The organism is Luxibacter massiliensis, assembly GCF_900604355.1.
Lineage (GTDB): Bacteria > Bacillota > Clostridia > Lachnospirales > Lachnospiraceae > Luxibacter > Luxibacter massiliensis.
This window is the reverse complement of record NZ_UWOE01000001.1, coordinates 57672-114300: the sequence shown is the minus strand read 5'-3', so window position 1 is coordinate 114300 and position 56629 is coordinate 57672. Positions and strand designations below refer to the sequence as shown.

The following is a 56629-nucleotide window of genomic DNA, read 5'->3' as shown; positions in this document are numbered from 1 at the left end:
TTCTGGCCCGTCTAAAAAGACTGCCGCCTCCTCTTTTCTTATCACTTTCATACCAATCCACCTACTTTTATCACTTTCTGCCTATATATTATTTTGTTCTATCAAAGCACTCCGTCAGATCCAAAAAAGTTTTTTATACATTGCATACCCTGCCCCATATTCTTTTATATTCTCCCTAGAGGGAGAGATTCTTTCTTTTACCTCTACCATACTGTCTGCCGCGCTTTCCACACTTTCAAAACTGCCCACTGCCACTCCGGCCAGAATAGCCGCGCCAAGGGAGGCGGCCTCTCTTGACTTCACAGTTTCCAGTGTTACCTGGCTGATATCTGCTTTAATTTGAGACCATACTCTGCTCTTTGAACCGCCTCCCAGAGACCGCACCTCTTTTACTTCTATTCCCATATCACGCAGGGCCTCTATATTTCTCTTCAATATGTATCCCAGAGATTCCATAATAGCTCTCATAAAATGCGCTCTTGTGTGCTGGAGTGTGAATCCAAACCATACTCCCTTGGCCCTGGCATTTACATCTGGGGCAAGAGACCCTGCAAGATGAGGAAGCATGACAAGACCGTCGCTCCCAGGAGGAACCTGCTTTACTTGCCTGCTAATCATCTCATATGCATCCCCCCACCCATTTTTCTCGTATAACATTTCCAAATCACAGAACTGGTCCCTAAACCAACGAAGCGTCATTCCTCCATTTGTAAAAGTATGGATCATATACATCCCTTTGAGGGGGAAGCAAAACAGCGGCATCTTACCTGACGGATCAAAAACCGGGTTATTGACAGGTGCGCATACTGCCAATGCAGCACCGATTGTCTCTGAAAACATCCCCTCCCTTATATTTCCTGCCCCGATTGCTCCTGCCGCCTGATCCAAGGCTCCCATGCATACTGTTACTTCCTTCCCCAACCCTAATTCTTCTGCCGCTTCCGGGAGGATCTTTCCGATTACTGTTCCAGACTCTTTCACCGGCGCTAATTGTTCCTCACTGATTCCCAGATATTGCAGCATCTCCTTCCAATACACTCTGTTGGTGATATCCCAATAGGTGGAGGAACATACTAGAGAGGGTTCCGTAGCATATTTTCCTGTCAATCTATAAATGAAATAATCTTCTATTAAAAGAAATTTATTTGCCTGTTCAAATATAGCTGGCTCATGTCTCTTTAACCAGAGGAGCTTCGATGCAGGCCAACATGCTTCAAAGCTGACTTGCCCGGTCTTCCTATAGCAGGCGGCGTCCCCAAAGACTCTTTTAAGTTCTTTTGCCTCCTCCACTGCCCGGTTATCCATCCATACAATTGCGTTTCGTAATGGTCTCCCTTCTTTATCCAGTACAAACAGTGTCTCGCCCTGGGCTGACATGGCCAACGCAATCTGTGTATCTGCTGCCATTTTATACTGTTTTTTTAAGTCATTTAAACCCATCTTAAACGCATTCCAGTATACTTCTGGTGCTTCCTCCACATAATTTGTCAAAGGAGTCAGCAAATCATATTCCTGGGTTGAGACAGCCAAAATATTCCCAGTTTCATCAAAGAGCGCAATCTTCATTGCCGTGGTTCCCAAATCCAATCCCATTAAAATTCTCATTGTATATGCCCCTTTTACTTATTTACTACATTGACTGCATTGCCATGTAAAAAAGCCTTAAGATTATGAATTGCGATGTTCATAAGCCGCTCTCTGGATTCCTTTGGCGCCCAAGAGATATGCGGAGTTATAAAACAATTTTTAGCCTTTAAGAGAGGATTGTCTCTATGAATTGGTTCTGCTGAGACTACATCCACCCCCGCCGCATACACCTTTCCACGATTCAAAGCATCTGCCAAATCCTTTTCTACAACCAGCGGGCCTCTGGAATTATTCAAAATAATGATACCATCTTTCATTTTCTCAATATTTTCTTTACAAATAATCCCTTCCGTCGAGGGGAGCAGGGGACAATGGACGGAAATCACATCTGCTTTTTGAAATAACTCCTCACGGGTAACATATTCTGCAATTGCTCTTCCACTTTCATTAGGAAACTCATCATTGGCGATTACTTTCATCCCTAATGCTTTTGCAATCCGCCCTGTGGCCTGTCCGATTCTCCCGAATCCAATAATCCCCATTGTCTTGCCCGCCAGCTCAATCAGGGGATACTCCCAGAAGCACCAGTCAGGATTTTCTGCCCAGCGGCCGTCGTGTACGGCTTTATTGTGATGGCCGATATGATGGCAAATTTCTAATAACAACGCAATAGCAAACTGTCCTACTGCGTCTGTTCCGTAAGTTGGAATATTCGTTACTGTTATCCCCTTTTCCTTTGCCGCCTGTATATCCACCACATTATATCCTGTAGCAAGCACGCCAACATATTTTATATGCCGGCACTTTTCAAATACTTCTGCTGGCATTGGCGTTTTATTTGTAAAAACCACTTGCGCATCTTGGATTCTCTTGATTATTTCTTCTGTGTTTGCCGGAGAAGTTCTGTCATATACTGTCAGCTCTCCTATTTTATCCAGAGAGTCCCAGCTTAAATCTCCCGGATTTAAAGTATAACCGTCTAAAACAACAATCTTCATTCTGCCCATCTCCTTATATCCATTTTCTCAAGAAATATTTCCTGTCTATATCATAATGAATTTCCGGGGTTTTCGTCGATTATTAATCTTGCACTCTGCCTTTCTTATCTTGCTATTTATACTCGCCGCCAAAAGAATACAGTCCCCTAAGTATCAAGGAATTTTAAGGGGACTGTCTGCATCCGATTTATTTTGTCTCCAAATAATCTCTTGCCCACACAGAAGGCTCCGTTTCAATATTATCCGCCGTAACAACAGGTGTAGTAACCCAGTTTTCTTTCTCCACCGGATTCCCAAGATAAAGGTCAGCTACTACTTCCACAATCTTTTCTGCATGTGCGATATTATCAAAAGCAATTCCTGCGTCAATATATCCATCTACAAATGCCGGGTATGCTTCTGGATTGATATCCTGCGTACATATATACATATGTCCTTCTTCACCACGCCTTACCCAACGCCCTGCTTCCTCTAAGGCTGACTGCACTGCCGGGAATGCAAAGTCACTTGCTAAAAAGAGTACTTCCGCATCGGGATTTGCTGCCAGGGCGTTACTCAGGCCACTCTTAAAATTTTCTGTCTTCCACTCAGTCGGAACTGTCGTAACAGTCTCCCACATGCCCCTATCTTCCTCAACCTTGGCCCAACCGTCAGAACGGTTTACAGAGTTAGGATCCCCTGTGCTCCCAAAAAGCTCGATTGCTTTGGCGCTTTCTACGCCATCCTCTTCCAAGATATCTGCTAAGGCCTCACTGGCCGTTACGGCCTGCTCATACGTCTCCTGCCCTACATGCGCATCTGCCAGCTTTCCAGAGTCCTGGTGATCCAGTGTGACAACCTTAATCCCTACATCCTGTGCCTTTTTAATAGATTCACCGATGGTCTCTGCATTATTACACCAAATAACCATTACATCCACCTGCTGGTTAATTAAATCTTGAATGTTGGATGTTTCCTGTACTGGAGTCCCGTCGCCTACAACCTCGATCCAGTCAAACTCCACACCATACTCTGAAGATTTTTCCTCTCCAAATTTTTGCATGTATTCACTCCACACGGTCACATTTACATTTTGCTTTTCATGCCATGATACGCCTACGCGGATCACCTGTTTCCCTTCCCTATCCGTATCCTTGTTTTTATTTCCGCATGCTGTCATGGCCAGCAGTACCATCATACACATCATAATACATACAACACTTTTTAATCTTTTTTTCATAGTTCTTCTCCTTTTCACTTGAAATAAGCTTGTATAGTATTCATCTTCACGCTTCTACAGCCTCTCCACTCTTTTTCTTTTTTACCTGTACAAATGACTGATAAGACTGTGCGTACATTGCTATGAAAATAATTCCTCCTTGTACTAACTGGTAAGCATAAGGCGAGACCCCCATAAAGTTCAGTCCGGCCTCGATAATCGTCAGTGTCATCACACCTATGGGCAGTCCTTTCAGCACATGCCCTGTACCGCCAAACATGCTGAACCCGCCTATTACACAAATTGCAATCGCTGTAAATTCTTTCCCTTGTCCAAAGGCCAGAGTTACGCCGCCTACCTGGAACGAGAGCATAAGTCCGCTGATTGTTGCAAGCAGTGCAGATAATATAAAATCCAATATAACAAGCTTTGGCACATGAATCCCCAATTTTACTGCTATCTTCTCATCATTTCCAATGGCAGTAATCAATCTTCCAAACCTCGTACGGCTATGAAGGATATATATCGCAGACAAGATGGCCACAGCAATTACAATGTCAAGAAAAACAGGCCCTATTTTATACGTTCCCAGTCCCCGGATTTTCTCTGGCAATGAAAGGGGCATTCCTCCAGATATGGTTCTCGCAATACCTCTTACTGCAATCATCGTCCCCATTGTTGCTATCATTGGTGTTACTTTCAAAACCACTGCCAACAAGCCGTTTATCAGTCCAACTGCCATCCCGGCCGCTAACGCTGCGAATAGTGCAATCATTATATTTATCTTCATATTTTCAATGAGTACCGTAAAAACAGCCGTTGCAAGGTACATAACTGAACCAATTGATAGATCTACTTTTCCTGTCAATATAATCATTGCCGCCCCTGCTGCAAAAACAAAATTAGGAGCCGCGGTATGAAGCATGGAAATAATATTTCCTGCAGTGCAAAAATGATCTGTTACAAGAGAAAAATATATAAATACGAGAACAATAATAATTACAAAACTATATTTCATCAAAAATTCCTTTAAATCAAATCTGATTTCAGCCTTTTTCATATTTTTCCCTCCTTTCACCTAAGCGCCGCCGCCATTAGCTCTGTCTGTGTAGCTTTTCCTGAAAGTTCCTGTACAAGCCTGCCATTATGCATGACCAAATATCTCTGGCTTACGCTCATTAATTCATCAATGTCCGACATAATAACCAGCACAGCCGCCCCCCTCTCAGAAAGTTCCCTAATCACTTTCATGACATCCGCTTTTGCCCCAATATCCAGGCCTCTAGTTGGTTCGTCCAAAATAAATACCTTTAAATCTTTTTGGAGCCATCTTCCTAAAATAACCTTCTGTTGATTCCCTCCGCTCAGCGTGCTGATGGGTTGATTCAAGCTGGCCACTTTTGTTTCCAGTCTCTTTACATATTTTTCACAGATTTCCAGTTCCTTGTGCTTATCAATAAAACCTGGAATCCTGCCCGTAAGATTTTTTAAGTTTGCTGATGTCATATTATCTTTTACAGACATTTCCAGAGCCAGTCCATCTACACGTCTGTCTTCCGTGACAATTGCCACATTTCCAATCATTTTTTTAGGGGAGACCTTTTTCAGCTGCCCATCTTTGCCAGCTATGAGAACGGTTCCTTCATCCATTGGGTCTAAGCCTGTAATACATCTTACTACTTCTGTCCTCCCGGCTCCCATTAACCCCCATAACCCAACAACCTCACCCTCCCGTATCTCAAAATTGATATTCTCAACAACACCTTTGCGGGTTAAATTCTCTGCTTTCATTACAATTGGAGCATCCTCAGATATAATTTCTGCCTTATTTCCATGCTTTGTAAGTTCTTTAACTTTATCTCCAATCATCATTTGAACTAAATCCCCATGGGTAACATTGGATACCAGATCTTTTCCAGCCGTAATACCGCCGCGCAATACCATGACACGCTGACAAATGGAGAAAATTTCATCCATCATATGTGTGATATAAATAATTGCCACATTTTCTTTGCGGAGTTGTTCAATGACTTTAAACAGCCGTTCCTTTTCCGGCAGGGTAAGAGAGGATGTAGCTTCATCAAAGATAATAATCTGGGGACTGCTTAACAATGCCCTTGAAATCTGTACTAATTGGCGGTCCCCTGCCCCTAGGCTTCCCACCAGTGTATCGGGCGAATAATTGCACCCAAGCTTTTTAAGTACCTCCACACATTTCTTTTTACTGTTTTTATAATCAATCAAGCCGCCTTTGGTCTGAAAATTATTTAAATATAAATTGTCCACAATGGACATCGTGGGCATAAGCGCCATTTCCTGCTGAACAAATGCGATACCATGCTCAATAGCTTCTGTTGGATGTTTAAATTTAACAGCATTCCCATCAATTAGTATCTCCCCGCTGTCCTCCTGGTAGATTCCATATAGGATATTCATCATTGTACTTTTTCCGGCCCCATTCGCCCCAATCAAAGCCAGTACTTCCCCCCTATACGCCTCCAAATCAATTCCTCTAAGCACTCTGTTTGCAGAGAAACTTTTTGTAATCTGGCGCATCTGCAAAATTGCTTCACTCATTTTGTTTCCCTCCTGCCTTGTTTCACCATATCAAGTGCTACGAATACAATAATCAGGACTCCTTTAATTACTAAATTTGTATTATATGAAAGATGAAGCATATTGGTAAAATTACTTATTATTGTAATAAAAATAGCTCCGAATACGGCTCCATAGGCTGTTCCCACGCCACCGTTCGTACTGGCCCCGCCTACAACCGCAGCGCCTACAATGTCCATCACAATTGTATCTTCCCCAAATGTTGCTGAAGCTGAATTCATTCGGGCGCTCAATATCACTCCTGCAATTCCTGCCATGGCCCCGGAAATCAAATATGTAACAAAGATTGTTCTTTTAGCAGGTATTCCCGATACTTCTGCCATTTTAATATTGGCGCCTGCTAAATACAGCCACCGTCCCATATAAGACTTCTTTAAAAACAGTCCGGCGGCAATCATTAGCAGGACCATAAAGAATATCGGAAGAGGAAACCCCCCAATATCAAAAAGGACTGTCTGCTGAAAGGATGTATGCATTCCCGTAACCCCGGATGAATTGGTTATCCACATACAAAAACCAAAAGTTATCATTTGCATAGAGAAAGTTACTACAAAAGGAATCATGTTTAAATATGCAATAGCAAATCCGTTAATTAGTCCACACAATATGCCTATTCCGACCATAAGCAGGAAAGCCGCCAGGGAATTCCCCCCATGTCCCATATACATTACTCCAAGTATTGCTGCAGTCGCCATTACTGGAGGAATAGACAGATCGATCCCTCCGCCGATTAAAACGAATGTCATGCCAATAGACATAACTGCAAGAGAAGAGGTCTGGAGTAAAATACTTGATATATTACTCAATGTCAGGAAATATGGATTTTGGGAAGTAATATATATGACACTTATAGCCAGAATCACAAACGGCAGTGCTGTTATCGCAGCAGATATTTTATCTGCTTTATATTCTTTTTTATGAATCATTTCTTTCAGGCTCATCGCCCCGCCTCCTATCCAGCCTATATTTATTCTTCATCCCAAGTATCCAGAGACGGAAATGGCAGTATCTCTCCACTCATCCTGATCGTATCTCTCATTCTATTTATTCTCGGCCTGATTGTCTCATAAACTTCCCTCGGAATAAATTTGCGCATTTCTTTATTAAACTCTATCTCATGTTTAAACTGCGGATGATCCTTTGTTAGAACTCTGCCTGTCCTTGTTTTAAATACAATAGAGAGCAGATCATAATACGCTCTGCAGGCACAAGTATCATCACTCCATACATCCAAAAACCATTCGCCTTCCAGTGAGACAATCATATCCGCATATGCCACAATTTTTTCTTCCCATGTTTCTGGCAGCTTATCTTCCTTATCTATCACACAGGGAAGATTTGCCCCTTCTACATACTCTTTTGTCAATCCCGCAAAATCATGTAATTCAATGCATCTTGCCACTTTTTCACTATAACCTGCGTCTCTCGCTATCTGTGCCCCAATAAATGCATGTTCTGGCATATCATCTTTCTGAATCTGGCTGATTCCTACATCATGCAGTAATGCCCCCATCTCGCATACGTATCTGTCTACTTTAATGCCTAATTGCTTTTCCACACCATCTGCAATTAAGAGAGCCACATCTCCTATCACAATTGAATGGTGTATTTTGTATAACGGAAGTCCCACCTCTGCCATAAGTGCGACTGCCTTCATTCTGTCCGCTGAAAACTCCTCAAAATACTTTAAATCATAACTTGCCTTGGTATAAGGCTGCACCACATATTTCGCCATTTTTCGTTCCTCCTTTTTCTTTTTCATTTTTTTCTGGTCTAATTTTTTGTGTTTTTATAATATATCATCCTCTTTCAAATTCCGATTATATATCTTGCACAACACATTTCATATTTTGCTATGTTCATATAGTCAAAACATCCATATCCCCTCCTTCTCCTTAACCTTCTTTTATTTTTACATTTATATTTTTATAGAACAATCCTACTTTCCAGGGAAATATTTGGCATATTCCCATAAATCATCTGATTCCTCCTGTACTATACCCGCCGCTATGGCTGGAAAGAGCAAGATAAGAAATAGTAATTGCAAGATTGATAATCGACGGAGTATTAAAAAATAAATAATATAAAAACAAGAAATATTTCTGAATAAAACAAATGTAAAGGAGATAACAAGATGAAACTAAACAAGATAAGAGAAATCTTAGACCACAAGGGGACAACTGTTAATACTAGAATCTGGAGCACCTGGCCCACAATAGTGGAGGCCGCCGCATCCACAGGAAGCTTTGATTATTTCGAATTTCTTGCTGAGTACGCCCCTTTTTCACTGAACGACCTTGAAAACTTTGTCAGAACTTGCGAGCTGTATGACACTGGTTCCATGATTAAGGTTGATTTCCAAAACAGGGCCTATGTTGCACAAAAAGCTGCAGCCGTTGGTTTTCAGGCTATATTATTCACTGACCACGAGACGCCAGATCAGATAGCAGAAACTATTAAAATGGTATCTCCAAAAACTCCCGAAGACGATGGCAAATTCGGTTACCCAAATGCACGGTGGATTAAATACCATCCAGAATTAAAGCAAATGGATTACGCCGCTATGAACAGAAGTCTGGTAAAAGCATTCATGATAGAAAAAAAAGAGGCTATTGATAATATCGAAGCAATCTGTTCTATTCCTGGCGTAGATATGGTTCAATTCGGACCATCTGATTATTGTATGAGCAGAGGCTGGAACTGTGCGGAACACAAGGAGGATATTAATGAGGCACACGAAAAAATGATCAAGACAGCGCTGGCCCATGGTGTGCAGCCACGTGTAGAGATCGCTTCCCCAGAGGAAGCAGAATACTATAAATCCTTAGGCGTAAAACATTTTTGTATACTTGACCAGATGGACATACTTATGGCTGCATGGAACGGCCCCTGTAAAGATGTCAAGAAAATAGCTGATTCAATTTAGTCAAAGTCCCGATATAAGCATACGGGGCAGCAAACCAACAGCAATGCAAGCATCGGAATATTAACCTCCCGGAAACTGCCAAACAGACATGGGAACTTGTCCGCTTGGCTCGTTACTCGCGGGGATAAAATGAATACAAGAAAGGTGGAAATATAAGATGAGTATGTTAGATAAAATTATCATTATGCTGACCCATAATGATATGACAGTTCCAAATGCGATTGAGATTTTTGAAGAAAACAAGGATCTTCCCATTCAATTTTGGGGTTTTAAAGATGTGGGCATGGAGCCGGATAAAATGGAGCATCTGTGCACAAAGATGAGAGAGGCCGGTAAGACTTCATTCCTTGAAGTGGTTTCTTATACGGAAGAGGAATGTATGCGGGGCGCCAAACTCGCAGTGGAATGTGGGTTCGACTATCTGCTTGGCACTTTATACTATGACAGTGTTGCAGAATATATCATGGAAAACAACTTAAAATATTGTCCATTTGCAGGAGAGGTGTCCCAAAGTCCCAGTATTCTTCAAGGAACTCTGGAGGAAATGCTTATGCAGGAAGAACAGTTTGCACAAAAGGGAGTTTTCGGGACAGATTTGCTCGGATATCGTTATGTAGACGGAGATCCAAACATTCTTTCCGCCGAATACATAAAAAATTCCAAAAATCCTGTTATTCTTGCCGGAAGTATTGGTTCTGAAGATAGAATGAAATTGGTAAAGGATATGGATCCCTGGGCATTTACAATGGGAAGCGCCCTCTTTACAAAAAACTTTGCAGAGGACGGCTCCTTCCGGGATAACCTGGTTTATGTTATCGAATTCTTAAAGACACTGTGATAATATAGAGGCCAATATCGAAGGCCTATAAGTCAAAGCCCCCGATGCAAGCATACGGGGCGTCAAACTAACAGCGATGCAGGCATCGGGGTATTAGACCCTCGCAGCAGTCGCCAAATGGACATGCAAACATGTCCGCTTGGCTTGTTGCTCGCGGGAATAAAAATCTTTTCTGAAACAGTTTCAAGTTTCGCGTAAACAGAACCAGCGGATAGAATGCTTGTCATTAATTGCTAAAGGGCAAAGCCATTTCACAAGCTTTGCCCTTGTCCGTATATTACTTTTATTTACCATATTTTTCTCCCCTCAAGAATCGGGCAACTCCGTCATCATTGCAGGAAGGTATCACCCCAGTTACCATTTCTTTAATTTCCTCCAGGGCATTTTCTGGTGCATAACTTCTATCTGCAACCTCAATCATCGGCACATCATTCCAGTTATCGCCAAATACAACTACTTTATCACAGCCAACATACTCTTTCAATTTTAACAATGCAGACTGCTTACTTGCTTTATTACTGTAGGCTTCCAAACAGTACAGGCCATTGTAAATGTTCAGATAAAAGGAATAATCGACTCCTTCAATTCCTTCTAATTTGGGGCAGACCGGTTCTAACACTTCCTTTCTGCCAGAGTAAGCAATATAAAAAACATCTCCTGCCTGACGTACCGCTTGTAAATCTTCCTGAAAGGAAACTTCCGAACATTTTTCCCGCGCCCTGTCGCTATAATATTGTGCCTGTTGCTCAAGTTCAGGATTACCATAATAAATATGAATGCCATCCTTACAATATACATACACGAAACAGGATAAGCCTTCATCGTCCATCAGCTGGATTACTTTTTCTGCACTTTCTGTTTTAATTGGCTCCACAGAAATGTATTCCTTTCTCTTAAAATCATATAAAAATACGCCATTTGTCAGAATCCCTGGTATAGATAATTGAAGCTCTTTTAATCTATAATCACAACCATATGGCATCCTTGCAGTGGCAATAGAAAATTTCATTCCCGACTCCATACATTGATTTAAAAGTTTTATAGACTTCTCTGAAATCTTTTTCTCTTTGTTAAACAGCGTCCCATCCAAATCTGAAATATATAGTGTGCCCATGTACCCTTCCTCCTAAATCCCTTTTGATATCTTCATATTAATCCAGATCCGAAATCCATGTCGATATACAATCCTGCACTCTATATTTCTTATTTTGTTATCATCTGTATATTAGCATCAAAGCCTCTTCTTTACAGCCTGGTTCTCAGCCGCACATTGTCTGTAACAAAGAAGCGGAATACCTTTCAGATCCCGCTTCCCACCTTAAATGTACCCCTCTAAAAATTAAATAGAACTTATTAATTTATCTTTTTTACAGGATGTCTAATTACCGTCTTAAGCCTTTCAGGTGCCACCCGCCTGGCATCACTTAAGTAAATTTCATGGTGAAACCTCTTGTCTGTAATGTCCAGCTCATATCCTTCATGGAGCATAAAATCATGCATTGCTTCAACCGTAGCTATTTCATCATCATAAGATCCAATATGCATACACTGCACGCATACTCCCTCGTTATAGGTAAAAAATTTTACTTTCGAGAAATCCTGCTGCTTTTTCTTTTCGGCCTCATCGATTGCCCGATCCACGTCTTCCTCCCTCACAAAATCTGGCAATCTAGTCATTGAGATGAAATTAAAATCCTCTTTCCGGCTGTAGTCTATTCCTGTTCTGTCACTCTGCCACCAGAAACCTTCCAGCGGCGGTACAACGTAATCAAAGTAACCCGCAATTTGGCGGCTTCCTTTCTTGCTCATCTTAATCGTAAAGGCAATCCCATAGAGCAAACCAATAGACTGCTTATATTCACCGATTTGTCCCATTCGGCTTTCTCCCAATCATCTGAATATTGAGCCTATGTCGGGCAATGCAGCCGCTAATATGGGCAATGGCCGACGCTGCTGAAATTATAATAGGAAAAGACCTTTTTCATTTTTCCTCATCCGCCTTTTTCTTTTCATTCCGCCTTTGAATTGCCTTTGTTGCATAGTAAGCAAAAAACACAAATAGACCCATAATCGCTACGTATTCTGTAAAAAACAAGAAGGCTGGCCGTTCAAAGTCGAAAAACACAAAGGAAGATGTCAGGAACATATAGGAAAGAAATTGATTTTTAAAGAACGCATATAATCCATATACAGCAATACCCGCGCCGACCATCCGCAATGCAATTTGGACCAGCCTTGTCGTCTTCACCCCAGTTGATTTCCGTATCATTCCCAAGATCATGTTCCAATGTAATCCTAAATGCAGCGCCATCAGAACAAATCCCCAAAAGGCGGACAGGATATGCAAAGGCCGTGCCAGCGCCAATCCGCCAGAAATGGGTAGAAAGGAAAAAACTTCTCTGGAAAGAATAATGCCGCTTACCATAGTTCCGATCATAGCGAACAGCAATAATACATTAACGACAAGCTGTAAAAGACGGAAAGGCGTGTATCTCCCTTTCCATATATGGCTATGCCACTGTGTATTGAGGATGTGGTGCAAAATCCAAAGTACAAACATCCCCGCCCCCAGCCACTCATGGGCCAGGTCTCCTGTAAGCTGCTTGGCCATCAGCAGCAGGAGGAGTAAGGTCATAATCAAGTCAATGCATATCTTAACGATCATCTTAGGTTTCATCGTTGTTCTCCTTTTCTGAAAAAGCCTGCCCGGATAAAAGGCAGGCTTTGATGTATTACGCGGTATCCTTGCTACTGCAGAACCTTCCGGCGTTCTTTTTTATTACAGGCTCAGTCCGGCAACCCATTCCTCTACATCCCTTTGCGCATCAGGTACGCTGTTTCTGGATATGGACAAACCGTCCTCAATGACCGTTGCGCCCGGCTGCATTTCCGCAATCATACGGATCGTTCTGGAAAAACCGCTCCCTCCATGTGTTGTAAAGGGAATAATGGTTTTCCCACTGAAGTCATATTCCTCTAAAAAAGAATACAGCGGCATAGGAAGATCGCTATTCCAGTTCGGGTAGCCTAAAAAAATCACATCATATTTATCCAGATTCTCAATCTGTGAAGAAAGGGCCGGTCTTGCATTGTCTGCCTTCTCATTATAGGCAAAATCCAAAAGCGGGTCGTGGCTGCCCGGATATTCCTGCTCCGTTTCGATACGGAATAAATCTCCGCCGCTCTGTTGCTGAATAAGCTGGGCAATATACTGATTATTTCCCAACACCTCGCCGTCTACCACCACCCGGCTTGCTCCCGCCACGGTATCTACACCGTCCGTTTCAGGAACAGAGAAATAGGCAATTAAAATGTTGCCAGAAGCATTATTCTCCTCCGAAGATCCGCTTTCTGCTTCGGACTCCACTTCCGAAGAAGGCTCTGTTTGTACAGATATGGGAGGTGCGGTGCTTTCCGGTTCCTGATTGCTGCTGCAAGCAGCCAGAGAAAAAATCATTGTGACAGAAAGAATAGTAGCTGCAAATCGTTTCATTGTAATATACTCCTTTTCGTTTGATTTTTATATGTCAGCAGACATTTTGTCCCATCTGATAGGCTTCATCAAATGCTGCATTTTTTTGTACATCGCCGATCTGCCAGGCCCCCGCGCCATAGACCACCCCCATTTCTTTTGCTCCGGGCATACATTCCAGATAACCACGCAGACCGTCCACCGTCCGTTCCATTGCGGCCTTCCCATCAGCGGCAGTAGCGATTAGATAAAATTCCTTATTTTCAAGTCCCGATGTTTGCACTCCGCCCAAAGTGCGGTCAATCATGGTTTTCATCTGTGCGCACATTGTATAGAAATATACGGGCGTAGCCAGCACGACCACATCAGCGGCCCGCATTTTTTCAATCACCTGCTCCATATCATCCCGCTTTACGCAGTGTCCTGTTTTCTTACAGGCATAACAGGCTGAACAATACTCAATCTTCAAATCGGCAAGCCGGATTTTTTCTACCCGGTTTCCTGCCTCCGTCGCGCCTTTCATAAACTGATCGCATAAGGTATCTGAATTACCGCCCTTACGGGGACTAGATGAAATGATCAGCACTTGTTTACTCATTTAAGTTATCCTCCTTTTCCTCCGATACCAGTTCGAATGTTACAACGTCGGAAGTATTACACATATTTTCTGCTCCTTGTACCGCTTTCCCCATTGGGATAACCGCCTCCAAATCAGCCTGCTCAGTAAACAGCGACATTGCTGACGGCCCGTGCCTGGGGCGTTCCAAAGGAACGTCCCGCGATTTTGCCATCCAGCGCACTTAAAATGTGACAGATAATGTATGGTCGTTTCATCATATCCTCCTATTTAACAAGTCCATTTTCAGTCAGGTAAACATCCATACTGTCTGTATCGGACCTGCTCACAAACAGGCCGTCATGAACAGTTGCGTTTGCGGCATTTTCCCGAACAAAATCCATAGAGTTCTCAAATTGTTCTGTATCCATCGAAGCCGACTGTGTAAAGGGATAGATTTCTTTTCCCGTCAAATCATAATTCTCCAAAAATGTTCCGATAATCATGGGAGCCGTATGCCACCAGATGGGATAGCCTACTAAAATCGTGCCATATTCCTCTATAGAATCCGGCAGGTTTGCAATCTCCGGGCGGGCATTTTCATCGCGCTCTTTTTCTGCAACATCTCCAGTTTCATTATAGTCATCTGGATATGGTGTTTGCGGCTCTATTTCCAACAGATCGCCGCCTGTCTGCTCCGCGATATGATTTGCCATTTCCTCCGTATTTCCAGACCATGAAAAGTAAACGACCAGCGTTTTTCCGTCATCCGAAGATGTTTCCACTTGGGAGGATTCTGTTGCCTGTGATTCCGGCGATTCACTGGTGGCGGATTCATTGGAAGGTGCGGGTTCGCTGCCGCTTGGCGCAGCCTGACCGCAGGCCGCAAGGGAAAAGGTCATCATAGTGGCCATCAAAAGGCCAAGTGTCTTTTTGAACATTACAAATTCCTCGCTTTCTATTTATTCAAAGTTTAAATTTAATTCTGACAGCCATGTATCAATCTGATTCGCACTGCTGATTCGTCGCTCCCCATAGATTGCCAGTCCCTCACAAGAATTTAGGAACGTCGGCATCGCCTCTTCAATATCACTGCCTCCACTGGTACAAAAAGGGATAATTAGTTTTCCGTCCAGAGCATAGCTTTCTAAAAATGTATTGATGGGGGCGGGGGTTGCGTGCCACCATACTGGGAACCCTACAAAAACAATGTCGTAGGAATCTATATCCGAAACCATATCATTTAGTTCCGGTCGCTCATTTTTTCTGATTTCCGAGTTCGACTGTAGATAAACATTAGAATATTCTGCTTGTGGTGCAATCTCAAATAAATCGGCTCCCGCTCGTTCGCTTAATGCCTCTGCAATCGTTCTTGTTGTTCCTGAATAAGAAAAATAGGTGACAAGCACTTTTTTATCCTGTTTTGAATGGATTTCATTTCTCAATTCCTCTACTTGCTCCTCGCTCAATGACTGATCTGACAGATTTCGGAACATGGCCGGGCGGCGATAAACATTATATCCTAAAAAAATCAGCACCCCGATTAAAAGAACTACAAATACCAAAATTCCGTACATCCTGTGTCACATCCGCCTCCTCCTTTACACACATTCCACTAAAATTTCGTAAATTTCATCTTTGCTGAGTTCCCTCGGATTGCACTGAATAACATTCGTGGAATCAGCCACTTGCCGAAGCAGCTTCGCTGTAATTTGTGTGCGGGATTTTAATTCTTCCATCTTTGTCGGCAGTCCACAGTCTTTTATAAACTTTTCCATTGCCTCTAAACCCGCCTCCGCAGTGTCTTCGTTGAATACAATTTTTGCAAACTTTGCAAATTTTTCCGGGGCATCTTTCAGGATATGCCGATAATATACTGGCTGAATTACGGCCAGGCCCTGTCCGTGATTGCAATCTGTGTAAGCTCCAAGCTGATGTTCGATCTGGTGTGCCTGAAAATCAGTAAGCCTTCCGCATTTCAAAATTCCATTTTCCGCCATAGCAGAGTCCCACATCAGATTACCGCGGGCCTGTAAATCATTTTCGTCCATAAGCAGACGGCGCATATTTGTAACCGTATTCCGCATAACCGCGAGAGCCACATCATCGGACACATTATTCTGATCGGACTGTCCGAAATAGGTCTCCATCGCGTGGCTCAACGTATCAAAAGCACCGGAAATTACCTGCCTAAATGGAACCGACAGGGTATAAGAAGGATCAAGTACCGCAAATCGAGGGGCAAATCCTAATACTCCTGTTTTAATGTGCAATGCTTCATTGGTAATGACTGCGCCGCCGTTCATCTCCGCGCCAGTACCGGAGGCCGTGACAACAGCGCCCAGGGGGATTGCATGGTGGGGCAGCTTGTGCTGGACAAATTCCATGCTCCAAATATCTTCTTCGGTTTTTGCCTGCGCCGCAATGATTTTACAGCAGTCAATGACAGAACCTCCGCCGACAGCCAAAATGTAATCCACCTGTTCTTTTTTTGCAAGGGCTGCACCTTCCTGCACCTTTGCATAAGTCGGATTGGACATGATGCCGGAGAAATCCACAATCCCTTTCCCCTGTTCCCGCAGGATGGTCACAATTTCATCGTAAATCCCATTTTTCTTTACCGAGCCTCCGCCGTAGGCCAGCATGACCGTATTGCCGGTATGGGCAAGTTCCGATGAAAGCGCCTCTTTTGCACTCCCCTCGCCAAAATAGACTTTTGTAGGATAAGAAAACACAAAATCATTCATCACTCTTTACCTCCCTATGATATTCTTCAAATCTAGTCTGGCTGCTTTTTTCCAGCCAGGGCTTCATTTCTTCGTTCTGCTTCTGCTCCCGCTGCCGATAAACTTCCCATGCGTCTGCGCCCAAAATAAATTTGAGCGGCGGGTTTTCTGCACGGATTGCTTCCACAATCAATTTAGCGCCTTTGTCAGGATCTCCACATTGAGTTCCGTAGCTACGGTCATTCTCAATCCGTCTAAGGCCAGCGGTACCTGCATAATCACGGATGGAGACAGACGTCTGTTTGAGAGAGCGCCCGCTGAAATTCGTGCGGAATGCACCCGGTTCTACCACCATGACTTTAATGCCCAGCGGTTCCACTTCCTTTTTTAAAGCACTTGAAATGCCTTCCAGCGCACACTTCGATGCGCCATAGTACCCGGAACCGGCAAATGTATTGACCGCAGCAACCGATGAGATATTGATAATCGCTCCGCCTTTTTGTTGACGCATATAGGGCAGTACCGCTTTTATCAGTGCCACCGGGCCATAGAAATTTGTACGGAATAAAAGCTCTACTTCCTCATCTATGCCTTCTTCAATCGCAGCCCGGTAGCCATATCCTGCATTATTCACCAACACATCAACACGACCAACCGTTTTCAGTACAGTCTGCACCGCCTGTTTGATCTGTGCCCGCTCGGTCACATCCAGTGCCAATGCCATAACCTGTCCCGGATTGAGTGCCTCCAAATCTAAAATCGCCTCTTTGTTCCTGGCCGTCGCCACTACGCAATCTCCATTTTCTACAATGGCTTTCACAAAACTCCTGCCAAGACCGGAGGAAGTTCCCGTTACCAGCCACACCTTCTGCTTTTCAGAAATATTCATCAAATTTCCCTCCCTTGCTTATCTCACAAAATTGGTTAATACTTTCTTATTTTCCGGATGATTCAATCCGCTCTGCTTTCCAAGCTCCAGACATTTCAGCACCCATGCCATGTTCTTTCCGAGATTATACATTGTCATCAGACCTTCTTTGTCCTCGGCCACCTGCTCAGGCTGCGCTCCGTATACATGATTCCAGTAGGTCGAAGAAACCACCGGCATGGAACAGATTGTAAAGTACTTATTGATGACATCAAATGAGGCTGTCGTACCTGCCCGCCTTGCCGAGAGAACAGCCGCTGCTGGTTTATATTGAAAAGCTGTGCTGCAGGAATAAAATGCCCTATCCATGAAAGTCAGCAATCTGCCACTTGGGTGAGCAAAATAGACTGGGGAACCAGAGACAAACCCATCGGCTTCTTTTGCCTTTTCTACAAATTCATTCACAACATCGTAGAATACACAACAACCCGTCTGCTTACATTTACGGCAGGCAATACAATCCGGCAGTGCTAAATTTCCAATAAAAATTTGTTCTGTGTCAATTCCTTCCTCTTGCAGGGCGCGTTCCACTTCCTGCGAGGCTGTACCCGTACAGCCATTGCTCCGCGAACTGCCATTGACAAGCAATACTTTCATTCGCATGTTCCTCCTTTCACTCTTGCCATTTTCCTTTTTTCGTGCTATAATTCGATTGTTTCAACCGCTTGTTACAACCGATTATAATTTACGGTAGTTACTATCGGTCAATAGATTTTTTGAAAAAATCAAAAAAATTTTGTGGACGCAACAGGAGGCAATTATGATGTACACGATGATGCAGGTCTGCAGGGAATTGGATATGACTTATCAGACTTTAAAATATTACTGCAATGAGGGTCTCGTCCCTAACGTAAAACGCGATGGAAATAACCGCCGGATTTTTGATGAAAAAGATGTGAAGTGGATCAAGGATCTGACTTGCCTGAAAAAATGTGGTTTAAGTATTCAGGAAATGAAGGAATATTTGGAATTGTGCTTACAGGGGGAGTCCACCATTCTTACACGGAAGAAAATGCTGGCTGAAAAGCAGGAGGCGCTGAAAGCCTCCATTCAGGAGTTAGAGGACAGCGTTGCGTATATCGACTGGAAGCAGAATTTTTATGATGAAGTACTTTCAGGAGCGCGGCCTTATGTCAGTAATCTGATTCGGGCGGCAGAATAAAGAAAATGGAATAGTGACACAGAGAAATACCGGCCCACTCGCGGCTGGTATTTTTTAATTTTGTCGATATGAGAGAAAATTTCTTTGAAAAAGTCTTGCTCTCCATCCACAAATGTGTAAGCTGTCACTCACAAGGCACAAGCCAAACGCAAAAAACATAAGGTGAAAAACACAATGAAAACAGGAAAACCACAGCGAAACTGAGAAACTCGGTTCCGGTTTGCCTCATGATAAGCGGCGAAGAAACGGTATAAGAATATCGAGCTGGCGGATGAACTGAAAAAGGTAGAAATGATCAACTTCCATTTCAACGTACATATAGACGAGAACATCACCTTTGAAATTCACTATAAGGAAGGTGTACTGCTGGAGGTATTCCCAGAGGCCCGAACCAGAGTAAGCCGGGCGGTAAGAGCCGCCGCCAAGTCCTCCATGAAGCAACCTGCAGAGGACGAAGCCACAGAGGCCATGGAGCCAGAAACGGAGGTAAAGGATGAAACGGAAGATAGCCATCCTGCAGATATTTCTCAGATAGAAGTAACCGATGAAGCTACTTCAGAGAACAGCAAGCCAAAAGGCCTGGAAGCCGCATACAATGTTACAGGTATCCGCCGCAAGGAGCTGGTGGCAGCTATTAGCAACTTCACCGGAGCAGATCCAGCATATCTGAGAACGCCTATATACGCCTTCGCAGTAGGAAACTATAATATTGAAGAGAAGGAACTTTGACCCGCCCGGAGAATCCGGCGCTGATCGAAAGCCTGAAAGAACAAGGTTTCGTAACCGTAGAATAAAATAGGATGGCCCCGCTTCGGCGGGACTTTTCGCTGCCCGGATTTCACAAAATAAAGATATGTTTTGAATCTTTCCGAGCTTGCTTTTTCACCGGTGGCGTGTAGGCTGTCACTCACAAAAATAAAACATATCTTTGAGGAGAACGCAACCATGCTGCAAATATTTGAAATTGTAAAGAAAACTGAGGAAATGTCCGACCTGTTCAAAGAGTATTCTTATGAAAATGAATTACCATAACCTGAAATTCAAAGCCACCGCCGAGACTCACGGCCTGCACATTGAGAAGCACGACAAATATGGCTGGACAGTAACGACGCTGGCCCCGGAGGGGGAAGCATGGATCAAGGAAACCTTGTGCGAGGATAGAATCAACGCCAGCCGCCAGCCAGTAGAGGGAACCGCCAAGGGAGGCAGCAAGAAATCCATCAACCGCAGTATCAAATATATTTGCCCCTGCTGCAGCACCATCATCCGGGCAACACGGGAGTTCAACGTGGTATGCGGCAATTGTGGAGAACCTTTTGAGTGGGTATAAAAATAGCGCAAGCCAAGAAAAAACGGCTGGCGCTAAAATGTTCAGATGTTCTTTAAGAAACGATAGAGGCGGAATACTTTTTAGCGTTTCCCGATTTTCCGAGCGGCTACGGAATGAGGGGTGTTCATATAACCTTGTAAGCGCTCCGCCATGGGAAAGTACAATCACTGACGGAGGATTTCGGGCGCTGGCGTACAACTTCAAAAAATACGCTATAAGCTGAAAAGCCTTATTTTATGGGCTTTTTCCGCACAAATACAAAAACTGCCTCCCAAAATAGAAATCTGTTTTTGTATCAAAGTTTATCCTTTGTTATGTTGCCACATTGTTGTCACACCCATATTATACACGAGCAGTAGCAGCAAAGCAATTCTAAAATATCTTCTTCCCTGCAACTCAGAGTCTGCTACAACAATGCTTTTTTTAAATCAGATACATATAGTGTCTGCTGCTTTTTCAAAAAAGGTTTTACAAAGAACTTCATAAATAATTTCTTGGCAACAACACTTTCTGTAAAATCAATCTCTGTCTGCTTGCCTTTCTTTATGAATACACCAGTCCAATGACCTTTCATATTGTCGTTTTCCATGTCAAACTCCCAACACCTATAAGGTTCAACTACAGTAATTGTAAAAGTCGTAGCATATCCTTCTTTTGTGTACTCAACAAATTGCTGCTCGTTTAGAATCTCTATTTTGCTTATATCACTACGCCACGTATAGTCTTCAAAAGAAGTAACCTTGTCCCACACTTTCTGAATATCCTGTTGAAAAACAGCCTTTATATTAGAAATTGCCATACCATAGTTCCTCCAAATTCAAATCTATCTAAATAATATGCCTGTTATATCTTGGTATCTGTCAATCACACGATATACCTCCACCCAATCCTTTTCGATAAGATACAGCGTAATGTAACCCCCATGAACCAGATACTTATAATCTGTCCTGAAGCTCACTCGCTTTGACAAATCTGCTCCCACCGCAGGAAACTCCTGTAAGTCCTCAAAACTCTTGTAAATTTCGTCTACAGTCTTTCTGGCTACTTCTGCATTGTCATCTGCAATATAACTCTTAATTGCCTTCAGATCAGCTACTACGAGAGGGTTAATCCTTAATTTCATTAAGTGTTATTCCTCCATAGCTGATTTCAATTCATCAAGGCCCAACCACCCCGTTTCATCTGCAACAGCTTCTTCCGCTTCCTGCAACTTAACCAATAGCTTTTTCTCTGCTCGGTCTTTCTCGTAGTCCCCATCCATTTAATCTGTATAGCAAACCGCTATATTATTTTTTGTAGTAAATTTGAAACTCTCTCCCCCTGACTAAAAATTAGTCATTTTGCAACACTCCCTTTAATTTAACAAATATTAATCAACTCTTTCAATACACTCTTTAATATGAGAAATCCTTCCATGTTTTAATAATACAGATACTAAAATTCCGTATGCGTCACTATTCAAATCTTTTAAAATCGCATCATATTCAGAAAATGACTTGTCCTGACATATACTTGCAGGATTCGCCATGTTTGATGCTATATTATGCATTTCATTAATTTCAGGATAGTCCGCATTGATTCTTTTATTCAACTGTTTAGCTGCATTGACAAACTCCACAGTCGGCTTTGCAATACTAATCATAGTATATATTTCATTTACGTCATTCGAGGCTTTTATATCATCATATCTACTTTTTTTATCAATTAATTTTACTGCTAATTCTACTTGTTCCTTGTAAAAATGTATCATTCCCATTTCTCCGCCTTACAACTTAATTAATGTTACAGTTCTGCAAATTTTTCAAAATAAAATATCACGTCCAAAATTTCTGTTTCCAGATATATACTTTTCCAATTCGCTACATACGTGTAGTGAATTTAATAATTTTACTATCAAGGACAAAATGCTTTGATGTGATAAAAGTACAAAGTCTGAACCCATTTCTAAAATAATTTTTTCCGGTCAAAAGTATCTGATAACATTATCATGTCTATCATAAATACCACCTGTGTCGGATTACAATACATATGTTCAATCTGAGTAATTGAAAACGAGAATCACCTCACTTTGTGTTATATTTGAATCGCCACAACCCAAAAAACATAAAGGAGTATCCTCCCATAGCAAGTATAACACAAGATATAAGATATCGTCTATTACTTATTCATTATGCAGAACGTTATGGTGTATCCAACTCCGCTAAAAAATATAAAACTAACCGTCAGTATATTTATCGCTGGAAAAACCGCTATGGTGACTCATGGGATTCCCTCCGGCACGTTGCAGACGTCCCGCCTCCCCTCCAAACCAGCACACTCCTGATGAGGATTATCCTAATCTGAAAATGCGCCGAAGGGCTATAACAAGTTCCCTATGAGGCCTTTGGGTTGGAAATCTCCACAGGCTGTTCTGAATGAGCCAAATAATAATAACAAAAAAGTCATTAGCTATGAGTTACTACTCAAAGTTAATGGCTTTTTATTAATATGGATTTATTTGTTGCACAACCGCCTGTCAATTATTCTCTATCCCTAAAACCACTGGATTACAAGAAAAATTGCTTTTATGCAACTGTTATCACAAGACTTCTTGAAGTGCCGCAACCCCGCATAAATACGGCACTTTTACGACCTTTTAATTTATTCAAATTCCATACAGACGATAAAGTGTTTTGAACAATATCATTGAATTTTAGCAGATTTCAAGCATTATCTGGAACAATAAAACAAAAAATAAAAATGCAATCAAATTGCAATAATGTACCTTCATTTATTCTGTTTGAACAATTTGATAGCACTACAATACCTCTTAAGAAATTACAAAGAAAGGGAATATTATGAACTATGAATTAGAACTAAAACAAATTGTGGATTTTCCACGCTGCCGGATTTACCGGGATTTTATACAGACACTTATCCATGATAAGAATATCCGAATTAGCGGAGGCTCTTATCTTTTTTATTACATAATATTGTATTCCTACGCCAACTACCGTATTTCCTACCGGAGACTTGACGGAATCACCTACACCGTCTCTCCCGGAGAATGGCTCTGCCCTATTGCTGACCTCCAATCTTGGTTTCACAGCCGGTTTCAGCATCAGACACTCTCCATCCTAAAACTTCTGGAAGAACGGCATTACATTACCCATTCCACACTGGGTATGAAGAAACCAAATTCCAGATCACTGACTAGTCCAAAGACAATACATGGCTAGAGTACAACTATCCCTGCCAAAAGGATACCGGATTTTTCTTTTTCCCAATTTCTAAAATCCATGAATTAATTAGTATTGGGAAATGTTCGGAGATAAATATTTTATTAAACTTGTGGGTTCATGCCATTTACAATGATCCGACTATTCCCGGTTCCGAGTCTGGTCCAGTCGTGTATTACTGCAACAATACCTGTAACCCGATTACAAATTATCAATCTCTTTCCGACCGTTGGGAACTATCTAAGGTATCCATATGCCGATTAAAGAAATTGGAAGAAAAGGAAATGATTACACTGCTCAATTTTAAGGGAAAGCATGGCAGCGTGATTTATCTGAATAATTACTTATCCGTAATGTTCAATACCAGCGACGTGCTAATCGACAGGGAGGAAATTGCAATGAACATGAAATTACCGCTTCAAATACCAGATACTGCTGCAGAAGCCTGCGTTCCAAAATAACAGATTGCGGAACAAATCGGCGTTTCAGAAGAACAGTCTTGCGTTCCAAAACCGCACATGACATTTATCATTCAAAAAGTCGCAGAACTGTTGTAAACTCAGGGAATTTCTTGCTGCAGCTGTCCAAAAACCAAATATATATTATCTCAATTATCTAAATCAGACTGCAAAGAACTATTAAATTACTTCTTTCCGGAATAAAATTCGACATTTTGATGTCAGGCACTCATAATTAACAATAAAAAGTTAAGGAGTGCCTACATATGATGAATTTTAAACTGTTGATGAATGATTACTTATGTATCTGTGAAACAATTAAAAAACTGGATAAAAAAACGCTGAAAGCCTACCGTATTGACCTATCGCAGTTCCATAGTTTTGCCGTAAAATTCCCTGATTTTGTTGACAAAGCGTTGCTAAACGAATATATTGCCTTGCTCCATACAAAATACCAGCCAATGACAGCCAAACGGAAGATAGCGACACTCAAAGCGTTTTTTCATTACCTTCTGCTTGAGGAAATCATCAGTTTGAACCCTTTTGACAAAATAAGCACTAAATTCCGAGAACCCCAGACTCTGCCACGAACAATACCAGAAACTATCATTCAATCTCTTATTTCTGATATGTATAAACAACGTTCTCTTGCCAGCACGCCGTATCAGAGTAAAGCTATCCTCAGAGATATTACCGTAATTGAGTTACTCTTTGCAACGGGCGTCCGAATCTCGGAACTGTGCAATCTTACCTTACACCAAGTCGATCTGACATCATATAAATTAATAATCTATGGAAAAGGCTCTAAAGAACGGCTGATACAAATTGCTAATCACGATGTAAGGGCGGTTTTGCTTGAATATTATACTGTTTTCGAGGCGGATATCAGGTCTACCGGTTGGTTTTTCATAAACCGACTTCACCAAAGATATTCAGAACAGTCTGTACGGTCCATGATAGTCAAGTACCTCCATCTATCCAGGATCGAGCTGCATATCACCCCACATATGTTCCGTCATTCATTTGCTACACTGCTTTTGGAAGCAGATGTAGATATCCGGTACATACAGAAGATGCTTGGACACAGTTCCATCAAGACAACAGAAATTTATACCAGTGTTTCTATGGCGAAACAGAATAATATACTTACAACCAAACATCCTCGTAACTTTATGAATATAAAATGATGTAAAAATCCGTTTGAATTACAGCTGGATCAAACGGATTTTTATTGGGTTTGTCGTTCTATGTTTCTCCCAAACAGAGGATAATACATGATTATCCCTTCAAATATAGCTATCATTTGCTTATAAAAATATATGGATGGAAATAGAAGAATAATTATGAAAATAAAATACAATAAGATTTTGAGAAAAAATAGGAAAATAATTGTTTACATTATAGTTGGAGGTACATTTATCGCTTGTAATATATTTACATTAATTGATTCATTAGCAAATCAAGGCGGAATTGAAAGATGGCGAATCGTAGCTTTATTTTCTTCATTTATAATCGAATGTATTGGCTTTTTATATTGTTTAGTTCAAGACATAACTAATTCTATTAGAACTTTTCCAGCTAAATTTATATTTACACATGACTCAAATGGGATTCCATTTGTTGATCGAAAAGAACTCCTTGAAAATATTGTTCAAGAATGTGAAAAAAAATTATTGGAAAATTATATGTATTATACCAAGAACATACGCTATGGTGAACGGAATGGCAAAACAGCATTTGCCAAAAGATTATGTTATGAGTTTCAGAAAATTAAGGATAAGGACGAAAATTCTATCCGAGTTTCATGTCCTAAATTCCCATCCAAGATTGGAAATATATTTTATGTAAATTATAGCAATTACGCGGATTCTTTTAGTTCAAGAATAAAAACCGAATTTACGTTTGTTAAGGGCAAAAAAAATATTGTCGTAGTGGACAATTCATATGAAGATTTGTGCCTTTGGACAGATAACTTGGCAGATAAAGATGTATTTTTCATATTTTTAAATTTTAATATTAACTCTGAAGATGCACTTTTTTTTGCTGATGACAAAATAAAAGAGCTATTAATTCAATTACAGAAAAGTCCAGCTTTTTGTTCGATTACAAAAGGTAAAACAGAAGAAGAAATTTGCTCTATTGCGACAAAATTAGGAAATATTTCAAATAATAATATCGGTACAATAATTGATTTACTTTCATCTAATGAATTCTCGATTTTATTAGAAACTGATAGACATTTTCTTGATTTTTATTTCGCAATTAAACATGGTAGATATTCAGAAGCTCAAAATTTATATAATCAAATTGTGATTCAACCATCAAATAAAGTATTAAAGTATAAATTACAGTATGAGCATGCAAACCTTGTACATTTTTTAGGTAAGTATAGTGTTGCATTTGAAGAGCTAAATATTTTACTTGCCTTAGTTTGCAATGACCAGCAATTTCTTAATACTATGCCAGGTGAAAGTTTGTATACAGATATAATTCTTCTGCAAGCTCATATTGAAAAACATAGGGGGAATTTTGATAGCGCTGCTTCGATTCTGACAAATGTATTTGACGAACACCAAAATATACAATGGTTGCGCTCCCATTTTTCTATAAACATATTGCAATTAAATGAATTTATCCAACCGACTTCTGATTGGAGAATTTTATTGGGTAAATTGGATCTAAAAATGAGTACTTTTAAAGAAAAACGTAAACTTAAAAATTCTGATTATTATTTTTATGAAACATACTATCCCATTGTATGTTTCTATAAAAGCAACTTTGATAAAAAAATAATTTCTGAACTTATTAAAATTGAAAATACAGCAATTTTGTATTATGAAAAAGAGGAACGCCGGTATCTAACAAATTGCTATTTTATTAAAGCGGAACTTTTTAGAATTAATCGCGATTGGAAAAATGCTGAAGAATTCTATAATCGCTGCTATAATATTTTTTGTCACAATGGTGACAAAGATATTTTGTATCTAGTGGCAATTACTTGCAAATACCTTCAATGTCTTGAAAAAATCATATTAAATATTCCCTTTGATTGGGACGCTGCAATAGAAGAATGCAAGCAATGTGAAGGCTATAATTTTCACAATAGGCTAATTTCAAAATTAGAACTAGCAAATGTGGATATGGAATTAAAGAAGTATTTGGAACAACATTATTGCGTAACAATTAATCCCATTCCATAAATATATTGTCAACATTATATTTATTTGTTTTGAATTTTGCAAGGTATGCTTTTAATGTTAGGATTTCTTTTTCTTTAGAAGGCTCTACCAATACTAAACGAATTAATTCGGATAATTCATCAATATATTTTTCAAAACCATATCTTGCAATTTCTTGAACACCAATTCGAAATCCTTTTATGTATTTGGTATTACGTTTGTTAAGCGTAATACCATATTTCTTGAAATAGGTATAAGTTTCATCAACACTTAGCTTGCCCGTTCCAATGAAAATTTGGTGAGTTTTTGTATATAATCCATCTGCTATTTCTTTGACATAAATTCCTTTATTTGAAAGTGTTTTTCCCAATGTATTTGCGATATATACAATATTATTTGCATATTGTTCTCCAATATGCAACATTTCAATCATTGACAGACATACACTCATTATATTATTTACTTGAATATTTCTTAAAAAATTTGGAGAAATATTTTGGTTAATTTTTTGAATTATGTTATCTGAGTTTGTAGCTACATATCCACAAGTTACACCGGGAAAAGTTTTATGTGTTCCTCCAATTAATACCATGTTTTTTTGACTATCCAAAGGATTCGGTATAGTGCTTCCGGCGATTAAACCAAGTGTTTGAGTTGCATCATATATTATACCTATTTTCTTTGGTGAGCTAATTAAATTAAAATCTGGTGGTTGAAGAATATCAGATTGACAAAAGCATAAATAAGATATTTCATGATCATTAAGTAATATCTCATTCAGCTTTTCATAGTTTATCTGCATATTAACATAATCAAATGGAATAGAACTATATCTTATTCCCAGATTATCGCAAAGTTTTGGGAGTGAACCATGCCCTCCTGATTCTGGATCTGTAATTAATATTTTTGAGTCTTTAGCTACCATTGACATCAATATAAGTGCAACTGTATTCATACCTGTCAAACTACGAAAATCGTTATATTTCGCATGAAAAAGATTACTTGCAAGATCATTGGCTATGAAAAATATTTTTTCTAAATAGTCACTACCGATAAAATCTTTTTCTTTATTTCTTTGTATATATCCTGAAATATATTTTCCTTCATAACGAGAAGTTAATCCTTGCATTGCAAATGGGGACACAAAATTTTCAGCTGCACATAAAGGGATTTTACTATCATCAAAATTTTTATATTCTTCATAGATTTTAGAAAGGTATTTTAAATAGTTTTCATGCTCCATTTTTATATTCTCCGATTTTAAAGTATTGGATAATCATGTATTATCCTCTGTTCATTCCCTTATATTATACTGAATCCCACGCAACCTGGCAACATTCACTGTCAAAAATTTGGCACACGTCTGCAATTGAAGTGAAAAACTACCCATGTTACAATAACCATGCTTATAGTTTGCAATTTTCCGGCACCCGTATGAGGTGCTTTTTTGTTACCCGTAAACCAAAATAGCCGACTATGGACCGCCATAACCGGTATAAGTAGTTCAATGCGCACACAGTACGTTCTTACTACGCATTGTGTGCGTATTCCTATTTTCAAGGAAGGAGACACCACATGAAAACCAGAAATGAAATCTATCAGGGAAGGGCACTGAAATTATCCAAATGATTACAACCTATCATGCCCTGCTGTACGAGCAGGTGTTGCGGATGCACCCACAGAAAAGAGAGTCTGTAAAGGCGCCGATTACCAATCTGACGGTACACCGGGCGTTGGAAATCTCTCCCCGACTGCTTTTCAATAAAAATATCCCGTTTCTGTATACCTTCTCTCTTGAAATCTGACAGCTGCCGATCTATATGCTGATCCTTAGATGAAACACGAATATATCCGAACTTTCTCGTTCTTACTTCTGACACGATAATTGCCTCCTCACTGTTTTCTTCCTAATATTACATATGTCTGCCATGTCAGAAATGCAACAAAATAAAATTTGATTCACTGAGATAGCTACCGTTATTCAAGTCATTAGCTTAAAGAATCCACAACAAAGTAGTACCATTCATTAATTCATGGTATTCTTATAATATAATTTCCTAAACAGTTAGACTGAAAGGATAATCACCAAATTTGAAATACTAAAATAGAGAAGGAAATCTTGAAATGAAATACAAAATTATAAACGCAACTGAGGATGAAAAAAATTAGTCAATGATATTATCACTTATCTCATAAATATGCCTAATAATAAAATTAGTATAGATTCATTAAATATAATAGAGATTGTTGATAAGTTAGATAATTATTCTAGTGCCAGAGTAGAAGAACATAAAATATTCTTGGCAAGGACATATGGATTAAATGATATCACTCATAAGTCCAATATTGAAACCCACATAAACTCTGATCATAAACTAAAACGTCAAATCAGTACTATTTATCACGAGTTGTGGCATATTAGTACTTGGAAAAAACACCAAGAATTGTACAATTCTTTTTTTAATCCAAAGAATATTTATGCATACTATGCTTGTCATTATTGGATAGAATATATTGCACACCTTGAGACGGTATTTATGGAAGATTTCCAAACAATGCTGCAATTCTGCAGAAGTTTTTCTAACACAAGATGGGAGGAAAACTCCGATAGCTATTCTCAATTTTTTTACAGGTTACCTTACTATTTAGTACGATCAGAGTTTATACACGAATATAAAAATATGACACAAAATCTAAATTCTCCTGAATTGCGTGCAATAACCCAAGACTTCTATTATGCATCAAAAGAATTATATAAGAACAACTTAATGACTCCATTACAAAAAGCAGAAGCTATAGAAGAAATGATTAAAAAATTCTTCCTTGAATAAAAACATATATTAAAATCTATATAAAGTGTCTGTAAAGGTATCAAAACTTTAACAATATCGGTAAAGTTTGTTTACCACCTTTATAGACACTGTTTTTAGCAATTTTTTCATAAATTCCGGTTATCTATAAAGGTATAAATTTGTAGAACCAAAAACGCAGGCGAGTATACGAACAATCGTAATTGACTCAGATACGATTAATGAATTGCAGAAATAGAAAGACATACAACAGAAAGTTTTACATGACTGTAAATTTGTCCTAAGTTACAATGGCATTCCCACCAGCAAGCATACCCTGCCAAGCGCCCTGGAAAAGCTGGCAGGGCTTGCTGATGTCCACCGCATTAGAATCCATGCACTGCGACATTCTCATACCTCGCTTTTAATTAGCATGGGGGTAAATCCATTAATCATCAAAGATCGTCTGGGACATGAAAAAATCCAGACAACTTTGGGAACTTATGGACATTTATATCCTAACAGCAACTTTGAAGTTGCTAAACAGTTAGGCGGTATATGAAACTACACACCTGCCTCACATAGTATTGCAGACTATACCCATAATCAATTTACTGCGGACTATCACAGACAAGTAATATAAAAATTGCAATAAAATTGCAATGATAGAGGTACAAGGCTGAAAAAAACCGGAAATAAAGGCTTTCTAACCCACCTCCAACTATTCCCACTCGACAAATCCTAATCAATTTTGTTTAGAGATTGTCCTCTGTCGTATTCGTGGTGTTTTTGATTATTTGATGTATCCATATTATCCTGCCTATATGGGCTAATGTTATCAGTTCGTTATCAGGACTGATAACACTTACCTTCCTTAGCGTGGAGCAATACCATCTTCTCCGAAGATATTGTAGCAGATTTCAAGTTATATTGCAATAAAATTTCAAATTTTAGTTTCACAATATCTTATATCTGTGTTTTAAAAATTGTTGATATCGGGGCGCTTCTATGATATAATATTTTTCGGACACAGCATCAATAAGCTGTGGCTTGAAAGTTGGTGAACAAGTGGACAAAAAGGAAACCATTAAAAACATAATAAATAACAACGACGGCATTGCAAAAACCGCTGATTTCGTCTCCGAAGGGCTTTCCAACTATGATGTAGCCAACCTATGCAAAGAGGGATATATCGAGCGTGTCAGACATGGCTATTACCAGCTCGCCGAGCAGGAAGATATAAAGGAAGAACAGGTACTTGCCTCTCTCCTTCCCGAAAGCGTCGTATGTGTGGAATCGGCGCTGTTTTATTATGGTTACAGCGACTTTTCGCCCCGGCAATGGTCAATTGCCGTCCCCCGTACCTTCTCACGGACAAGGCTGCATATCGATTCTTTGGCGACAAAGGTGTATTTTGTACAGCCCACCTTGTTTGAAATCGGAAAAACAAGTGGAGATTTTAATGGAGTGCAGCTTGCTGTTTATGATCGGGAACGCACCATTTGCGACTGTTTCAAATACCGCACAAAGCTGGATAACGAAATGTTTAATAAGGCGCTCAATGCCTATGCTACCGATAAAAAGAAAAACCTGAGTAATCTTTCCAATTACGCAAAGAAAATGCGGGTTTATAAAAAATTGATGGATGTGATGGAGGTGCTGCTCAATGGCTGATATTGCTGCTTCCGTGCTTGCACGACTGAAAAATAAAGCTACCGAAAGCGGAAGAAGCTATCAGCTTTGCTTGCAGCTCTTTTGTCAGGAAGAATTTTTGCGCCGTTTGGAAAAATCCAAATACACTGAAAACCTTGTGTTGAAAGGCGGGCTGTTTCTTTATTCCTTGACTGACTTTGACAGTCGGGTAACGGTGGATGTGGACTTTTTGCTTCGGCAAGTACCAAACACGCCGGAACAATTAAAATCCATTTTGGAAGACATCATCGCTGTTCCTACCGGCAATGATTTTGTAACCTTTGAGATAAAGGGTGTTGCTCCTATTGCCGTCGCTAAAAAGTATGCGGGAATTTGTGCCTCTATCGTTGCCCGTATCAAAAACACAAGAACGCCGTTTACCATTGACTTTGGCGTAGGAGATGTCATTGTTCCGAAACAGGAAAAGCGCCAAATACCAACGCAGCTTCCAGAGTTTGAATCACCAACGGTAAATACCTACTCTGTTGAAACTACCGTTGCGGAGAAACTCGACGCTATCCTGAGCCTGATGGAATTTTCCAGCCGAATGAAGGACTACTACGATCTTTATTACATCGCCAACAAGTTTGATTTTGACGGAGCAGTGCTTACCGAGGCTCTCAGAAAAACATTTGCTAACCGTGAACATCACTTTACCATTGAGCAATTTGAACAGATTATGAGCTTTGGCGATGATGCTGCCATGCAGAAGAAGTGGAAGGCATTTGTCCGCAAGATCAATACCAGGACGGATGATTACGGTACCGTTTTGAGAACAATACAGAATTTTCTTGAACAGCCGTTTATGGCGGCAGCGGAAAATAAAACATTTACTAAGTGTTGGTCTGCTGCCAACAGCAAATGGATTTAATCGGGAGGAATAGAATGAGCACAAATATATCCAAACAAAAACGTGAGGACTTGCTGAATAAAATCAAAGCCATTCGGGCGTTTATTTCTGCTACACCGCAAGATGAAAATACCGGAAATCTGCTTTCCTATCTTTCCGATTTGGAGAAAGATGTAAACGGAAAAAAATACGGTCTTGTTTTTGAGGAACATCGAGAGGAAATTGACGAGGTGCTGGATACCCATACCCCGGTGCTTACTGAAGACAAAGACTTGTTCATCGATAACGGCGAACAGATGAATTTTCTCATTGAGGGCGACAACCTTGCTTCTCTTAAATTGCTTGAAAAAACACACAAAAGCAAAATTGATCTCATTTATATTGATCCGCCGTATAATACACTCAATGATGGATTTACATATTCAGACACTTTAGTCGACGGAAACGATACTTTTAGGCACTCTAAATGGCTTTCTTTTATGCGGGAAAGATTGAACCTCGCCCGTCGTCTTATGTCATATAAAGGTATTATTTTTATAAGTGTTGATGAAAACGAATTTGCACAAATAAAACTACTGTGTGATGAAATATTTAGCGAAAGGAATTTTATTGAGTGCATTATATGGAATAAACGAGTTCCAAAAAATGACAAAGGTATTGGAAATATTCACGAATACATCTTGACTTATGCTAAAAGTAGTGATTTCAAATATAAATTTATGGTTCTAAAAGATGGGCTGAAAGATATAGAGGACTTACTGTACGAATGCAAGAAAAACAATGTTAGTATAGAAGAAACCGAAGCACGATTAAAAAAATTATATAAAAAGAATAAGTATGATCGTGCAATTACTCTTTATAATGCAGTCGATGAAAATTATAGAGCGTGGGGAAAAATCAATATGAGTTGGCCCAATGGCAATACATTTGGTCCTCGATATGACGTTATTCACCCTATAACTAAAAAACCAGTTCGTGTGCCAGATCGTGGCTGGCGTTGGAATGAAGCATCATTTTTAGCTGCTGTTGACTATGAAAATATTATAGAACGCTTTGATGGTAGTTTTATGTGCGGTAATATATGGTTTTCAAAAGATGAAAATATGCAGCCGAGTTCTATTAAATATTTAGACGATGTGAATCGTATGCTTTTACGTTCAATAATCAGCCTTAAAAGCGATGGTGGTATTGAATTAGAGAAATATTTTGATAAAAAGAGTATTTTTGCTTATCCAAAATCAGTAGAATTACTGCGTATGTTGGTGGATTCGATTACATACAACAATCAAGATTGTACCGTTTTGGATTTTTTTGCGGGTAGCGGAACAACGGGACACGCTGTTATGAAACTAAATGCAGAGGATGGCGGGAATCGTAAATTCATCCTTTGCACCAACAACGAAAACAATATTTGTCGTAATGTTACCTATGAGCGTATCAAGCGTGTTATCGAAAAGGAGAACTATCCTGCAAGCCTGAAATATTACAAGGTGGAGTATATCCCCATTTCTGACCGTCTGTACTACGAATACGCCGTTGAGCTGCTCAAACACATTCGTGAGCTTGTTGAGCTTGAAAACGGCGTAAATTTTACCGGTAATGCGGAAATCGCCATTGTCTTGACCGAGGAAGAACTCGATGATTTTGTTTCTCAACTTGAAAACAACACTAAATGTCAAAAATTATACTTAGGGCACGATATTTTGATGGATGCACAGCAAGCGCAAGTTTTGAAAGATAGGAAAATAACGATAAATATTATTCCTGACTACTATTACAAAGAATTGGAGGGCTAAATAATGGATATTACTCTTGCGAACTTTCAGATAAAATCTATCGCCGATTTGACTGCTGCAATGGAGCAGCCAAACAGAGATATTGTTTTGAAAAGTTGCACTGGCAGCGGCAAAACAATTATCCTCACTCACTTCATGGATGAGTATTTTAAAAGCAATCATAAAACGGTATTTATTTGGCTTACTCCCGGTAAAGGCAACCTTGAGGAACAAAGTAAAGAAAAAATGGATCGATATATCCACGGAAGTCAAACAAAATTGCTTCCAGATATTATGGCTGCTGGTTTTGAAGAAAACGACGCTTGCTTTATTAACTGGGAAAAGCTGACCAAAAAAGGCAATAACGCATTAAAAGACAGCGAGCTCACAAACTTTATCGAACACATACGCAATGCTCTTGATAGCGGCCTGTGCTTTAAAATTATTGTTGATGAGTCCCATCAAAACGACACAATCAAAGCGGACGATATTATTGAGTTGTTTCACTCAGATAACATAATCCGCTGTTCTGCTACGCCTAAAAATTATAAGAACGCTATCTTAATTGATATTCCTGAAGAAGATGTTATTGCGGAAGGTCTAATAAAGAAGCTACTAATCATCAACGAAAACTTTGAGCAGCATATCAGCGTTGATGATCAAATTACATATTTGCTTGACAAGGCAATCACCAAGCAGAGGGAATTGCACTCAGAGTATTTAAATCGAAATGCTGAAATCAATCCCCTTATTATTGTGCAAATTCCGAACAAATCAGATGCCCTTCTGGACAGAGTCGAGGAATATTTTGAAAGTAAGGGAATCACCTACGAAAACAATCTGCTTGCGGTATGGCTATCAGATAAAAAGCAGAATCTTGAAGATATTGAAGAACCTAACGCTACTCCAATTGCAGTTATAATTAAGCAGGCTGTGGCTACCGGTTGGGATTGCCCTCGTGCACAGATTCTTGTTAAACTGCGTGACAACATGAGTGAGGTCTTTGAGATTCAGACCATTGGGCGAATCCGCCGTATGCCCGAAGCAAAGCACTATGAAAGCGATCTGCTTGATAGCTGTTATCTGTACACATTGGACGAGAAATTCACAGAAAGCGTTAAGCTGAGTTTAGGGAAAGGCGCTCTTGACGCTTACAAAGTGTTCCTTAAACCTGAACATCGTTCTTTTGAGATCATCAGCGAATATAAAACCGATGTTCCATATCCTCGTGATGCTAAATTGTCACTGAAGGTGATTTATAAATACTTTGAAAAACAATACCACATCACAAAAGATACTTCTAAAAACAAAATCCTATTAGAAGCTCATGGTTATTCATTTTCAGAGGATATTATCGATTATACTAAGTCTGGTTCGGTAAGTACTTTATCAAAGGAGAACATCTCTGAATTAAATGATATTTCTATCCATGAGTCTTTGAACACACATAAGCACGGAAAAGAATACCATCATTGTGTTTCTGAAATTGGTTATAAAGTAAATTTGGATTACAACAACATAAATACCATCATGCGTAAACTTTTTCTTGATGGATTGCGCTGTGAAACAAAGATTCTCAAAATCGGAACAAGAGAACTATACGCTTTTATCATCAACAACAAGCACTTATTGGTTGAAGATGTGAGAAACGCTATGGCAGATGAGTCACTCCAACTGTCTTTAGCAATACCAAAAACGACTGAGAAGCCAATTGGGTTTCCGTTGGAAATGATTTTTACTTATGATGGCTCAGCTAAATCACAGGTAGAAATGACAAAAAATGTGTACAAGGGATACCTTTCTTCTGCTGAAAAGCGTTCTATGCCTGAAAAACTTTTGGAGCGGCACTGTGAAAACAGTCCTAATATTCAATGGTTTTACAAAAACGGAGATAAAGGGATAGAATATTTTTCTATTGTGTATACCGATAATTTTGGAAAGCAAAAGTCATTCTACCCAGATTATATTGTCGGCGCTTCAGATGGTAGCACATGGATAATAGAAACCAAGGGCGGTTTTACTAAGTCAGGCGATAGCGAGGACATTGACAAATACACTGCCAAAAAATTTGCGGTATTGAAGAATTACATAGATAAGTATCATCTACATGGCGGAATTGTTCGTCAAGACAAGCAGAGCGGCGAGCTTTGCATTTGCGCAAATAATTATTCCGATGATATAAAGAGCGATTCTTGGCAACTTCTTTCGGATGTATTATAAAGAGGGAGGACAAAAATGAGTAGTCCTGAACAAAAGAAAAGTGTTCCAATTTATTTTTATTATCTTGCTATCTCCAAGCAAAAAGACAGCAGTGATGACTCCGTTTATGAAATAAAGCAAATCATTGAAGCGTTCTCAAAGCTTCTTGCTTATATTGCGGCTAAAAATTTAACCAAGCGGCGGAAAGACATCACTTCTTCGGAAAAAGTTGTATGGCTTGATTCTTATACAGATTTAAAAGATGGCAACTATAATATCATCTTTAAGTCTGCGAAATATAATCATGTTCGCAATGAAATAGACACAGAAACCATGCAGGAGCTTGGAACAAGAAAGCGCCAGCAAGATGGCGATGAGGAAAAGACGCACTTATGTATCCGCCTTGCCAAAGGGCAAAATCGATTTCTTGCAGTACACGAGAGCAATCACTACGGCATATCTATAAACTGTATTGTAGATTACCTTAATACTCAGTTCGCACGCTACAATGAAGATACTGATGATAAGTATCACTATACACTTTCACATGAGATTATGCCAGGAGATGATTTCTTAGATTCGCTAAAAAAAGCTCGTACTACCTCTGCTCTAAAATTAACTGTTAGTAAAGAAGATATAAGGGACGATTTCATGCAGTTTGCAAATCGAAATGATATTGACGACGAAGTTGAAATTTGGCTTAAACGACCTAAGGGTGCAAAAAAATTCCCTGACAACCTAATCAAAGCATACTATGACGATATGCAAAGCAATAATAGAATTAAGAAAATTTCCGTACGGGGAACCAATGCTGCGGGACAGTTTGAAATCGATACTGATCTTATGAAAATGAAACACTATCTTTCAGTAAAAGCAGAGTCGGTAACAAATGAGGTCAACAGTGAAGATTTCTTCACAAAGGCACAGGGGTTTATAGATGAAACGAGGAACAAAAAATGAAAAGCATAATCTTAATTCCAATATCGGATTATTTTGCTTCACGAAAAAAAGTATTTAAAAGATTTCTATTTCCGCTGATTGTATCGTTAAGTGCATTATTTTTATCGATTGTATTCAATATAGGGAGCTCCGAAAAAATAGTATCTATTTTCTCGGAATTTATTGGTACACAAATTAGTATTGTTGCGATTTTGATATCATTTTCTGTGGCAATTATTACAATTTTAGTATCAGCGGACAATAATAACATTAAGCGATTAAAAGAAACCGAATCGAGTAAAGATCAATACAAACCTGTTCATGGGAAACAATTATCTCTATTTCAAGTTTTGCTTTCTAATATAGCTTATAATGTTGTTACTGAGATAATATATTTAGTTGGGCTCATTGCGATTTCACTTATACAAACTATTTTCCCAATTTACTTATTTAAATATATTACTTCTATCTGTATCTTTATCATTCTACACATTTTATTTGTATTATTAGAATCTGTTTCCCAAATGTATCTTACGTTTTGGGCAAAAAAATAAAGGCAGTGGCGAGGATTTCTCCTCGCCACCGGTTTTTACATTATGCGTAAATAACATCATGATTTACAATCTCCATCGCCCTGTGCCGAATATTGTTCATTAACCGAACCCATTCCATTTGATTTTCCATCTTTAGCTGCTCGGTCACTCCCTCACGTTTTACCATCTGCTCTACCAGCCGAAGGAACATATCTTCCGCCTGTGCGTCAATATCGGCAAGATAACTGTTCAGCTTACCGCTTGTGAGCAGGTTGGTGTAAAGCACTCTGCGGTGCTGTTTAAGATAGTGCAAATGCCGCTGTCCCCATACTCCAATAGGTTTGTTTTCTTTTTCGGTGGGTAAGGACAGGCAAGGGAGATCATAATCTCCCTGCCGTACATAAGTGCCGCCCATTTCTTCAAAAATCGTCTTTGCCATTGTCTTTTCCTACCTTTCGTAATCTTTATTTTTAGAGCGTTTTCCACGCTCTGGTGACTGTTGTTCATGAGCTGGAATCGGCTCATAATAAATACTTTTTTCTTGCTTTTTGAATTTTTCAAGAATACCGCTGATAAACTCCTTGACCTTTTGTGGCGCAATCTTTAATGCCTCAAGGTATGGTCTGCACTTTTCGGTCAGCTCCCGCAGCGCAGTTCTTAACTTTGAAACCTCGCTTTGCAGCGACCAGATTTGACGGGACAAGCTTCTGTTTTCCTCTCTCAACCGCTGCGCTTCAGATTCCGTCGAGTAACAGCGCCTTGCCAGCGTTGTCAGCTTTTCATAGTCTTCAGCTGATACCGTATATTTGCCCGTGAAAGACTTTTTGCCGGAGCTGTCAATCTCCGCAAAGGTCATAAACGCCTTGTGGTTGTCGTTATATCGGACTTGTTCAGCGGCAATCTTCTGTTCAATATCCGCCAGCCTTTTTTCGTCCTGCTGGATTTTATACCCAAGCGAAGTCAGATTTTCTGCTGTACTCCCTCTCTCGCCACGGTCAAAGCCCTCAAATCCTGCTTCTTTCATATATTCGTAAAACTTATCCTGTAAAATGCTGTACGAAGCACGGTAGACGGGTTTTCCCTTACTGTTTAGTACGGGATTTCCGTTTTCGTCCAACTCTTTTTCCGATTTCCATTTCTTTGAATGGCTAACCTGATGGATCACTTCTTTCACAGTTCCTACCAGCGCCGGGTCTTTACAGCGCTTCGACCAGCGCACCTCTTTATCCACAACGGGCAGCGTCATAATGTGCAGATGATAGTGATAAATCGGCTTTCCGTACTTTTCTGTCATGGCAACATTCAGCTCATCAGCGTGCATAACTGCGGAAATAATATTGTCTTTCCCGTATAACTTCTCTGCAAAATGGAACGCTTCTTCATAGAAACGGCAGGCGAAATCATAACCGCCGTTTCTCTCGAAGTAGTCGGTATTCACATCCAATATCATCTCGTTAAAGACCGTCGCATCCGCTTTTAGCCCCTTTAAGGATACCACCCCGTCGGCAATCAGCCTGTCCAGATATTCGTTGTAGGTCAGCTCGCCGCAGCTTTGAAAGTAAACATTCAGCGGTGTGCGGGATAGGTCAACATTCATATTTTCATAGCTTTCATTTTTTCGCTCGATGTGCCTTTCAAACTTTCCAACGCTCGCTCTCGTCCGCTTTTCCACACGGGCGACGCTGAAATCTCCCTTCGGCATTCGTATCACTCCTTTCGTTTTGCGATATTGTGGAACAGCACAGTTACACACCTTTTTCAAAGTGCGTAATCCACTATGACACTTTCAACCTGACGGTTGCAAAGATGTCGTGGGCTCTCCGAGGGGCAAGGGCTGTCCTTTGAAAAGGACACCCTTGCAACCCCATCTAAACTTTATCACTTTGATATTGTCAAGATTAGTTGACACATTTATTTCAAGGATATCACTGACTATGCTACCAGTTCCAAATCCTCATAATACTGTCTGCGTTTTATCATGGGAGGAAGCCCGCCATTGGCAGAGCAGATCCTCCGGTTATTCCAGTAGCTGAGGAAGTATCTCCAAATGAGCGCCTTTAATTCCTCTACCGTCATCTGCCTTGTGTCATAGCGGTCATAAAGGAGCTCTGTCTTCATTCTGGCCCACATACTCTCACAGCGTGCATTATCATGGCAGCGTCCTCCTGCACTGTTCATGCTTTGGTGGATGTGGTGCTCCCGGATGGTCTGGCGGTAAGACTCACTGGTATACTGTGTCCCACGGTCACTGTGGATGATCGCTCCTTCCAATGCGGGATATGCAGTCAGGGCATTTTCCAGTGTTTGGATACACAGATCTGCTTTCATGTTTGTCCCCATTGACAGACCGAGGACGCTAAGATCAAAGCAGTCGAAAATCGCAGATACATACAGTTTCCCATTGCGCGCCGGAATCTCCGTGATATCTGTAATACATTTTTCTAATGGGGCATCTGAATGGAAATCCCGCTTCAACAGATCATCCGATTTCATGGCTTCCCGGTCTGCCTTTGTAAGTCCATTCGGCTTTCTCTTTGGCCGATGGCTCAGGCCGATCTGATCCATAACCCGGTATACGGTCCGTTCACTGGGTATATGTACGCCCTCCGGCTGCTTCAGCAACAGCGCCTGATACATCCGGATCCGTCCATAAGTATCGTTACATTCATCCTCACTGATGATTTCTTTCATGGCATCCGCCAGATCCTGGTACTTCCATGGACGGTCTTTGTTTGCGAGATATTTATAGAAGCCCTGCCGGCTGATACCAAGCATCCGGCAATAAAATGAAATTTTTCCGGTAATCCTGCCGTCCTCTGTTTTCAAAGCGAGAAAGATCATTCTCTGGTTTTTGCTGACTTCCGACGGCTGGCGGCGAAAAAAGCGCTGGCTTCCTCCAGAAATTCATTTTCTTCCTTCAGGCGGCGGATTTCTTTATCCTGCTCCTTCACCCGCTTACGCAGCATGGTAATTTCTTCTGACAGGCTCATTGCACTGGCAGGGGTATGGGAACCTTCCCCAACATCCAGCTTACCAGCTCTTACAGCTTTCAGCCATGTATGGATGGTTCCTTCAGGGATTCCTAATTCTTTAGCAGCCTTAGCGCCGCCGATTTCTTTGGCAAGTTTCACTGCCTGTACTTTGTATTCATGGTCATATTTACGTGCCACTTTGAATACCTCCTTATTCTCTTGGTTTTATTATGAAATCCTTGAGAATAAGCTGTCAACTTTTTTTATACCACACCACTTCCCGAAAAAGGAACATTGCAAGGTTGCAGATATGCCTGCCTTTGCAATGTTGCAACCTTGAAAAAACTTATTTTGTTTTTTCGGGAAGCTGCCAGTACCACTGACTACCTTCCTTAACCGATTGGACATTCAGCGCTTTCTTTGCCTCGTCCAGCACACGCTTGGAGATACCCACCGCCTGTGCTTTTTTCAGCAATGCCTGCTGCGGATATTTGCCCTTTGAAAGATACTCAAGAATTAAATTTTCCGCCTGCTCAGATTTCTTTTCTCTCGGAATACCGCTTAACAAATCGTCAACTGAAATATCGTAATGACCGAGCCAGCGAAATCCGTTTTCCTTGTCCAGCTCAAAAGCAATCGCTTCCCCTTCAGGAGCAAGGGAGGACTTGTCCTGCACCATCACCCTAACCTGCGGGTTATCTTTAATTCTGCCAACAATCAGAACGCTCCGTGCGGTTGCTTGAAAGTCAATGGAACCAAGTCCACGGTAAGAAGATTTATTTCCGCTTCCCTTATTCATATGACCAACAAGTAAAACGGCACAATCATATTTTTCTGCGATTCGTCCAAGCTGCGCCATTACATTGCGGACTTCGTTGGCGTTGTTCATATTGATATTCGCACCGACATACGCCTGAATAGGATCAAGGATTACTACCCTTGCGCCGACTTCTATGATTGCCTTTTCAATGCGCTCATCCAGCATACTGAGTGCGGCTTCCGATTCGTCTATGACTTTAATTTGCGTACAGTCTGCCTCGGCTGCCTCTAATCTTGGCTTGATGGTATCTTCCAGTCCGTCCTCGGCAGTTTGATAGATGATCTTCACAGGCTCACGCTCGGTATCGTCATAGGGCAGTGCTTCTCCTTTGGAGAGCAGCGCCGCCAGCCTCAAAACCAAAGTTGTTTTTCCCTCGCCGGGATCGCCCTGAATGATCGTGATTTTTCCATATGGGATATACGGATACCAGAGCCAGTTCACTTCCTTGCTCTGGACTTCATCCATACTGATGATTTTCAGTTCAGCCATTCCTGCCACCGCCTTTCAAAACAAAACGGTTGATTTTCAAGGGATATGCGGCTATACTATTAACAGATACATGGAGTGACTGCCTTTCATCTGCGCCAACAGATGTGTTACAGGCGGTCATTTCTTTTTGCTTATTCATTCTGTTCCTCTCCTTTCAAGCCACCAAGAATAATGGCGATTAGTTCAATAACATCGAGCAGTTCATCATCTACACCGTTTCCCGCTTCAATCCTTTGTAGTTCCGCAAGGACAGCGGCAAGTTCCTGTTTCAGAGCCTTGTACACCCTCGGATTGCCCTGCACGACCACATCCTGATTGAGACAGCGGCGGTAACAATATTCCTGCTTCGGCAATCCCGATAAGGCGACCGCCTTGTTAATGCATTCATTTTCTTCGGGTGATACCCGAAATCCCACCGTGATATTTCTCCAACGGTTTTTGTTGTCTCTGTTCTTAGCTGACATTTTCAAAATCCCCTTTCCCTAAATCGTCTAATCGCTCCGCCATTTCCGTCTGTTTGGACGGGAACAGATGGGCGTACTGATAAGTGATTTCAATGCTTTCATGTCCTACACGATCGGCAATCGCCACCGCCGAAAATCCCATATCGATCAGCAAACTGATGTGACTGTGCCGTAAGTCGTGAATGCGGATACGCTTCACGCCTGCGGCTTTCGCCCCTCTGTCCATCTCGTGATGAAGGTAGCTTTTCGTTATCGTAAAGATACGGTCTTTCTTTTTGAGTCCGTAGAGCATACCGAGATATTCCTGCATTTCTTCACAAAGAAAATGCGGCATTTTAATGGTGCGGTTGCTTTTCTTTGTTTTCGGCGTGGTAATCACATCTTCCCCGTGCAGACGCTGATAGGACTTATTGATCGTGACCGTTTCCTTGTCAAAATCGAAGTCCGCAGGCGTCAGCGCCAACAGCTCGCCCTCACGGATACCACACCAGTAAAGCATTTCAAAGGCGTAAAAGGAAACAGGCTTGTCCATCATCTCAAAGGCAAACTTCTTGTATTCCTCTTTCGTCCAGAACAGCATTTCCCTGTGTTCCTCACTTCCCATATTTCCTACCTTTGCGGCTGGATTGGAGCGCAACTCGTAATAGCGCACAGCGTGGTTGAAGATAGCGGAAAGCTGGTTATGCAGCGTTTTCAGATAGGTCTGTGAATAAGACTTTTTCTTCTCGTCACGATAGGCAAGCATTTCATTCTGCCAAGTGATGATTTCTTTTGTGGTAATCTCGCTGATTTTCAGTTTACCGAAAAAAGGCAGTATCTTCGTGCGGATAATATGCTCCTTTGTCAGCCAAGTGTTTTCTTTCAGTCGATTTTTCACATCTCGGATATACAGTTCTGTAAAAGCCTCAAAGCTCATATCAAGGTCAGAGGAATTCTGCAACTGGAACATTCGCTCCCATTCCTGCGCTTCTTTCTTTGTAGCAAACCCACGCTTGCATTTCTGCTTGCGTTCGCCTTTCCAGTTCACATAGCGAGCCATCACATACCAAGTGCCGTTGTCCTCATTTTTGAATACTGGCATTTACTTCATCTCCTTTCCTGCTCCGTAGAGCCTTTCATAAAAATACTGGCGGTTGACACGTCCTGCAATCGTAACAAAACCCTTTGCTTTCAATTCTTCATTTAATTGTCGGATAAGTTTGTAAGCATAAGGCTTTGATACATCAAGCTCCCGTGCCACATCATCGGCACGGATAAATCTGTTTTCCATAAAAAATCACCTTCCCTTTTTTTTTCAATTTCATTTATTTCGTGTCGGAATACTTTCTTGCCGCCTTCCGATTTGCCCGAGCGGGTACGCCATTACCGTGACGCACGACGGACATTAAACTTATCTGCTTAATGTTATTTCATTATACTAAGCATATTTGCTTTTGTCAAGTGGCTTGCAAGAAAATATTAAACTTTTTTGTTTCATTTCCTCTTGACTTTTCCTAAACATATCTGCTATACTATTTGCAGATACATAAACAAGGAGTGAAACACTATGGCGATTGGCGAAAGAATACATTTTTTCAGACTTATGCGTGGAATGACACAGAAGTATCTCGGTACTGCTGTCGGCTTCCCCGAAAGAAGTGCTGATGTCCGTTTGGCACAGTATGAAACAGGCTCACGCAAGCCGAAAGCAGACTTAACCGCCGCATTAGCACAGGTACTCGATGTTTCTCCGCAGGCTCTTGATATTCCCGACATTGACAGCTACATCGGACTTATGCACACCTTATTTACCCTTGAGGACATTTACGGCCTGACTGTCAGCGAAGCAGACGGCGAAGTCTGTCTGAAAGTCAACAAGGATAAAGACAAGGACGCTGCCGAATTGCTGAAAATGCTCTATGCTTGGAAAGAGCAGACTGACAAGCTCTCTGCCGGTGAAATCAGCAAGGACGATTACGACCGCTGGCGTTACTACTATCCGAAATACGATACCACGCAGCTCTGGGCGAAAATCCCTTCGCAAGAGTTAAGCGATACGCTGGTAGAGGCATTTCAGGACAAGCTCAAAAAAGGCAAATAAGAACGACAAAAAGCCCTTAGCTATGAGTGATTACCCACAGCTAAGGGCTTTCTAATATGGATTTCTTTCGCCATGCAAGCCGCCTTTTGTTATTCTATAACCCATAAACCACTGGATTACAAGAATAATAGCTCTTGTATGGCTGTTATCAAATTGTTATCAAAAGACTTCTTGAACCACCGAAAACCCGCATAAATACTGGGTTTTTATGGTGTTTCGATTTATTCAAACTCCTTTGCGGACTGCGTTTCATGACACGCAAAGGCTGTTATTAGAGGTTCACGTTTCGAACGTGCGTTCTGATTTTGTGTTTTTCGCACCGCTTATGAAGAAATAAACTCCAAAATAACTCCATTTTACTCTTTGTTATTTTGTTGTTCTTCTCTTGCGTACAGGAGATCCAATGCCTGACATACAACACCACTCATGCTCTGATAGTGTCTTTCTGCATACTCAACAAGTCTCTGTTTTTGTTCTGGAGTCACCCGTACTCGTATGTTTTCTTCTTTGCCATCTTTTGGTGTTTTTCTAGCCAAACATATCACTTCCCTTCCACAAGTACAGTTTACTACTGATTACTACAAAATGTCAATCTATTTTTGTTATTTATATATATATTCTCTTGGACTAATCTTGAGCTATCTTGGACTAATTTACTTCTCACTCCTGTAGATCTTTATCCACAATCTCCCAGTAACCATTCTTTGGAGATCCATGTCTTATAAGAATACCATACTCTTTTAACTTCTTAATATTGTTCTCAATATTTCGACTGGCAACCCCGATTTTCTCAGCTAACTTGACCGCTGATAATTGATGATCTTCTGAAAGCAACTTTATAATCTTTTGCTGTGTATCGTTGAGGTCTGTTCTCCACACTACCGCCGATGTTTCTCCGATGCTTCTCCGATGTTTTCTTTTTCATTTGTCATCGGAAATGAACTACGGAACAGCTCTACCCGAAACATATTATCGAATTCCTGAAATCTCGGCTTTGGAAGTCCATACTCTTCTGCCGCATTAAAGATTCCTTTTATTCCGCTTCCCCATGCTTCAACAAGTCCCATCTGGCTGAATATATTGGCAATTCCCTTATTCCGGATCTTAGAATGACCATGTATCATCAGCTGTGTTATTTCTCCAGCTTCAACATAAATTTATCCGAATCATTAACAATATTATACGTTCGATCGCCATCCTCCGGCAAGTAAGAAAACGAAAACATCTGTGTTCCTTTTTCTGCCTGTCGCTTTGATGAATATACAGTCACATATAACGCATTCGGAATCGACTGATCGTAGCTGAACCGCACACTTTTAAATGAATTTTCCCTGCAACGTTTCACGATTTCTTCTGCACATACTTTCTGATCCTCTACATACAGTTTATTTACCACTACCGTCAAACGCTCCTCATGGTAATTGTCCGCTGTCATTGCATGGGAACCATACACATCCATATCTCTTCCAAACTGGAGATATCCCAGACAACCACCTGTAATTATTATACCGATTATCAGACTGATAAACCACCTTTTTCTCATCTTCTCGCTCCTTTATAGCCCTGTATCATAATACAAGTGTATGACAGCACAGCTTATTTTTCAATACAGTTGTATTTATAATTGTAGGAAAAGACGAGGTGCCGTTATGATTGTATATATGGATTTGGAAAATCTACTTAAAGAAAAGAATATCAGCAAAAATAAGCTTTGTGAAGCCTGTAATTTACAGCGCACACAGCTTAACAACTACTGCAAAAATAAAGTAACCAGGATTGACTTCACAATACTTGCAAAACTCTGTGAATTTCTGGACTGCACACCGAATGATATACTGAAATTAAAGTAGGTGCTGTCGCATCAATGATTAATAAATCATAGATGCGGCAGCATCTTTTTGCCTTTTTTATACTAAATTGTTCTCGTATTTCATTCTTCCTATAAAAAAGGCAAACTTTAATAGACCTTTTCTGGAAAAAGGTTCATTTTCTGGATTTACTTTTGACCTGTCAAAATCAGGCGTGTTCTTTGAGCGGAAATAAATGCTGACCTGTCCTTTCCCCCTGGATTTTATGGTGAAGTTTATTCATGTTATATCCAATTGCCAACAGGATACTCTGGGCGGTTACATTTGCCTTCCCACGATACAGATATCGTCTGAATCCCATATCCTCTTTGATGTTTGCAAAACTTCCTTCCGCCTGGATGCTTCGGTTCATCCGTAGCTGGGTCCCGTAATCACTGGTGATCCGTTCCAGTGTCTCCCGGCGTTTCTCTTTCATTTTTTTCGAAACATACAGTACTTTCTGGCGGTCTTTCATTGGCGTTTTACAGTTATTCCCCTTTATACATTCGGTTTTGTAAGGACATCCACTGCAGTTGCTGCTCCGATATACGGTAACCGTTCTCCGGTAACCGCTGGCTGTCTTTTCTTTCTTCTCATACTGGGCTGTCAGCGCCTGTCCATTTTTGCAGTAATAACAGTCCGCTTCCTTATCATACTCCATGTTTTCCATACGTCCGATATTCTTCCGATATTTTCGGGTTTTGGAAATCTCATAGTTTTGCGGTTTGATATAGGATAGCTGACCATTCTCTTCCAAAAACAGATAGTTTTCTTCACTTTCATATCCTGCATCCGCTACAATCTCCTGATATTTAAACGGAAGGTAGCATTCCATATCTTTCAAAAACGGGATCAGTGTTCTTGTATCTGTAGGCCGTGCACTGATATCCAGCCATGTGATGTATTCTGAATCCACTCCATGCTGAAGATTATACGCTGGTTTGAGCTGCCCGTTGAGCATCGCATCTTCCTTCATCCGCATAAAAGTCGCATCTGGATCGGTTTTGGAATAACTGTTGCGCTCTCCACAGATATGGAGCTTTTGGTTGTATTCTTTCAGTTTTGCTATGTAACTTTCCAGGGTTTCTAATGATTTCTGAAGGCGAGTTTTTCGTCGTCCGGATCCATAAGAAAAGAGAATCCCCTCCTCCTGCTTGATCCTGTAAAGTTTTTTACGCAGTCTTTTTAAAGTGTGAAGGGAAACGTTCCCATTATGAACAATTCTGAATCCGTAAAGAGTTTCACATTCTTCTACGAGGACAAGGATTTTATCCAAAAGTTTTGCCTGATTTTTCGTAACAGCCTTTCTCCAGACAAAAGTATATTTGTTCGCGACGGATTCGATTTTTGTCCCATCAATAAAGATACTTTTTCCTGAGATTTCTCCAAGGGAATATAAGAATTCCGTTACATCGGCTAATATGTTTTTTGAGCATTGTGCGAAATGAAGAGAAATAAAACGGGCAAAGGTTGCGTGATCAGGTACGGGTTTTCCCTCCAAAAGATACATGAAATTGATATCTCTGCGGCATGCGGTTTCGATATCCCGGCTGGAATAGATTCGGTTCATGCTGGCGTAGACCATGATCTTAAACAGCTGCTTCGGTGTCGCCTGATTTTTCTTTATCTTTCCATAAGTCTGATAAAGATCGCTGAGTTCCATTCCCTCCACAAATGCACTCAGAAGGCGGACCGGATCATCTGCTGGAATCAAAATCTCCACATCCAGCGGAAGTTTGATTTGATAATACAGAGAAGATAGAGTATAATCTTTCTGTAAGATTTTATTTAGTCGCATAAATAAATTTTACACTAAGAGCCAGGCCTTGCATAGACCTGGCTCTTAGTCTTTGTAATAAAAAGTGCTGCCGCACTAATTAGTGCGACAGCTCCATTTTTATTCGCGCACAAAGAAAACGCATTATTAAGATTTTATAAGTACAACAAGTATACCAAGCACAATTCGATACCAACCAAACACCTTAAAATCATGTTTTTTGATAAAGTTCATTAGGAATTTAATTACTAAGACAGATACCGCAAATGCCACAGCCATACCGAGAACAAGAGCGAGCAGTTCTGCACTTGTAAATTCAAACCCGAATTTTAACAGCTTAAAAGCACTTGCTCCAAGCATAGTAGGTACTGCGAGGAAAAAAGTAAACTCTGCTGCTGCCACTCGTGAAACTCCTATGAGTAAAGCACCTATAATCGTTGCTCCCGACCGTGATGTGCCGGGTATAAGTGATAACACTTGAAATGCCCCTATCAAGATTGCTGTTTTATAGCTGATGTCAGAAAGTGCCATAGTAGTAGGAGTACGCTTTTTATTCCAATTTTCTATGAGAATGAATAACAAACCATAAAAGATTAACATGATTGAAATCACAATGGGGGTTTGGAGGTAAGCATCCAAATAATCATCAAATAGAATCCCCATAATAGCTGACGGTACACAAGCTACCGCAACCTTGAACCACAACGAGAAAGTATCCTTTTTAACAATTGACTGTGCTTTGTTCTTAAATTGAAAGGGAAACATCTTGTTCCAAAACATTACAACCACTGCGAGTATAGCTCCAAGTTGAATAACAACAAAAAACATTTCTTTAAATGCTTCGCTCATATTAAGTGTGATAAATTCGTCCACAAGAATCATATGTCCTGTGCTGCTGATAGGTAGCCACTCAGTAATACCCTCAACAATTCCAAGAAAAATAACTTTTAAAATTTCTATAAAATCAAGTACCATTATTTCAAATCCTCCTTTTTAAAATGATGAAAGGTCATAAGAAAACCAACTGCTGATACAAGAATAATAATAGATACAGACAGCAGTGTAGGATAGCCGGTACTCTGAAGTTTACCCTGCACCAAGAAATAGGTGGCTGTCCACGGATACAACGCTCCCCATTCTTGATTTGAAAGTGCGGCACTTCCCATGACAATCACGGCAGAGCCAATCATCGGGGCGACAAATCCTTTTGTTTTCATAGCAACAAACACAAAAGGAGAAACTGTTAAAAACATCAGGATACTGCCAAACAAAAACTTGGGGAGCCATACTATTGCCACTAGTAAGCTATATCCCTCCAATGTAAAGACAGCGTCATATAGCCCACAAACGATAAATATACCTGCCCATGTTACAAGGGTTAGCATAACAATCCAAAGAAGCAGGGTGCAAAATTTTCCAATTAATAGTTTTGTCCTTGAAATGGGTATGGGCAATATGGTTTTGAGGGTGCTTTCTGTGTACTCTCTGCTAAACAAGTAAGCTGCAATTGCCACATATATCATAATGTTTACCAGCAGCATGATATACAGTACACTGTCGCTGTATATGTCAGACAAGGTAAAGATAATCTCCGGCTTATCAAAATGTGTTTGCAAGGCTTCTATTAACATCAAAAGTGGGGTAGATAATACCCCTGCCACACTAATTAGCACCATTTTTGAACGCTTTAGTTTTAATAATTCACAAGAAATAAGATTAAGCAATACCGCCACCTCCAATCAGTTTAGAAAAGTAGTCCTCTAAGTTTTCCTCACTATCATTTATCCTTGTCACGAGCAGTCCATTTCGTGCAAATTCTCGATTGATTTCTCCAACACTTTGGCTAAAGTCATAAATTCTCACCGTACCGTCCTGCACTGTAAAATCCGTCATGTGGTAGTGGTTTTCTAAAATCTTTCCGGCTATCTCACTGTCAGATAAATCAAATTGAATGTATTTTCGATTCCTTTTGTGAAGCTCGGATATATTCACTTCCTCTACTAAATGCCCCTCGTGCATAACGCCGATAATATCTGCTATCTGTTCAATCTCGCTTAAAACATGGCTTGAGATAAAAATGGTAATGCCATGATTGTGACTAAGTTCAGATAAAAATGAGCGTATTTCAACTATTCCAATGGGGTCAAGTCCGTTAATCGGTTCGTCAAGTATTAAAAGCTCCGGCTCGTGCATAATGGCGGCGGCAATACCAAGCCGTTGCTTCATTCCGAGGGAATAATCGGAAAAGACTTTTCTTTTCTCCTTATGCAGCCCCACAACTTCAAGAGCTTTTTCTACTCCACTTTTAGATACTCCCCCTCGCAGTTTAGCGAGAATTTGCAAATTCTCATACCCTGTTAAATTACTGTAAAATCCCGGTGTTTCGATAATAGAGCCTACTTTGCTATAAAGGGTATGGATATTTTCCTTATAGTTTGTGCCAAACAAGCGTACCGTTCCCTCCGTTGGGAAAGCAAGCTGCAACATCATTTTCATTGCTGTGGTTTTGCCTGCTCCGTTTCTGCCGAGCAAACCATAAATTTTGCCCTTTGGCACATGAAGATTTACCTTATCGACAACGGTGGCTGTTCCGTATCGCTTCGTAAGATTTTCTGTTTCAATGATATAATCCATATTTGATTCTCCTTTCCGTGGGTTGCTGTTCTTGTTTTCGCTGACCACAATCTTATTATCCACGAGTATTGCATAGAAGCCAAGAAATCTACCGTCACAATGCCGACACAATAGATGTCAGCACGAAAAAAGCTCCGACACTTATCGTGTCAGAGCCTATTTTAAAGGGTTTATGGCATTTTACTTTGTTTGGGTTTGCTTTATCCAGACAAATATTTTAGCAACAAATAGCAGAAACATAAGGGCGGTTACATAGGGTTGTCTTGCCGCAGCGAAGAAGCAGATAACAAGCGTACTCAGCACGAGAGAGCATTTTGTGATTATGTTGCTCCATGATTCCTTTTCAAAACAAACACACATCAGTTTCGCTATCCCAAGTGCAATCAAAACAATAAAAACAATCCAATAGATTGCAAGATATATTGGGGTAGTGTCTGTAAATGAAAGTAGATTGACAGAATAAATATATCCGTCAACAAGGTTACCATACAACGGCAAAAGTATAAAAGTAACCGCCATCATATCTAATATTCCATAAATGAAACTGTAAATTTTTTTCAAGTTGGAACGATTTTCAGTTTCGGCAAGTGTAATCAGTTCTTCGCCCGATAGCAGTTCATCTATGGTCACAGAAAAGAATTTAGAAATACACTTGAGCGACTCAATGTTAGGGTAACCCTTGCCGCTTTCCCATTTTGAAATGGCTGTTCTTGATACATATAATTGCTCCGCAAGTTGTTCCTGCGTTAAGTTCTTTCCAGTCCTAAGCTGTTGTAGCTTTTCATTAAATTCCATGATTCTCCTCCTGTTTGTTCCTTGTTTTCATACGTCCATCAACGGGTTTTTCTGCATCTTTTGGTATCATCCATGCACGACCAAATTTTTCAGTTCCGTCAATGCGATTTTCCTCACATAATTTTTGTATCCGTCTTTCCGATATGCCCCATTTTTCAGAAGCGGCTTTCACAGAAATGTAATTCATAATATCAACTTCCTTTCGCAAAGAGTATATAATTATTATATACGGAATGACGAATAATAGCAAGTTTCTCTCCACTAATACGAAATTATACACTACTAAACATAAAATCATACTTCGTTCAAATATCATCACCCGAAATGTACAATGATATAGGATGATATTAAAATGTACCAAGATGAAAGAAAACTTGATTTTAAGCCGTTAGGTATAGCGATAAAAAAAGCTCGGGAAGCAAAAGGGTGGACACAGGAATATCTTGCCCAACTGGTAGACCTTACGCCACGCTCTATTATGTATATAGAGAACAGGGGGCAGCACCCAAGGCTTAACAAATTTTATCTCATTACTACCTTGCTTGACATCTCTGTAGACCAGTTCTTTTTTCCATGCAATGAAGATGGCGACAACAATCGCCGCAAACAAGTTGATGTACTGTTGAATGATATGGAAGAAAAGGAGCTTATCGTGATGGAAGCTACGGCTCAAGGCTTGAAAAAGGCAAGAGAAACTGCGGAATAATTAACGCTGTTTTCGTAAGCCAAGCCAACTGAAAAAAGTGCGACACCTACTTTTTGATGATTGGATATTCAATTAACTTTATTTATTACCATTATGATCCGATGGCAGTCTCACTTCTCCGGTCCTTTTCTTCATAATAGAATTCTGCGTCTCCATCTGTGTTGGAATATAATCACTTTCCTGCAGAAATACACCTGCCGCCTCAGCATATGATTCATATCCAGCTGCTTTCATTCTCTTTAACATTTTTGCCAAAGCACTGTTTTTGTCTCTACTCACCTGACGTGTGCTGATGCCCAGTTCCTCTGCTGTTTCCTTAACCTGTTTTCCCATAATAAAATAATCGCTCACGATTTTCTTTTCTTTCTCTGTCAGATCACTGAAGAGTTCTTTGAAGAAGATCTCGGTTGTGATATCCGATGCAATGTCACGTCCGCTATCTGCGATAAAGTCTGTCGCACAACCGTTTTCTGACTCTAAACCACAAAATAATACTGTATTATTTCTCTGATGCTGCTGATCAAACATATAATGTTCCTTATTATAAGAAATATTAAGAACTTCCAGCTCCTCTGCAGTAATATTAGCGTATTTCACCTTCTGGTATCTGTCGTAAAATGTGTATTTTCTTTTTTCCATGATTGTTCCTCCGATTTGTCGTTTTTGTTGATTTGTGACAAATCGAAAATCATGGATATCTGGCATAATGCCTGCCTCTTCCCTGCATCTTGATATGCTCTTCCTTTCCGGCATCTACCTGTTAAAAAGGAAGCTTTTTCAAATCTGCAACCTGTTTTTGGGTATAAAAAAAGGCCATGCCCTTCCGGGCACAGCCTGACGCCTTATAATTTGAGAAAAGAAAAACCTCCGCAAACATTACGTCTGCGAAGGTCTATTTCTCTCAGCATATCAATTCTAACATGCACGTATTTTCATTGTAATACCATTCACATGCCAGTTTACTGTCAGTTCACTGCCACTTTACTTCCACTTTTCTTCCAGTTTATTTCCTCCATCTTATTCTGTATCTTTTCCGGTCGTGTAAATGCCCAGAGCATTGTTGCATACAACCGGATTGCTTTCTTACGGTTTCGATAGTAAGTGGTGCTTGGCATATCATCCAGCATCAGCATCACATCTTCATTGGTATTTCCTGCTTCAAAATATCTATATTTCAAAAGCCGATAATACAGCTGTCCATTCTTTGGATAATCCCTCAAAGCTATCAGGGAATCTCTCATTATTTCCAGCAAACAGAGATTCATATCATTATTCAGAAGCTTTTCCTGAATTCTGCGTTTCTCTGCAGTCGCATCGAAATCTACCAGATCATATAACATTTCCTTCAGATGCTTCCCTTCTTCTGCATACATTTCATAATCTATATCCACAAGATTCTTCTCAATACGGAACATTACCTTGGTATACTGACTCAGCAATAATTCCGTATTCTTATAAGCATCCTCTGCCACTTCTTCCATATTGATAAACATATCCTGTATTCTCTGCATAATTGTCCTCCTTCCCGACCGCTTCCGCAGCCAGACCAATCATTGTATTGTTTGTTCCATTCACAGTCTGTCACTGTCCTAACATCTCTTCATGCAGATTCCGCAGAAATATCCGCTGTGGGATAGCTTCTATTTCTGGCTGACCGGCAACTGTATGATCTATTGAAAGCAATCGGTTCTCACGGGAAAGGATGTATCCCCGACTGCTGATGTTCTCATCGAATATCTATCTCTCCAAAGGGGGCCCTGATTCAGGGCTCCCTTTGGAGCACGTTACAATATTTTGTATTACAACTATTTTGTTCGTTTAAACATTGTAGCTTTATTGTATCTTGATTTCTTAACATTACCGTTTGCAATATAAACTCTTTCCACATTTTCAAATGGTTTTTTGCCAATAGACTGACCAAACAATCTACCAAGCTTTGCCCGATTAACATTAGGCTTCCCCTCTTTTGTCATCGGAATATTGCGAAATGTTTCAGATGCATCATATAACTCGAATTCATCATTGATATTTAATGTTGAAATATATTCTTCTATTTCTTTAAAAACAATATCTTTAAGTGCAATATAATCTAGTGTTTCGCTATTCTTTGTTTTATAATTTTTTTTCAATATTCTAATAATAATTTCTGATACATTAACACCTGCTTTTTTAGCATCATTTAACAACACCTCTTCCAGTTCCTTTGGAATGTAAACCTGACATCTCATATTATCTACCTCCTTTTAAAGCTCACATCATCACTACCACATTTCCAATGATACCAAAAAGTAAAGCTAGTGTCAATACTACTTTTTAAATCTATTTAAATCTATTTACGTTCCATAAACCATCTGTAATTTTCTTCATAAGTCAGATGACAGATTTTCCCGCCCACCTGACAGGTATAACGATATCCTGTTCCACCAGCTTTTCGACTGGCACAACGCTCCGGTTTTGAAACCTTATCAATCGCATACTTTCGTCCATCTTCCCAGACAAACGCTGTAGGGATCAATTCTCCTTCCCGGCTAAATACCGCCAGGACATCTACATACACTTTAGCTGTCATTACAAAACACCTGCTCTCTCCTATCCATGAAAATATGCTTGTGGATGAACCGTATGTTCCTTAGCATTCAGCTGTGCCAGTATCTTATCCTGATACATAAATGCTCTCTGAATACTCTGATAGCCAAACCTTCCACGGATCTCATCTACCACCTGGTCCATCTTTTTGATTTTTTCTCTTTTTGTTTCATCCATAAATAAATCAAGCTGATAAGGCATCTCTTCTGATACCAGATCACATCCTCGAACACCAAGACTACGAATCGGATGTTCCCAGTTATAATTTTTCTGAAATAACTCAAATGCAGTTCTGGCAATTTCTTCTGTAAGATTACTTGCCCTGTCCAGCTTGCACTGTCTCGTGAAATGATACAGACCATTATCCCGAATCGAGATTTCTACTGTCCTGCATTGAAAACCATTTTCACGCAGCCTGGCTCCTACACTCTCTGAAAGAGCCATCAAAATAATCTTGACATCCAATTCACTAACAAGATCTCTTGGCGTTGTTGTGCTGTTCCCGATAGACTTGATTGGTGCTTTATATCCTTCTACCGAAACTGGAGTTTCATCCCATCCATTTGCAAAGGTATGAAGTACCAATCCCATCTTTCCAAGATATGTTTCTAATATAGAAGGTTCTGCTCCTGCCAAATCTCCAATCGTACAAATGCCAAGTTTCTTCATCGTCCGTTCAGTACTTCGTCCGACCATAAGTAAATCTCCTACTGGAAGTTTCCATGCAATATCCTTGTAATTGTCTTTGGAAAACTCTGTAATGGCATCTGGCTTTTTATAATCAGAACCGAGCTTTGCAAATATCTTATTCCAGGAAACACCAATACTTACGGTAACACCTAGTTCATATTTAATCCGACTGCTGATCTCTTTTGCAATCTTCATTCCGTCTCCCTTGACAGAAGTGCTGGCAGTTACATCCAGCCAGCTTTCATCAATCCCAAATGGTTCTCTCTGATCTGTGTATTCACTGTAAATCTCCTGTGCCATTCTGGAAAACCTCAAATAAAGATCCATGCGAGGCGGTACAAAAATTATTTCCGGGCAAACCTGCCTTGCCTGCCACAATGCCATACCTGTTTTTACTCCGGCTCGCTTTGCAATATAATTCGCAGTCAGCACAATTCCATGTCTTGCTTTCGGATCGCCCCCAACTGCCATCGGCTTTCCGGCAAGTTCCGGATGATGCAACATCTCGACACTTGCGTAAAAGCAATTCATATCTGAATGAAGAATTGTCCTGCTCATAACATTCACCTACCAGTTTAAAAATCGTAATAAAACTTCTTTGCTTCATATTGACTTTGTGAAGTTTTTGGATTATAATTTCTACTAACTTCACGAACATTTGTTTGTATTTTATACGTGATAATGAACTCTGTCAATAGTTTTTATAAAGTTGATGAAGTTACGATTTCAAAAACTTGGAAAGGATCCCACTATGAATTTTTCAGACAAGATTAAATTTCAACGAGAACAGAATCATCTGA

General features: G+C 40.3%; 68 protein-coding genes and 2 pseudogenes (2 of these 70 only partly in view). 21 read left to right on the top strand and 49 right to left on the bottom strand.

Annotated features, from left to right (window positions below; all coding sequences use genetic code 11):
- The 8 genes from EFA47_RS00550 to EFA47_RS00515 all read right to left on the bottom strand — a co-directional run.
- Nucleotides 1-51 carry the 5' end (the start) of a cupin domain-containing protein gene (locus EFA47_RS00550; protein ID WP_122641539.1) on the bottom strand. Its footprint begins 285 nt before the window's first position, so only the first 51 of its 336 coding nucleotides appear in the window; its start codon is at nt 49-51; its stop codon lies off the left edge, out of view.
- Between the two features lie 63 nt (nt 52-114).
- Nucleotides 115-1605 carry a xylulokinase gene (locus tag EFA47_RS00545; RefSeq protein ID WP_235853178.1) on the bottom strand — a complete coding sequence of 497 codons (1491 nt, stop codon included), beginning with the start codon at nt 1603-1605 and terminating at the stop codon, nt 115-117.
- A 14-nt stretch (nt 1606-1619) separates the two neighbouring features.
- Nucleotides 1620-2585 (bottom strand): D-2-hydroxyacid dehydrogenase, encoded by a 966-nt coding sequence (locus EFA47_RS00540; protein ID WP_122641538.1) that lies wholly within the window; start codon nt 2583-2585, stop codon nt 1620-1622.
- A gap of 187 nt (nt 2586-2772) precedes the next feature.
- Entirely contained in the window at nt 2773-3804 is a 1032-nt protein-coding gene (locus EFA47_RS00535; RefSeq protein WP_122641537.1) for a sugar ABC transporter substrate-binding protein, read from the bottom strand.
- 46 nt (nt 3805-3850) lie between these two features.
- The gene (locus tag EFA47_RS00530; protein ID WP_122641536.1) at nt 3851-4843 is read right to left on the bottom strand and encodes an ABC transporter permease; all 993 of its coding nucleotides are present in this window, start codon (nt 4841-4843) and stop codon (nt 3851-3853) included.
- A 14-nt stretch (nt 4844-4857) separates the two neighbouring features.
- Nucleotides 4858-6360 (bottom strand): sugar ABC transporter ATP-binding protein, encoded by a 1503-nt coding sequence (locus EFA47_RS00525; RefSeq protein WP_122641535.1) that lies wholly within the window; start codon nt 6358-6360, stop codon nt 4858-4860.
- On the bottom strand, nt 6357-7340 hold the full coding sequence (locus EFA47_RS00520) for an ABC transporter permease (RefSeq protein ID WP_122641534.1): 984 nt from the start codon (nt 7338-7340) through the stop codon (nt 6357-6359). Before EFA47_RS00520 ends, EFA47_RS00525 begins: the two co-directional genes overlap by 4 nt.
- 26 nt (nt 7341-7366) lie before the next feature.
- Nucleotides 7367-8134, bottom strand: coding sequence for an HD domain-containing protein (locus tag EFA47_RS00515; protein ID WP_164689891.1), 768 nt, complete (start codon nt 8132-8134; stop codon nt 7367-7369).
- A 399-nt stretch (nt 8135-8533) separates the two neighbouring features.
- Here EFA47_RS00515 and EFA47_RS00510 point away from each other — a divergent pair, with 399 nt between their 5' ends.
- Together EFA47_RS00510 and EFA47_RS00505 are read left to right on the top strand one after the other, a co-directional pair.
- Entirely contained in the window at nt 8534-9325 is a 792-nt protein-coding gene (locus tag EFA47_RS00510) for an aldolase/citrate lyase family protein (RefSeq protein ID WP_122641532.1), read from the top strand.
- A 157-nt stretch (nt 9326-9482) separates the two neighbouring features.
- Complete coding sequence (locus EFA47_RS00505) at nt 9483-10163, top strand: hypothetical protein (RefSeq protein ID WP_235853177.1); 681 nt, start codon at nt 9483-9485, stop codon at nt 10161-10163.
- A 283-nt stretch (nt 10164-10446) separates the two neighbouring features.
- On the opposite strand, the gene EFA47_RS00500 is transcribed toward EFA47_RS00505, so the two are convergent.
- From EFA47_RS00500 to EFA47_RS00450, 11 genes are all read right to left on the bottom strand, one after another.
- Nucleotides 10447-11277 (bottom strand): HAD family hydrolase, encoded by an 831-nt coding sequence (locus tag EFA47_RS00500; protein WP_122641531.1) that lies wholly within the window; start codon nt 11275-11277, stop codon nt 10447-10449.
- A 239-nt stretch (nt 11278-11516) separates the two neighbouring features.
- The gene (locus EFA47_RS00495; protein ID WP_122641530.1) at nt 11517-12038 is read right to left on the bottom strand and encodes a GyrI-like domain-containing protein; all 522 of its coding nucleotides are present in this window, start codon (nt 12036-12038) and stop codon (nt 11517-11519) included.
- A 106-nt stretch (nt 12039-12144) separates the two neighbouring features.
- Nucleotides 12145-12840 (bottom strand): DUF4405 domain-containing protein, encoded by a 696-nt coding sequence (locus EFA47_RS00490; RefSeq protein WP_122641529.1) that lies wholly within the window; start codon nt 12838-12840, stop codon nt 12145-12147.
- A gap of 102 nt (nt 12841-12942) precedes the next feature.
- Entirely contained in the window at nt 12943-13656 is a 714-nt protein-coding gene (locus EFA47_RS00485) for a flavodoxin (protein ID WP_122641528.1), read from the bottom strand.
- A 34-nt stretch (nt 13657-13690) separates the two neighbouring features.
- Complete coding sequence (locus EFA47_RS00480) at nt 13691-14233, bottom strand: flavodoxin family protein (protein WP_122641527.1); 543 nt, start codon at nt 14231-14233, stop codon at nt 13691-13693.
- Complete coding sequence (locus EFA47_RS19730) at nt 14226-14426, bottom strand: hypothetical protein (RefSeq protein WP_164689890.1); 201 nt, start codon at nt 14424-14426, stop codon at nt 14226-14228. The genes EFA47_RS00480 and EFA47_RS19730 overlap by 8 nt, the downstream gene beginning before the upstream one ends.
- 52 nt (nt 14427-14478) lie before the next feature.
- Nucleotides 14479-15132 carry a flavodoxin gene (locus tag EFA47_RS00470; protein ID WP_122641526.1) on the bottom strand — a complete coding sequence of 218 codons (654 nt, stop codon included), beginning with the start codon at nt 15130-15132 and terminating at the stop codon, nt 14479-14481.
- 21 nt (nt 15133-15153) lie between these two features.
- On the bottom strand, nt 15154-15768 hold the full coding sequence (locus EFA47_RS00465) for a flavodoxin (protein WP_122641525.1): 615 nt from the start codon (nt 15766-15768) through the stop codon (nt 15154-15156).
- 24 nt (nt 15769-15792) lie between these two features.
- Complete coding sequence (locus EFA47_RS00460) at nt 15793-16938, bottom strand: iron-containing alcohol dehydrogenase (RefSeq protein WP_122641524.1); 1146 nt, start codon at nt 16936-16938, stop codon at nt 15793-15795.
- Nucleotides 16931-17806 (bottom strand): oxidoreductase, encoded by an 876-nt coding sequence (locus EFA47_RS00455; RefSeq protein ID WP_122641523.1) that lies wholly within the window; start codon nt 17804-17806, stop codon nt 16931-16933. The genes EFA47_RS00460 and EFA47_RS00455 overlap by 8 nt, the downstream gene beginning before the upstream one ends.
- Before the next feature lie 18 nt (nt 17807-17824).
- Nucleotides 17825-18442, bottom strand: a complete 618-nt coding sequence (locus EFA47_RS00450; RefSeq protein WP_122641522.1) for a flavodoxin family protein — start codon at nt 18440-18442, stop codon at nt 17825-17827.
- A 163-nt stretch (nt 18443-18605) separates the two neighbouring features.
- Here EFA47_RS00450 and EFA47_RS00445 point away from each other — a divergent pair, with 163 nt between their 5' ends.
- The 3 genes from EFA47_RS00445 to EFA47_RS00435 all read left to right on the top strand — a co-directional run bounded on the left by EFA47_RS00445 (nt 18606) and on the right by EFA47_RS00435 (nt 20337).
- Entirely contained in the window at nt 18606-19007 is a 402-nt protein-coding gene (locus EFA47_RS00445; protein ID WP_330511693.1) for a MerR family transcriptional regulator, read from the top strand.
- 291 nt (nt 19008-19298) lie between these two features.
- On the top strand, nt 19299-19736 hold the full coding sequence (locus EFA47_RS00440) for a hypothetical protein (RefSeq protein WP_122641520.1): 438 nt from the start codon (nt 19299-19301) through the stop codon (nt 19734-19736).
- Between the two features lie 283 nt (nt 19737-20019).
- A complete protein-coding gene (locus EFA47_RS00435) occupies nt 20020-20337 on the top strand; it encodes a hypothetical protein (RefSeq protein ID WP_122641519.1) in 318 nt (105 codons plus the stop codon).
- Between the two features lie 406 nt (nt 20338-20743).
- Here EFA47_RS00435 and EFA47_RS00430 read toward each other — a convergent pair whose 3' ends face one another.
- The 4 genes and pseudogenes from EFA47_RS00430 to EFA47_RS00415 form a co-directional block, all read right to left on the bottom strand.
- The gene (locus EFA47_RS00430) at nt 20744-21136 is read right to left on the bottom strand and encodes an SRPBCC family protein (protein ID WP_122641518.1); all 393 of its coding nucleotides are present in this window, start codon (nt 21134-21136) and stop codon (nt 20744-20746) included.
- A 24-nt stretch (nt 21137-21160) separates the two neighbouring features.
- Nucleotides 21161-21460: a type II toxin-antitoxin system RelE/ParE family toxin gene (locus EFA47_RS00425; RefSeq protein ID WP_122641517.1), complete on the bottom strand. Its 300-nt coding sequence runs from the start codon at nt 21458-21460 to the stop codon at nt 21161-21163.
- Between the two features lie 6 nt (nt 21461-21466).
- Nucleotides 21467-21589: pseudogene (locus EFA47_RS20450) on the bottom strand (prevent-host-death protein); the annotation flags it as partial.
- Nucleotides 21590-21706: 117 nt separating this feature from the next.
- Nucleotides 21707-22093: a hypothetical protein gene (locus EFA47_RS00415; RefSeq protein WP_122641515.1), complete on the bottom strand. Its 387-nt coding sequence runs from the start codon at nt 22091-22093 to the stop codon at nt 21707-21709.
- Nucleotides 22094-23174: 1081 nt separating this feature from the next.
- Between EFA47_RS00415 and EFA47_RS19725 the strand changes: the two genes are divergently transcribed.
- The 4 genes from EFA47_RS19725 (at nt 23175) to EFA47_RS00395 (ending at nt 27213) form a co-directional block, all read left to right on the top strand.
- Nucleotides 23175-23555 (top strand): hypothetical protein, encoded by a 381-nt coding sequence (locus tag EFA47_RS19725; protein WP_164689889.1) that lies wholly within the window; start codon nt 23175-23177, stop codon nt 23553-23555.
- A gap of 284 nt (nt 23556-23839) precedes the next feature.
- On the top strand, nt 23840-24016 hold the full coding sequence (locus tag EFA47_RS19720; protein WP_164689888.1) for a hypothetical protein: 177 nt from the start codon (nt 23840-23842) through the stop codon (nt 24014-24016).
- Nucleotides 24017-24279: 263 nt separating this feature from the next.
- Nucleotides 24280-25200: a tyrosine-type recombinase/integrase gene (locus EFA47_RS00400; RefSeq protein ID WP_122641513.1), complete on the top strand. Its 921-nt coding sequence runs from the start codon at nt 24280-24282 to the stop codon at nt 25198-25200.
- Nucleotides 25201-25356: 156 nt separating this feature from the next.
- Complete coding sequence (locus EFA47_RS00395) at nt 25357-27213, top strand: hypothetical protein (RefSeq protein ID WP_122641512.1); 1857 nt, start codon at nt 25357-25359, stop codon at nt 27211-27213.
- On the opposite strand, the gene EFA47_RS00390 is transcribed toward EFA47_RS00395, so the two are convergent.
- Nucleotides 27197-28435, bottom strand: coding sequence for a PLP-dependent aminotransferase family protein (locus EFA47_RS00390; protein WP_122641511.1), 1239 nt, complete (start codon nt 28433-28435; stop codon nt 27197-27199). The two genes, EFA47_RS00395 and EFA47_RS00390, sit on opposite strands and share 17 nt — an antisense overlap.
- A gap of 355 nt (nt 28436-28790) precedes the next feature.
- Complete coding sequence (locus EFA47_RS00385; RefSeq protein WP_164689887.1) at nt 28791-29072, bottom strand: recombinase family protein; 282 nt, start codon at nt 29070-29072, stop codon at nt 28791-28793.
- 657 nt (nt 29073-29729) lie between these two features.
- Between EFA47_RS00385 and EFA47_RS19715 the strand changes: the two genes are divergently transcribed.
- The 8 genes and pseudogenes from EFA47_RS19715 to EFA47_RS00345 all read left to right on the top strand — a co-directional run bounded on the left by EFA47_RS19715 (nt 29730) and on the right by EFA47_RS00345 (nt 37990).
- Nucleotides 29730-30023 (top strand): hypothetical protein, encoded by a 294-nt coding sequence (locus tag EFA47_RS19715; protein ID WP_164689886.1) that lies wholly within the window; start codon nt 29730-29732, stop codon nt 30021-30023.
- A 133-nt stretch (nt 30024-30156) separates the two neighbouring features.
- Nucleotides 30157-30624: pseudogene (locus EFA47_RS00375) on the top strand (tyrosine-type recombinase/integrase); the annotation flags it as partial.
- 425 nt (nt 30625-31049) lie between these two features.
- Complete coding sequence (locus tag EFA47_RS00370) at nt 31050-31655, top strand: type IV toxin-antitoxin system AbiEi family antitoxin domain-containing protein (protein ID WP_122641508.1); 606 nt, start codon at nt 31050-31052, stop codon at nt 31653-31655.
- Entirely contained in the window at nt 31648-32544 is an 897-nt protein-coding gene (locus EFA47_RS00365; protein ID WP_122641507.1) for a nucleotidyl transferase AbiEii/AbiGii toxin family protein, read from the top strand. Before EFA47_RS00370 ends, EFA47_RS00365 begins: the two co-directional genes overlap by 8 nt.
- 14 nt (nt 32545-32558) lie before the next feature.
- On the top strand, nt 32559-34319 hold the full coding sequence (locus tag EFA47_RS00360; RefSeq protein ID WP_164689885.1) for a site-specific DNA-methyltransferase: 1761 nt from the start codon (nt 32559-32561) through the stop codon (nt 34317-34319).
- Between the two features lie 3 nt (nt 34320-34322).
- Nucleotides 34323-36518: a DEAD/DEAH box helicase gene (locus EFA47_RS00355; protein ID WP_122641505.1), complete on the top strand. Its 2196-nt coding sequence runs from the start codon at nt 34323-34325 to the stop codon at nt 36516-36518.
- Nucleotides 36519-36533: 15 nt separating this feature from the next.
- Nucleotides 36534-37457, top strand: a complete 924-nt coding sequence (locus tag EFA47_RS00350) for a hypothetical protein (RefSeq protein ID WP_122641504.1) — start codon at nt 36534-36536, stop codon at nt 37455-37457.
- Entirely contained in the window at nt 37454-37990 is a 537-nt protein-coding gene (locus tag EFA47_RS00345; protein WP_122641503.1) for a hypothetical protein, read from the top strand. The genes EFA47_RS00350 and EFA47_RS00345 overlap by 4 nt, the downstream gene beginning before the upstream one ends.
- Nucleotides 37991-38030: 40 nt before the next feature.
- On the opposite strand, the gene EFA47_RS00340 is transcribed toward EFA47_RS00345, so the two are convergent.
- The 9 genes from EFA47_RS00340 to EFA47_RS00305 form a co-directional block, all read right to left on the bottom strand.
- The gene (locus tag EFA47_RS00340; protein ID WP_122641502.1) at nt 38031-38408 is read right to left on the bottom strand and encodes a TnpV protein; all 378 of its coding nucleotides are present in this window, start codon (nt 38406-38408) and stop codon (nt 38031-38033) included.
- A gap of 9 nt (nt 38409-38417) precedes the next feature.
- Nucleotides 38418-39671: a plasmid recombination protein gene (locus tag EFA47_RS00335; protein ID WP_206215502.1), complete on the bottom strand. Its 1254-nt coding sequence runs from the start codon at nt 39669-39671 to the stop codon at nt 38418-38420.
- A gap of 230 nt (nt 39672-39901) precedes the next feature.
- Nucleotides 39902-40810, bottom strand: coding sequence for an IS3 family transposase (locus EFA47_RS00330; protein WP_072524276.1), 909 nt, complete (start codon nt 40808-40810; stop codon nt 39902-39904).
- Nucleotides 40807-41139, bottom strand: a complete 333-nt coding sequence (locus tag EFA47_RS00325) for a transposase (protein ID WP_072524275.1) — start codon at nt 41137-41139, stop codon at nt 40807-40809. Before EFA47_RS00325 ends, EFA47_RS00330 begins: the two co-directional genes overlap by 4 nt.
- A 148-nt stretch (nt 41140-41287) precedes the next feature.
- Complete coding sequence (locus tag EFA47_RS00320) at nt 41288-42250, bottom strand: AAA family ATPase (protein ID WP_122641501.1); 963 nt, start codon at nt 42248-42250, stop codon at nt 41288-41290.
- Nucleotides 42243-42389, bottom strand: coding sequence for a hypothetical protein (locus tag EFA47_RS19710; protein ID WP_164689884.1), 147 nt, complete (start codon nt 42387-42389; stop codon nt 42243-42245). Before EFA47_RS19710 ends, EFA47_RS00320 begins: the two co-directional genes overlap by 8 nt.
- Nucleotides 42382-42714, bottom strand: coding sequence for a plasmid mobilization protein (locus EFA47_RS00315; RefSeq protein WP_122641500.1), 333 nt, complete (start codon nt 42712-42714; stop codon nt 42382-42384). Before EFA47_RS00315 ends, EFA47_RS19710 begins: the two co-directional genes overlap by 8 nt.
- Nucleotides 42704-43795: a site-specific integrase gene (locus tag EFA47_RS00310; protein ID WP_122641499.1), complete on the bottom strand. Its 1092-nt coding sequence runs from the start codon at nt 43793-43795 to the stop codon at nt 42704-42706. Before EFA47_RS00310 ends, EFA47_RS00315 begins: the two co-directional genes overlap by 11 nt.
- A complete protein-coding gene (locus EFA47_RS00305; RefSeq protein ID WP_122641498.1) occupies nt 43796-43984 on the bottom strand; it encodes a LysR family transcriptional regulator in 189 nt (62 codons plus the stop codon).
- Between the two features lie 276 nt (nt 43985-44260).
- Here EFA47_RS00305 and EFA47_RS00300 point away from each other — a divergent pair, with 276 nt between their 5' ends.
- Nucleotides 44261-44794, top strand: a complete 534-nt coding sequence (locus EFA47_RS00300) for a helix-turn-helix domain-containing protein (RefSeq protein ID WP_122641497.1) — start codon at nt 44261-44263, stop codon at nt 44792-44794.
- A gap of 356 nt (nt 44795-45150) precedes the next feature.
- Here the strand turns inward: EFA47_RS00300 and EFA47_RS00295 are convergent, their stop codons facing one another.
- The 4 genes from EFA47_RS00295 to EFA47_RS00280 form a co-directional block, all read right to left on the bottom strand.
- The gene (locus EFA47_RS00295) at nt 45151-45330 is read right to left on the bottom strand and encodes a hypothetical protein (protein ID WP_028086473.1); all 180 of its coding nucleotides are present in this window, start codon (nt 45328-45330) and stop codon (nt 45151-45153) included.
- 124 nt (nt 45331-45454) lie between these two features.
- On the bottom strand, nt 45455-45673 hold the full coding sequence (locus EFA47_RS20445) for an HTH domain-containing protein (RefSeq protein WP_235853176.1): 219 nt from the start codon (nt 45671-45673) through the stop codon (nt 45455-45457).
- A complete protein-coding gene (locus EFA47_RS00285; RefSeq protein ID WP_235853175.1) occupies nt 45673-45918 on the bottom strand; it encodes an ATP-binding protein in 246 nt (81 codons plus the stop codon). Before EFA47_RS00285 ends, EFA47_RS20445 begins: the two co-directional genes overlap by 1 nt.
- Before the next feature lie 8 nt (nt 45919-45926).
- Nucleotides 45927-46337: a hypothetical protein gene (locus tag EFA47_RS00280; RefSeq protein WP_095906914.1), complete on the bottom strand. Its 411-nt coding sequence runs from the start codon at nt 46335-46337 to the stop codon at nt 45927-45929.
- A gap of 106 nt (nt 46338-46443) precedes the next feature.
- Between EFA47_RS00280 and EFA47_RS00275 the strand changes: the two genes are divergently transcribed.
- Nucleotides 46444-46644 carry a helix-turn-helix domain-containing protein gene (locus EFA47_RS00275; RefSeq protein ID WP_075669150.1) on the top strand — a complete coding sequence of 67 codons (201 nt, stop codon included), beginning with the start codon at nt 46444-46446 and terminating at the stop codon, nt 46642-46644.
- A 166-nt stretch (nt 46645-46810) separates the two neighbouring features.
- On the opposite strand, the gene EFA47_RS00270 is transcribed toward EFA47_RS00275, so the two are convergent.
- The 6 genes from EFA47_RS00270 to EFA47_RS20300 form a co-directional block, all read right to left on the bottom strand.
- Complete coding sequence (locus EFA47_RS00270) at nt 46811-48439, bottom strand: IS1182 family transposase (RefSeq protein ID WP_122641496.1); 1629 nt, start codon at nt 48437-48439, stop codon at nt 46811-46813.
- A 126-nt stretch (nt 48440-48565) separates the two neighbouring features.
- On the bottom strand, nt 48566-49393 hold the full coding sequence (gene bcrD / locus EFA47_RS00265) for a bacitracin resistance undecaprenyl-diphosphatase BcrD (protein ID WP_002576322.1): 828 nt from the start codon (nt 49391-49393) through the stop codon (nt 48566-48568).
- Complete coding sequence (locus EFA47_RS00260; protein WP_002576323.1) at nt 49393-50142, bottom strand: ABC transporter permease; 750 nt, start codon at nt 50140-50142, stop codon at nt 49393-49395. Before EFA47_RS00260 ends, bcrD begins: the two co-directional genes overlap by 1 nt.
- The gene (gene bcrA, locus EFA47_RS00255; RefSeq protein ID WP_002576324.1) at nt 50135-51052 is read right to left on the bottom strand and encodes a bacitracin ABC transporter ATP-binding protein BcrA; all 918 of its coding nucleotides are present in this window, start codon (nt 51050-51052) and stop codon (nt 50135-50137) included. Before bcrA ends, EFA47_RS00260 begins: the two co-directional genes overlap by 8 nt.
- A 180-nt stretch (nt 51053-51232) precedes the next feature.
- Complete coding sequence (bcrR, locus tag EFA47_RS00250; protein WP_009269230.1) at nt 51233-51847, bottom strand: bacitracin resistance transcriptional activator BcrR; 615 nt, start codon at nt 51845-51847, stop codon at nt 51233-51235.
- Nucleotides 51837-52034, bottom strand: coding sequence for a helix-turn-helix domain-containing protein (locus EFA47_RS20300; RefSeq protein WP_009246557.1), 198 nt, complete (start codon nt 52032-52034; stop codon nt 51837-51839). Before EFA47_RS20300 ends, bcrR begins: the two co-directional genes overlap by 11 nt.
- A gap of 165 nt (nt 52035-52199) precedes the next feature.
- On the opposite strand from EFA47_RS20300, the gene EFA47_RS00240 reads away from it, so the two are divergent.
- Nucleotides 52200-52553, top strand: coding sequence for a helix-turn-helix domain-containing protein (locus tag EFA47_RS00240; protein WP_002576326.1), 354 nt, complete (start codon nt 52200-52202; stop codon nt 52551-52553).
- A 78-nt stretch (nt 52554-52631) separates the two neighbouring features.
- Here the strand turns inward: EFA47_RS00240 and EFA47_RS00235 are convergent, their stop codons facing one another.
- From EFA47_RS00235 to dinB, 5 genes are all read right to left on the bottom strand, one after another.
- A complete protein-coding gene (locus EFA47_RS00235) occupies nt 52632-53192 on the bottom strand; it encodes a sigma factor-like helix-turn-helix DNA-binding protein (RefSeq protein ID WP_164651565.1) in 561 nt (186 codons plus the stop codon).
- A gap of 326 nt (nt 53193-53518) precedes the next feature.
- Nucleotides 53519-54064 carry a hypothetical protein gene (locus tag EFA47_RS00230; RefSeq protein WP_026650125.1) on the bottom strand — a complete coding sequence of 182 codons (546 nt, stop codon included), beginning with the start codon at nt 54062-54064 and terminating at the stop codon, nt 53519-53521.
- Between the two features lie 294 nt (nt 54065-54358).
- A complete protein-coding gene (locus EFA47_RS00225) occupies nt 54359-54781 on the bottom strand; it encodes a hypothetical protein (RefSeq protein ID WP_095906916.1) in 423 nt (140 codons plus the stop codon).
- 101 nt (nt 54782-54882) lie between these two features.
- The gene (locus EFA47_RS00220; protein WP_095906917.1) at nt 54883-55122 is read right to left on the bottom strand and encodes a hypothetical protein; all 240 of its coding nucleotides are present in this window, start codon (nt 55120-55122) and stop codon (nt 54883-54885) included.
- 20 nt (nt 55123-55142) lie between these two features.
- A complete protein-coding gene (gene dinB, locus EFA47_RS00215; RefSeq protein ID WP_122641495.1) occupies nt 55143-56387 on the bottom strand; it encodes a DNA polymerase IV in 1245 nt (414 codons plus the stop codon).
- 193 nt (nt 56388-56580) lie between these two features.
- Here dinB and EFA47_RS00210 point away from each other — a divergent pair, with 193 nt between their 5' ends.
- Nucleotides 56581-56629: the beginning of a helix-turn-helix domain-containing protein gene (locus EFA47_RS00210; RefSeq protein ID WP_055299425.1), read on the top strand. 404 nt of this gene lie beyond the right edge of the window; the window shows 49 of its 453 coding nt (coding positions 1-49); the start codon lies at nt 56581-56583; its stop codon lies beyond the right edge, outside the window.

Bases quoted from the DNA above. Each gene is read 5' to 3' on its own strand.
- EFA47_RS00545 (WP_235853178.1), bottom strand. From the start codon at position 1,605: ATGAGAATTTTAATGGGATTGGATTTGGGAACCACGGCAATGAAGATT.
- EFA47_RS00540 (WP_122641538.1), bottom strand. From the start codon at position 2,585: ATGAAGATTGTTGTTTTAGACGGTTATACTTTAAATCCGGGAGATTTA.
- EFA47_RS00535 (WP_122641537.1), bottom strand. From the start codon at position 3,804: ATGAAAAAAAGATTAAAAAGTGTTGTATGTATTATGATGTGTATGATG.
- EFA47_RS00530 (WP_122641536.1), bottom strand. From the start codon at position 4,843: ATGAAAAAGGCTGAAATCAGATTTGATTTAAAGGAATTTTTGATGAAA.
- EFA47_RS00525 (WP_122641535.1), bottom strand. From the start codon at position 6,360: ATGAGTGAAGCAATTTTGCAGATGCGCCAGATTACAAAAAGTTTCTCT.
- EFA47_RS00520 (WP_122641534.1), bottom strand. From the start codon at position 7,340: ATGAGCCTGAAAGAAATGATTCATAAAAAAGAATATAAAGCAGATAAA.
- EFA47_RS00515 (WP_164689891.1), bottom strand. From the start codon at position 8,134: ATGGCGAAATATGTGGTGCAGCCTTATACCAAGGCAAGTTATGATTTA.
- EFA47_RS00510 (WP_122641532.1), top strand. From the start codon at position 8,534: ATGAAACTAAACAAGATAAGAGAAATCTTAGACCACAAGGGGACAACT.
- EFA47_RS00505 (WP_235853177.1), top strand. From the start codon at position 9,483: ATGAGTATGTTAGATAAAATTATCATTATGCTGACCCATAATGATATG.
- EFA47_RS00500 (WP_122641531.1), bottom strand. From the start codon at position 11,277: ATGGGCACACTATATATTTCAGATTTGGATGGGACGCTGTTTAACAAA.
- EFA47_RS00495 (WP_122641530.1), bottom strand. From the start codon at position 12,038: ATGGGACAAATCGGTGAATATAAGCAGTCTATTGGTTTGCTCTATGGG.
- EFA47_RS00490 (WP_122641529.1), bottom strand. From the start codon at position 12,840: ATGAAACCTAAGATGATCGTTAAGATATGCATTGACTTGATTATGACC.
- EFA47_RS00485 (WP_122641528.1), bottom strand. From the start codon at position 13,656: ATGAAACGATTTGCAGCTACTATTCTTTCTGTCACAATGATTTTTTCT.
- EFA47_RS00480 (WP_122641527.1), bottom strand. From the start codon at position 14,233: ATGAGTAAACAAGTGCTGATCATTTCATCTAGTCCCCGTAAGGGCGGT.
- EFA47_RS19730 (WP_164689890.1), bottom strand. From the start codon at position 14,426: ATGGCAAAATCGCGGGACGTTCCTTTGGAACGCCCCAGGCACGGGCCG.
- EFA47_RS00470 (WP_122641526.1), bottom strand. From the start codon at position 15,132: ATGTTCAAAAAGACACTTGGCCTTTTGATGGCCACTATGATGACCTTT.
- EFA47_RS00465 (WP_122641525.1), bottom strand. From the start codon at position 15,768: ATGTACGGAATTTTGGTATTTGTAGTTCTTTTAATCGGGGTGCTGATT.
- EFA47_RS00460 (WP_122641524.1), bottom strand. From the start codon at position 16,938: ATGAATGATTTTGTGTTTTCTTATCCTACAAAAGTCTATTTTGGCGAG.
- EFA47_RS00455 (WP_122641523.1), bottom strand. From the start codon at position 17,806: ATGAATATTTCTGAAAAGCAGAAGGTGTGGCTGGTAACGGGAACTTCC.
- EFA47_RS00450 (WP_122641522.1), bottom strand. From the start codon at position 18,442: ATGAAAGTATTGCTTGTCAATGGCAGTTCGCGGAGCAATGGCTGTACG.
- EFA47_RS00445 (WP_330511693.1), top strand. From the start codon at position 18,606: ATGATGTACACGATGATGCAGGTCTGCAGGGAATTGGATATGACTTAT.
- EFA47_RS00440 (WP_122641520.1), top strand. From the start codon at position 19,299: ATGATCAACTTCCATTTCAACGTACATATAGACGAGAACATCACCTTT.
- EFA47_RS00435 (WP_122641519.1), top strand. From the start codon at position 20,020: ATGAAAATGAATTACCATAACCTGAAATTCAAAGCCACCGCCGAGACT.
- EFA47_RS00430 (WP_122641518.1), bottom strand. From the start codon at position 21,136: ATGGCAATTTCTAATATAAAGGCTGTTTTTCAACAGGATATTCAGAAA.
- EFA47_RS00425 (WP_122641517.1), bottom strand. From the start codon at position 21,460: ATGAAATTAAGGATTAACCCTCTCGTAGTAGCTGATCTGAAGGCAATT.
- EFA47_RS00415 (WP_122641515.1), bottom strand. From the start codon at position 22,093: ATGGGAATGATACATTTTTACAAGGAACAAGTAGAATTAGCAGTAAAA.
- EFA47_RS19725 (WP_164689889.1), top strand. From the start codon at position 23,175: ATGAACTATGAATTAGAACTAAAACAAATTGTGGATTTTCCACGCTGC.
- EFA47_RS19720 (WP_164689888.1), top strand. From the start codon at position 23,840: ATGATTACACTGCTCAATTTTAAGGGAAAGCATGGCAGCGTGATTTAT.
- EFA47_RS00400 (WP_122641513.1), top strand. From the start codon at position 24,280: ATGATGAATTTTAAACTGTTGATGAATGATTACTTATGTATCTGTGAA.
- EFA47_RS00395 (WP_122641512.1), top strand. From the start codon at position 25,357: ATGAAAATAAAATACAATAAGATTTTGAGAAAAAATAGGAAAATAATT.
- EFA47_RS00390 (WP_122641511.1), bottom strand. From the start codon at position 28,435: ATGGAGCATGAAAACTATTTAAAATACCTTTCTAAAATCTATGAAGAA.
- EFA47_RS19715 (WP_164689886.1), top strand. From the start codon at position 29,730: ATGGAAGATTTCCAAACAATGCTGCAATTCTGCAGAAGTTTTTCTAAC.
- EFA47_RS00365 (WP_122641507.1), top strand. From the start codon at position 31,648: ATGGCTGATATTGCTGCTTCCGTGCTTGCACGACTGAAAAATAAAGCT.
- EFA47_RS00360 (WP_164689885.1), top strand. From the start codon at position 32,559: ATGAGCACAAATATATCCAAACAAAAACGTGAGGACTTGCTGAATAAA.
- EFA47_RS00355 (WP_122641505.1), top strand. From the start codon at position 34,323: ATGGATATTACTCTTGCGAACTTTCAGATAAAATCTATCGCCGATTTG.
- EFA47_RS00350 (WP_122641504.1), top strand. From the start codon at position 36,534: ATGAGTAGTCCTGAACAAAAGAAAAGTGTTCCAATTTATTTTTATTAT.
- EFA47_RS00345 (WP_122641503.1), top strand. From the start codon at position 37,454: ATGAAAAGCATAATCTTAATTCCAATATCGGATTATTTTGCTTCACGA.
- EFA47_RS00340 (WP_122641502.1), bottom strand. From the start codon at position 38,408: ATGGCAAAGACGATTTTTGAAGAAATGGGCGGCACTTATGTACGGCAG.
- EFA47_RS00335 (WP_206215502.1), bottom strand. From the start codon at position 39,671: ATGCCGAAGGGAGATTTCAGCGTCGCCCGTGTGGAAAAGCGGACGAGA.
- EFA47_RS00330 (WP_072524276.1), bottom strand. From the start codon at position 40,810: ATGATCTTTCTCGCTTTGAAAACAGAGGACGGCAGGATTACCGGAAAA.
- EFA47_RS00320 (WP_122641501.1), bottom strand. From the start codon at position 42,250: ATGGCTGAACTGAAAATCATCAGTATGGATGAAGTCCAGAGCAAGGAA.
- EFA47_RS19710 (WP_164689884.1), bottom strand. From the start codon at position 42,389: ATGAATAAGCAAAAAGAAATGACCGCCTGTAACACATCTGTTGGCGCA.
- EFA47_RS00315 (WP_122641500.1), bottom strand. From the start codon at position 42,714: ATGTCAGCTAAGAACAGAGACAACAAAAACCGTTGGAGAAATATCACG.
- EFA47_RS00310 (WP_122641499.1), bottom strand. From the start codon at position 43,795: ATGCCAGTATTCAAAAATGAGGACAACGGCACTTGGTATGTGATGGCT.
- EFA47_RS00305 (WP_122641498.1), bottom strand. From the start codon at position 43,984: ATGGAAAACAGATTTATCCGTGCCGATGATGTGGCACGGGAGCTTGAT.
- EFA47_RS00300 (WP_122641497.1), top strand. From the start codon at position 44,261: ATGGCGATTGGCGAAAGAATACATTTTTTCAGACTTATGCGTGGAATG.
- EFA47_RS00285 (WP_235853175.1), bottom strand. From the start codon at position 45,918: ATGATACATGGTCATTCTAAGATCCGGAATAAGGGAATTGCCAATATA.
- EFA47_RS00280 (WP_095906914.1), bottom strand. From the start codon at position 46,337: ATGAGAAAAAGGTGGTTTATCAGTCTGATAATCGGTATAATAATTACA.
- EFA47_RS00275 (WP_075669150.1), top strand. From the start codon at position 46,444: ATGATTGTATATATGGATTTGGAAAATCTACTTAAAGAAAAGAATATC.
- EFA47_RS00270 (WP_122641496.1), bottom strand. From the start codon at position 48,439: ATGCGACTAAATAAAATCTTACAGAAAGATTATACTCTATCTTCTCTG.
- bcrD (WP_002576322.1), bottom strand. From the start codon at position 49,393: ATGGTACTTGATTTTATAGAAATTTTAAAAGTTATTTTTCTTGGAATT.
- bcrA (WP_002576324.1), bottom strand. From the start codon at position 51,052: ATGGATTATATCATTGAAACAGAAAATCTTACGAAGCGATACGGAACA.
- bcrR (WP_009269230.1), bottom strand. From the start codon at position 51,847: ATGGAATTTAATGAAAAGCTACAACAGCTTAGGACTGGAAAGAACTTA.
- EFA47_RS20300 (WP_009246557.1), bottom strand. From the start codon at position 52,034: ATGAATTACATTTCTGTGAAAGCCGCTTCTGAAAAATGGGGCATATCG.
- EFA47_RS00240 (WP_002576326.1), top strand. From the start codon at position 52,200: ATGTACCAAGATGAAAGAAAACTTGATTTTAAGCCGTTAGGTATAGCG.
- EFA47_RS00235 (WP_164651565.1), bottom strand. From the start codon at position 53,192: ATGGAAAAAAGAAAATACACATTTTACGACAGATACCAGAAGGTGAAA.
- EFA47_RS00230 (WP_026650125.1), bottom strand. From the start codon at position 54,064: ATGCAGAGAATACAGGATATGTTTATCAATATGGAAGAAGTGGCAGAG.
- EFA47_RS00225 (WP_095906916.1), bottom strand. From the start codon at position 54,781: ATGAGATGTCAGGTTTACATTCCAAAGGAACTGGAAGAGGTGTTGTTA.
- EFA47_RS00220 (WP_095906917.1), bottom strand. From the start codon at position 55,122: ATGACAGCTAAAGTGTATGTAGATGTCCTGGCGGTATTTAGCCGGGAA.
- dinB (WP_122641495.1), bottom strand. From the start codon at position 56,387: ATGAGCAGGACAATTCTTCATTCAGATATGAATTGCTTTTACGCAAGT.